Raw genomic sequence first — 57671 nt, 5'->3', positions numbered from 1 at the left:
CTCTTAGAATACAATGCACTGTATACAGAGGAGCAAAGAAAGCGTCTGACCGTTTTACCAGGTATTACTGGTTTGGCACAAGTCAAGGGAAGAAATAGCCTTAGTTGGGAAGAAAAATTTATCTTTGATTGCCATTACGTATACCACCAATCGCTTTTGCTCGATTTGAAAATAGCGATATTAACGATTTACAAAGTAGTACAACGAGACGGTATCTCACAGGAGAGCCAAGCAACAATGTCTAAGTTCACAGGATTGACGCCTTAAAATGAAAGGAAAGTAGAGATGAATCAAATCCCCTTAGCAGTCCCCCATATGAGTGGAAACGAACAAAAATACATTCAGCAAGCTTTCGATACGAATTGGATTGCACCACTTGGACCGAATGTTGATCAATTTGAAGCAAATTTAGCGACATATACTGGCGCGAAAGATGTTGCCGTGACAAATTCTGGAACGAGTGCGATTCACTTAGCGCTCACCCTTTTAAACGTACAAAACGGCGATACGGTTTTCTGCTCCACATTCACGTTCATCGCGAGCATTAATCCAGCGCTATACCTTGGTGCGAAACCGGTCTTCATTGATTCTGAAATGGATACGTGGGGGATGAGCCCAATCGCGTTAGCCAAAGCATTAAAAGACGCAGCAGCTAAAAATAAACTTCCAAAAGCGATTATCGTCGTACACCTCTATGGCCAAAGCTGCAAAATGGACGAGATTATGGCACTTGCGAATCGTTATAGCATCCCGGTGATTGAGGATGCTGCAGAATCCTTAGGCTCCACGTATAAAGGGCGCCAACTAGGAACGATTGGAACATTTGGCATCTACTCTTTTAATGGCAATAAAATCATCACAACGTCTGGTGGTGGAGCTCTCGTGTCAAACGATGCTAAACAGATTGAAAAAGCGCGTTATCTGGCTTCACAAGCAAAAGAGGCTGCACCGTACTATTCCCATAGCGAAGTCGGTTTCAATTATCGCTTAAGCAATGTATTAGCTGGAATTGGTATCGCGCAACTAGATGTTTTAGACGAGCGAATAGCGAAGAAGCGAGCGATATTTGATGCATATGAAACCACATTTAAAAACAATGCAGCACTCACTTTCTTATCAGAGTGGCAGGAAACATTCAATAATCGCTGGTTAACCACAGTTTTATTAGAGGATATTTTACCAGAAAAAATAATAGAAAAATTGGCGGAAAAAGGTATCGAAAGCAGGCGCTTATGGAAGCCGATGCACACACAAGAACTATTTCAAGACGCCACGTATTATAGCGAAAATAAAGAAGGAAGCAATGCCGATATACTATTTCAGAAAGGGATTTGTTTACCATCTGGAACACAAATGACGCATACTCAAATAGCACTTGTTTGTCAGGTGTTAGGGCAAATCTGCAAGTGAATATTTCTGGTCAGGGCCGTGCTTATACAGATGGTCTTACATACAAAGAAAGTTAAATCTGTGACTTTGGAAGGTTATCAGGTTTTTATATAGATAGATAGTAAAAAGGAGGAGAAGTATGAAAAAAATAGCTAGAATACTAATCATCTTAGTTTTACTTATGGGAAGCGTTCCAAATATATCCAAAGCTGTAACGTCTACACATGCGGTAGTGAATACAAGCATTATAGAAGATACATCAGTGAACACGATTAGCGTTCCGATAAAAAAAGCACCTCGAGAAAAGAAATTGGATTTAGTCATTGTGCAAGATTTATCGGGAAGTTTCCGCGATACTTACCCTAACGTGGCGAGTAAGTTAAAAGAAGCCATCGATTTAATGAGCCCAGTGATTGACCGCTCGCAGTTCATTGGCTACACATCAATCAAGAGTAGCGATACAGGATTACCACTATATAGCGACCCCAAAACAATTTTGGAAGCGCAAAACGAAGGGCAGTATAATGAGTTTTTTAATGTTATCTATAAAAATGAAATGACGCATTCGCTTACGGATACAAAAGCAACGATTGATAATGTAACGTCGAAGCAATTGTATGGTAATGGGACGCCTACAGCTTATGGGATTCAAGAAGCATTAGAAGATTACCAAACGAATAATCAAGTTAAAGAAGCGGAACGTGAAACGCTATTTCTTGTTGTGACCGACGGATTTCCGAATGGTGACATAAAAGGAGAAGCATTGACACCGAGTATATCGATGGCACAGCTTCTAGGTCCAACAACAGGTATTAACGCAGCACTAAGTAATATTACATCTGCAGGGTACTTATCTTCTTTTGGATTATGGCAGAATAAAGCTTCGCTAGAAAGTGAATGGGGTACAAGTCTATACAACAATTACAACAATTATATCAACACGAATGTACCGAATTTTGTTTCCCGAAATGAGTTTTTTTTCAATATGAATAGTGACGATAATTCCATTGGAGAGTTTTCGTCCGCAGTGAAAGACATTATTCAAACAAACCTGAATGACCAATTGAGTATCTCAGAAAAAGTAAGTGTGGGGCAAACATATGTTACTAGTAGCGCGAAAGTAAAGAATAGCGCTGGGGAAATAGTAGCTATCCCATCGCCATACCAAGAACCAACATTCGCCAACCAAAATTTAACGTGGAATTTAGATGCTTTGCCAGAAGGGGATTACACAGTCACTTTTGATGTTACTGGAAAAATTCCAGTAAGTAGTACACCTAGTATTACAGCACAAGGTATGACGCTTTCAGAGGGTGCCTTTTTTGATCCAATTCAAACGGTGAAGCCAATAGCTACAGACACAAATTTTAACAATTTAACGTCGGAAATTAAGGTAATAGCAAATGATGTAGACACGAGTAAACCAGGTGTATATCATGTGACTTATGACGTAATGGGAGAACTTCCTGCTAACAATAATAAAGCTATCTCACTCATAGATTCAGGCGAAATTACGTACAGAGGTACTTTGTTAAAAACTTTAGAAAAATTAGATTTCACGCCAAGCGTAACTGCAAGAATTGCCACAAAGACAATTAAGATTACCGTGACCAGCAGGCCGACGATTACAGCGGTAGATAAGAAAATTTATGTGGGAGATGCGTACGATGCTAGAAAAGACGTCCGAGCAAACGATGCATCTGATGGAGACATTACTGGTGATATTGAAATTATCAAAAATGATGTGGACAACACGAAACCGGGCGTATATGATGTGACGTATAAAGTAACAAATAGCGTAGGAGAAAGCACGACGAAAACCATCCAAGTAACAGTTCTAAGTAAACCAGTCATTGAAGCGATAGATCATACAATTTACGTAGGAGACGCATTCGATCCAATGGCAGAAGTTAGCGCGAGGGATGCAAAAGATGGAGATATCACCGACAAAATAGAAATTTTAAAAAGCGGAGTAAATACAAATAAACCAGGCATGTACAAAATAACATATAAAGTAATAAATAGCATTGGGGAAAGTGCTGTCGTTACAGTCAAAGTAACTGTGCTTAAAAAAGTAGATCTAGAGAAAACGATAACGCCAAAAAAAATCGTAAAGTCAATACCACCAGTTAAATTAACAAAGCCAGTTTTTGAAGTGACGGGAAATTCGGTAGAAAAAGTTCCATCTATTGAGCGAGCCTACGAAAAAATCAGCATGGAATCAGAGAGCAGACTACCGAGAACCGGAGATAGCAACGGCTTATCAGTATTAGTTGGTCTTGGATTTGTAGTATGTACAGCATTATTTTTAAGGAGACGAAATCAATAAGTAATTACAAATAGACCGATAGAAAGCATATGTTCAATATGTAATCCATCGGTTTTTTTGTAGTTGTGAGTGAGTTATGATTATATTAATTGTGGATGGCCCGAGCGAGTACTCTGTTACACGTAAACGATGATACTTTTATTATCGGAAATATCGCACCAGAAACGTATGCATGTGATATCACGCAATGAGATCTTGCTGAATATTAACTAATTTATTTCTTAGCGCAGAAATACGCGCTGTGCGAAAAAATCATTTTATGGAAAAAGTGATTGATACAGAAAAAATATCTGAAATGGGGAATTATTTAATGCCCAATCCTGTGCTCTGTATAATATCAATTATCCCTTCTTATCCGACAACAACAACGCCAACCGCAACTTCAGCGAAAAATCCGCATGCGTAATCGGATGATCGAGCAACGCCGCACACTTCGCAATCCTATACTTCACCGTATTCCGATGAATATACAACTGTTTCGCCGTCTCCGTAATCTCGCACTGACAACTCAAATACACCTGCAACGTCCGCCGCAACTCCTGATGCATCTCATTTTGTGGGTAGGCCAGCGTCTTCAATGTGAACAAACAAAAATGCTGAATCTGCTCCACTGGAATAAACTGCATCAACTCCATAATTCCCTTCGACTCATAAAAATGCACAAACGAGTGATAGTGGTCCTTCTCACTTTGCCGATACGTATCCACAGCCTCCATATAAGAATAATGAATCGAAGCCGTCTCATACACCTCATTGCCCGCCGCAAACGAAATCGAAATCGGGAACAACCGATCAAGCGCCGTCTGAATCGCAGTCAACCGCTCCTTCAATTCCGCCTCATGCTGCTGCAACAAAATAATAAACTTATCCTCCGTCGGGTGCGGAAATATCAACGCGTTCTCAAAATTCCGATGCAATTCCCGCTCCAACCACTCATACGTCAGCGAATAAATCTCTTCCTGCAACGTCAAATTCTTCAGCGCCATCGAACTCTCATCAATTCCCGCGACCAAACACCGATAATAATCCGACGGCAACAACCCGTAACCCTTCCCATAATCCAGCAAGTTCCGCGTATATTCCGCGTCATCCTCACCCTTTTGCAACAACTTCGTGAAAAATTTCCCACGCAATGTTCGGTTACCTTCCGCCAATTTCTGATTCTTATAAATCGTAAACGAAATAATCGTGTTCGCCTGCTCAATCGCCAGTTGCGAGAACGGATACGGAATCTGATCCGCCTTCAAAATCACCAGAAAATAAGGATAGTACGTCGTCACTTTCACCGGGAAAACCGAAATCAGCAGCGTATCATCTTCCAGCAAAAACGTCATTTCACTCGAAAGCTCAGGCGTCTTTTTCAGTTTCTCGTGAATATCATCCAGCGTCGTCGCATAACTCGGCTGTTTAAAATGCTGCGTGCTCGCGACAACCTCCAAAAACGGATTAATCAACACCACCGGACGCTTCAAAATCCCACCCAAATTCTGAATCAGCGACTGCAGCGACGCGCCTTTAATCATCATTTTTGAAAATTTCTGCTGAATATCAATCGCATAATGGAACTTCTCCGTTTGATGATCCCAAATATAAGACAACAACTGGTGCGAAATCGTGCCCAGCGTCACCGTAAGTGGAATCCGCAAAATCGGAAACTTCAACCGGTTCGCCGTCTCGATCACCATCGGATCCAATTTATCAATAAAACGCCCCAACTTAATCCCAAGCCCAGCAGCCGGCAAACGATGCAAATCTTCAATCAATTTACAAAGCGCTTCCGGATCATTCTGAAAAGCCATCGCAGTCGTGAGCAAAAACGTATTTTTGGGCAGATAAGCAACAATATCAGGCGTCTCCGAAATCTCAATCGTATCGACCATATTCTCCAAATCGGCCTCCGCATTTATCACTTCAATATTAGAAAACCTTGGCGTTAGTAGCAGTTCAGACATCGTTGTCATTGTAAAAACCCCTTCCATTGGCAGGACGAACAAGCATCGGGCCACACCAAAGTTTAGTCCTCTCAATTGTACTATAGAAATGCTCTGTTTGTCGTTAGAAAATATTGTCTACTATGTACAAAACGACCATCTCTTTTCGTGCTAGTTGGCTAATGTTTCCCGTTTAGAATTATCTTAAAATAAAAGCATAAGCATAGCTATTGTGGCGGTCGGTCAATGGAGAGTGTATGATGAATTCCCAAGTAATGTTGTGAATAAATGTACATAAACGACCAACCGCTCTTTTTTAATAACGAAGGAGGAACATAATATGGTAAAAGAACTGCAAGCATCGATCCGAACAATCATGACTCCAGGCCCGGTAGAGGCCGAACCACGCGTATTAAGAGCAATGAGCACGCCAATTTTAGGGCAATACGATCCAGAATTTTTCGCGATGATGAACGACGTAACGAATCTTTTAAAAATGCCATTCCAAACAGAAAACGAATGGGCGCTCGCCGTTGATGGCACAGCCCGCGCAGGACTCGAAGCAGCCGTTTGTGGCATCATCGAACCCGGCGACAAAGTACTCGTACCATCATTTGGCCGTTTTGGCTTTTTAATGGCAGAACTCGCGCAACGTGCAGGCGCGCAAGTCAAAATCGTCGAGCAAGAATGGGGCACAATTTTTGATCCGAAAACGGTTATTGACGAAATCAAAGCCTACAATCCAAAAATGCTGATCATGGTTCACGGCGAAACATCCACGGGCCAAATGCAAGACTTGAAGGAAATCGGGTTATTCTGTAAGGAAAACGACGTCCTATTCATGGTTGATGCGGTCGCAACATTCACCGGCGCTGACTTCCAAACCGACGCGTGGGGAGTAGACATCGCGGTTGCTGGAACACAGAAATGCCTCAGCGTCCCAACCGGAATGGCACCCGTAACCTACAACGCAAAAGTCGAGAAAATCCTCGCATCCCGTTACCAAGTCGAACTTGGCCTAACAAAAGACGTCCGAAATGACCGCTTCATTTCGAGCAACTACCTAGACCTTAGCCAAATTCAACAATACTGGGGACCAAAACATATCAATCACCATACCGAAATGACATCGATGATTTACGCGCTACGTGAAGGTTTGCGAATCGTTCACGAAGAAGGTCTAGAAAACCGTTTTGCCCGTCACCGCAAACACGAAAAAGCGATGATGACAGGTCTTAACGCGATGGGCTTGACGCTATTCGGCGACATGTCTAGCAAAATGCCGACTGTAACCTGCGTGAATATCCCCGAAGGCCTTGACGGAGAAGCTGTTCGCGCGACACTACTCCACCATTACGGCGTCGAAATCGCGAGCTCATTCGGTTCCCTTGCCGGCAAGATTTGGCGCATCGGAAACATGGGCTTCAGCAGCCGCAAAGAGAACGTCCTGCATACACTGAACGCGCTAGAAGCCTCGATCACATTCCACGGCGGCAAAATCGCAAAAGGCGAAGCAGCACAAGCCGCGTTGAAATTTTATAGCGAGAATTAAATACGAAGACGAATCCCTGCTTGCGAGAGTGGGGATTTTTACATTGGAGGGATAAACCGTTATAATAAAGGGAGTTAGGAGGGTGAGTCGAATCATGAATAGAACGCTGTCAAAGGAGTATTTGCAGGATGTGCTAGTTCGCTTAGCCCATCACTCTAGCGCGATAGAAGGAAATACTATTTCGCTTGGAAGAACAGATGCCAATCAGTATAGCACTGGTGAAAGAGATTCACGCCAATCTTGCCGACAAACTACAATACGATAGAGGCGAATTCAAAACTGGTGAGAACGCTATTTTAGGCGCTGATTTTCAAACAGCCAGTCCAACAGAAACCCCCATCCTAATGCAACAATGGGTGTATAATCTTAATTATAGGCTAGAGCAGGACTCGCTAGATGAGAAATTGCGAGCCGTTGCGGAGAGTCATATTGACTTTGAACGCGTTCATCCATTTAGCGATGGAAATGGCAGAACCGGCCGAATGCTCATGAATTATGCACTACTTGAAAATGACTTCCCACCATTAATCATACGAGTAGATGAACGCGCGCAATACATACAATATTTAGCGACACAGGATTCAGAGGCATTTTTCCGATTTGTAAAAGATAAATTGGAAGAAGAGAAAGAGCGTGCCAAACGTTTTCAGAATAGTGAAGACCAAAAAATACCGCGTAACAAAAATAGAAACGCAGACTGATTATCAAAAAATCAATCGACGTTTCTATTTTTTTAGTCCAATGCATCCAAAAGCAACATCAATATAATAAAACACATACCTGCAATCAGCACGATTTTAAACGGAGAAATCTGCTTGGCGGCGGGTTTATCCGTTTTTGTTTCCGTCTGGACTTGAGGCGGATCTGGTTGCGGCATCGATTTTTGAATAATGGGTTGCTGCACACGCTTAGGAACCACAACCGCCTCCTGCACATATTGATCGATGATTTCACTAGGGTCACCTAGCAAAGCGATGGCGTCAGCTTCTGAAATCCTGTTCTCTAAGCTTACCGCAATGTGTTCATCCAAATCTTTGATAATACTGGCACGCTCGTCTTCCGGCAGAGAACGCAGACCGTGATGTAGCGTTTCAAAAAAATCTGATCTATTCATTTGGGTTGATCTCCTTTCGTAAAGCTGCGATACTTGCCGTGAATTCATCCCATTCTTGCAATGTCTCTTTCAAAAAAATCCGACCTTGATGCGTGATGTGATAATATTTCCGCTGTGGCCCAGTTGGCGATTCCACTGTGTATGTCGCGCAATAACCTTCTTTCACAAGCCGACGCAAAAGCGGATACAGCGTACTTTCCGTGATGGGTATATGTTTTTTTATTTGTTGCGTTAAATCATAGCCATAAAAATCATCCGTCTGCAAAATGTAAAGCACACACATGTCTAGCGCACCTTTTCGAAACTGTGTCGTTACGCTCATATTCGGCCTCCAATAAATCATAATTTAGCTACCTCAAGTATAACAGCAACGCACCAAAAATAAAACAGACTCTGCGAAAATACACAGAACCTGCTAAAAAATCCTTATTGAACGGTTTCTTTCGCGTTTTGAAGTACGAACGCGCCTTCATGTGTATCGCGAACACCGTTTTCTTTGTCATAAATCACGGAACCGCGAAGTACCGTTGCCACGACTTGTGCGCCGATTGTGCGACCGATATATGGGCTAACTTTGTGACGATACTCCAAGTCTTCAGCGGCAAGCGTATACGGTGCATTTGGCTGGATCAACGCGAAATCGGCGTCTTTACCAATCGCGATGTGGCCTTTGTCCGCTAACTTATAAAGATCTGCTGGATTCGAGGCGATCAGTTTTGCGAATTGTGTTAGCTCCATACCACGCTTTTGAACCGCTTCATCGAACATGATGTCGACGTTATTTTGCAAGCCGGAAATGCCGCCCCAAGCTGTGAATGCATTGCCGATTTTCATGTCTGGTGGGCAAGGTGAGTGATCCGAAGTTACGAAATCAATTTCTCCCGCGAAAAGTTTCTCCCAAAGGCGATCTTGGTTGGCTTTATCTCGTAATGGTGGGGCACATTTCGCTGTCGTGCCAATCGTTTCGAACTGTTCTTCGTCAATCGCGAAGTAATGCGTACAAGATTCGCACGTCACTTTTTGGCCTTCGTTGCGAGCACGAGTGACTTCTTCCACGCCTTCTGGAGTACTCAAGTGGCAAATATGGATTTGGCAACCAGCGATTTTAGCAAGATAAATGGCGCGGCGTACAGCTTCCACTTCTGTGAAAACAGGGCGTGATGCGACGTAATCTTTCGCGGATGTTTTGCCTTCTGCTTGTGCGACTTTGCCTAATTCATCGCATATTAACGCATTTTCAGCGTGGATTGCTAGAATTTTATCCATTTTCGCGATTTTTTGCATGCCGGCGAAGAACGAATAATCATCCACGTTACGGAAATCATTGTCGACACCATCGAAGCCACACGTTGCTAGGAAACACTTGTAAGCCGCAACGCCATCTTCATTCAGTTCGTTCAGACGATCTAAGTTATGCGGAACCAGTCCGCCAAAAAGCGCTACATCGACGCTAAGTTTGCCTTTTGCAGCATCAAATTTAAGATTTAGAGATTCGCGGTCAATCGTTGCTGGTAATTGGTTAAGTGGCATTTCGATGAACGATGTCACGCCGCCTTTTGCAGCCGCTTTTGTCCCTGTTTCGTAGCCTTCCCACTCGGTACGACCCGGCTCAGAAATGTGCACATGCGCGTCGACCATGCCTGGTGAAACAACGAGCCCGCTTGCATCGATGACTTCTTTCGCCTCGCCAAGATCCGCGCCAATTGCCACGATTTTTCCATTCGTTACCGCCACATCTGTCACTACCGCTTCCGTGTCTAAAATCACTTTTCCATTTTTGATAATTAAATCATAACTCATTTCCTTCAACTCCTATTTTTTTAATCTGAACTTCTGTATTTTCGTCATAAAACGATGGATTTTTCTTGCGGTGAAGCGAGGCAAACAGGGCATAAGCGCCGAACGCAACGATCACACCGACGAACCATGAAAGTCTGGAAACTGGCTCTAAAACTGGGATAAACTTACCGCTCAGCGATATAATCACGGCAACAATCGTCACCACAAACGCGAGCGAATTAAAACCATTCTTATAGTAAGAAAATTGACCGGGTTCTGTGTAGAGGCTATCCAAGTTGATTTGTCGGCGCATAATAATGAAATAATGTGCTAGCATCACGCCGATAACCGGACCAAGAATCCCACCGATAATATCGAGGAATAAATAAATACTCGCCTGATTCTCCATCAATTTCCACGGACAAATCAGAACACTAATAATACTCGCAATCATAACCCCGTGTTTATACGTCAACTTCTTCGGAAAAATCGCAGCAATCTGATATCCCGCCGGAATAATATTCCCCGTCGCATTCGTCGAAATCGTCGTCATCAAAATAACCAAGACGGCGAAAATCGAGGCAAACAAGCTATCCCATTTTTGCACAATATCAAGCACATTCCAAGTCTCCGTCCCGTAATGAATGCTAGCGCCCGCCAAAATACAAACACTGGCTACGGCGAATAAAACATAAGCTACCGCGAGACCGAACGTTTGCCCAGTCGCCTGCGCTTTAAAACTTTTCGCGTTTTGCGTGAAATCCGATGCGCTGACAGCAGGCGCCGCCCAAACCGCGACAACCGCGTTAATCACGACAAGGAATAGGAAAATAGAGTTTCCACCAGTTTGGACGTTGGCCGGCACGTAATTCACAATGTTGCCAAAGCCCGCCAAATAAATCGCCCAAATCGCCATCCCGCCAAACACGATGTAAATACACGGATTAAGAATCGCGGTAAACTTGTTCAAAACGCCGCCCCCGCCAAATCCAATCGCCACATTGACCGCCCAGAAAAGCAAGAAAGCAATCAAACCAGGAATCGTAATCCCCAAAATACTGACGCCTCCGCCAATCTCCAAAAAGCCCGGCCAAATTTTTCCGATTAAAATCAAAAAGGCGAGCGATCCCGCATAGCACTGCAAGCCAAACCACATAATCGCTGCGACGCAACCTCTTAAAATGCCTGGGAAGAGCGCGCCACGAACGCCGTAAGAAGCCCGCAAAATCATCGCGAAAGGTACGCCATATTTTGAACCAGCAGTCCCATTTAACACCATGACCGCGGCGATAATAAAGGCGCTTACAATAATAGCTGCCATGATACTAACCGTTGACAATCCGAGTATTAGAAACCCACCGACCGCCACATAGTTAGGAACGTTATGTACAGAACCCATCCACAATGTGAAATAGTTAAACGTACCCCATGTCCGTTTGTTCTCTGTTTTAGGCAGTAGATCATCGCTATACCCGCGAGATCGATATTTCTCTAGTTGCGCATTATCCACCTGAACCATACCATTTTTTCCTCCTTCATTTATAAAATAATGCTTAAAAATAAGCGAAAAGCCGAACTGAGTTTGTGAAAGAAAGCGCTTTAAATTAATTGTTGTAAGAAGACGCTTTCTCCTAATATGTTAAATATAGCACGCCCCGAAATGTATTTCCTTAGACGTTTTACATAAACTTTTGAAATGGTTTGTCTGTTTCGAACAAAGTGAAAAGGTGCACAAAATAAGGCGTTAACGGTAGGGAATTTCGCGAATAAATGCTAGAATGAAAGAGTAGGAAAAGCTGCTTGATTTTATGAGGAGAGTGAGAATAGTGGCTAATTATATTAACGAGAAACGTCGCCAAATTGACTTTGATCCATATACATTGCCCATCATCGCCTTACCCGAAGTAATCGCGACGTCTTTTGATCCGATTGGAAAAACGCCAATCATGATTCGTATTGCTGATAAAGATAAAGCGTTTGCGCCGATAAAAGACCCAGGAAAGTATCAAGGGATTCTAGAGATTCAGTTCAATGATATCAATGAAGAAGACGATTATTGGGGACTCAGCAAGAAAGAATCCGATGAAATGCTTCTTTTCAATAAGAAACATGCCGCGATTATTCACGATTTTGTTGACCAATTTGACGATATCAGCCAAATTGTTGTGCACTGTAATGCCGGTGTGAGCAGAAGTAGCGCGGTCGCGATGCAGCTCGCGGAGTACACGAACGACTTAGATACGTACGCCAAACTACGCGAAATCAAGCGATACCTCCCAAATACGCGCGTTCTCGCCATCATGCGCGGGGAAGAATTTTAACGTAATTTTTTTGGCAAAATCTGCGCCATAACCCTGCCCGTCATGTTATAATGTAGAGAAATGATTGGAGGGGTTTTTTCGTGGGACGACAAGCTGATCTGCTAGCGATGCAACCAATCGCGATGCAACTGTTCATCAAAAGTATTCTGACAGACCGATTGGCGCATGGTTATTTGCTAGAAGGCGCGCGTGGAACTGGTAAGAAACGCACTGCCAAATGGCTTTCCCAGACCCGTTTTTGCTTGGAGAAAAGCGACGACGAGTTGGCTTGTGGGACGTGCAATAATTGTCTGCGAATCGAAAACGATAACCACCCTGACGTTCATTGGCTAGAACCAGATGGCAACAGTATCAAAATTGATCAAGTACGGGAATTGAAGCAGGAACTGTCTAAGCGCGGTATGGAGTCGGATCGCAAGGTTTTGATTATCGACAGCGCGGATAAAATGACGGTGCAATCAGCCAATTCTTTGCTTAAATTTATAGAAGAACCGGATGGCGGCATGTTAATTTTATTCTTGACCGCGAATCCACAGCAAATCTTGCCAACAATCCAATCGCGGCTACAACCGGTGAGCTTTCGAGCTTTGCCGTTCGAGGCCTTTGTTAGCGATTTGATAGCGCAAGGCATTTTAGAGCAGAAAGCCCGTGTATTGGCGAGTGTCGCTGGAAATGCGGAACAAGCCGCTACTTGGAACGAGGATGAATGGTTTGCCGAAGCGCGCAACGTGACGGTGAAGCTCTATGAAGGATTGCATCATCAAGGTGTGGATCCCATTTTGCTTATTCAAGAATCATGGATGCCCGTTTTCAAGGATAAAACACAGCTGCATTTAGGCCTAGAGTTGTTGCTATTACTCTATCGCGACCGCTTACATTTATCGCTAAACGACGATTATCGTCCAATCTGCATGGAGCAAGCATCGATGTTAAAGCAGGATATATTGCGGAAATCACTCACAGATACGACTGCTGAAATGGAAATCATACTTGGAGCTAAGCGCAAACTAGATTCCAACATGAATACCCAGCTACTAATGGAGCAACTCGTATTGAAAATTCAAGGGAGGTAGTCCAATTGCCAAAAGTTGTAGGCGTTCGTTTTAAGGAAGCCGGTAAAATATATTATTTTTCGCCTGAGAAACTCAAAATTGTCGAGGGTCAAGGCGTGATTGTCGAAAATGCACAAGGAATTGAGTTCGGAAAAGCGGTTATCGCACCGCGCGAAGTCGATGAAGAGGATGTTGTTATGCCTCTAAAACGAGTGCTACGTGTTGCGACAGACGCAGATTATAAATGTGTCGAAGAAAATGCGGCCTCTTGTCAGCGCGCATTTTTACTCTGTGACGAGAAAATTCAAGAACACAAAATCGAGATGAATCTAGTCGACGTCGATTATACATTTGATCGCAATAAAATCATCTTTTACTTTACCGCAGAAGGGCGCGTCGATTTCCGCGAACTCGTGAAAGATTTAGCGTCGATTTTCCGTACGCGGATTGAATTACGCCAAATCGGTGTCCGCGATGAAGCGAAATTGCTCGGCGGAATTGGCCCGTGTGGCCGGATGCTGTGTTGCTCGACCTTTTTAGGTGATTTTGAACCAGTTTCAATCAAGATGGCAAAAGACCAGAATTTATCGCTCAATCCGACGAAGATTTCTGGACTTTGCGGTCGTTTAATGTGTTGTTTGAAATATGAGAATGATGAATACGAAACAGCGAAGAAAGAAATGCCTGATGTCGGTCAACATGTTGTGACACCTGATGGCAAGGCACGTGTAGTGGGCATTAACCTACTCGGTCGAATTATGCAAGTCAGACTACCAGATCAAGACGCGGTCATTGAATATGCATTAGAAGAATTACGCCCCTTTAATGCTTTTTCAAAAGAACCCGCGAAGTCCTGAGGTGAGCCCATATGGATAAAAAAGCACTTTTTGACTCAGTCAGCAATATGGAAGAACAAATCGGCGAGTTATACCAACAACTTGGCGACCTGAAGCAAAATCTAGGCGATATGTTGGAAGAAAACAACCGTCTGAACCTAGAAAACGAACATTTGCGTCGCCGTTTGGAAGAACTCGACGGCAAGCAACATGTGAGCACAATCCCCGCCGAAAAAGAGTTGGGCGCGATGGCTCCAGCTCGCAAAGAAGCGATGCGCCAGATGATAGAAGTTGGCGAAGGGTATGATAATTTAGTCAAACTGTATAAAGAAGGTTTCCATATTTGCAACGTGCATTTCGGAAGCCCGCGCGGAAACGATGAAGATTGTCTTTTCTGTATGTCGTTATTGAATAAGAAATAAAACGCGGCTTTCTCTTTCGTAGAGAGAGCCATTTTTTTAGGGAGAGGTTTGGATGTTAGTTGGAGATGAGAGGCTAGATCATTTATTGGCGGAGAACTTGCGAATTATTCAGAGTCCGTCTGTATTTTCTTTTTCGCTAGATGCAGTATTGCTCGCAAGATTTAGCTACATACCTTATCAAAAGGGTGGGCGGATTATTGATTTGTGTAGCGGCAATGGCATTATTCCGTTGTTGATTAGCTCGAGAACAAAAGTGCCAATTATTGGTATAGAGATTCAGGAACGATTGGCGGATATGGCGCGGCGTAGCATTGAATACAACGAACTCGAGAATCAGATTGAAATTTTGCAACAAGATTTACGTGAGGTTGTGCCGATTCTTGGAAAAGGAAAAAATAGCTTCGTCATCTGCAATCCGCCGTATTTTGCGCTTGAATCGACCAGCATCAAAAATGAAAATGAACATTTGCGAATTGCGCGTCATGAAGTACATTGCACGTTGCGCGATACGATTCAAGTCTCGGCGGATTTGCTAAAACAGGGCGGCAAGGCGAGTTTTGTTCATCGTCCAGAGCGCCTGCTGGAAATCATTGATATCATGCGGGAATATGGTTTGGAACCGAAACGCGTCCAGTTTGTGCATCCGCGTTTGGAACGAGAAGCGAATACGATTCTAATCGAGGGCATGAAAGGCGCGAAGCCAGGCGTGAAATATTTGCCGCCAATCATCGTGCAAAATGCAGACGGCGAGTACACGAAACAAGTGAGGGAGTTGCTTTATGGCGAAGAGTGACACGCATTATTTCTACGTATTGGCATGCAAAGATGGCTCCTATTATGGCGGCTACACCACCGATGTGGCGCGTCGCGAAGCCGAACATAACGCTGGGATTCGCTGCAAATACACCCGAAATCGACGCCCAGTTCGAGTCATCCATTCCGAATGCTTCGAGACGCGATCCGAGGCAACGAAAGCCGAAGCCGCTTTTAAGAAACTAGTACGCAAAGATAAGGATCACTATTTACGAGAAAAGAAGGAGGGCGACACACTATGAAAAGCCAGAAAAGCTTTGCAGAATCAGGTGACGCGAAGGGCACGTTATACTTAGTCCCAACACCGATTGGCAACCTAGAAGACATGACGATGCGCGCGATTCGAATTTTGCAAGAAGCGGATTTAATCGCGGCGGAAGACACGCGAAACACGATCAAGCTACTCAACCATTTCGATATACATACAAAAATGGTGAGCTATCACGAACATAACAAAACGACCCGCCAAGAGGAGCTCATCGAAAAATTGGAGGCAGGAACCACGATTGCCGTCGTGAGCGATGCAGGCATGCCGTCGATATCCGACCCAGGCTATGAACTCGTAGGCGCCGCGATTGAAGCTGGAATCACCGTCGTGCCACTGCCAGGCGCGAATGCAGCACTTACCGCACTCATCGCATCAGGCCTCGCGCCACAACCGTTCTTCTTTTACGGTTTCTTGCCGCGAAGTAACAAAGACCGCGAAGAAGCGTTGAACCAGCTGAATCTTCGCGAAGAAACGTGGATCATTTACGAATCGCCACACCGCTTGAAAGAAGTTTTAAAAGTGATGAACAAAATACTCGGAAGCACCCGCAAAATTGTATTATGTCGCGAATTGACGAAGAAGTACGAAGAATTTTTACGTGGAACGGTGGAAGAAGCGCTAGAATGGGCAAAAGAAACCGAAATCCGCGGTGAATTTTGCGTCATCGTAGAAGGAAATGAAGACGCACCGAGCGAGGACGAAGAAATTTGGTGGGCGACAATACCAATCAAGGAACATGTCGAAAAAGTCATGGACGAAGAATCGGTCTCCTCCAAGGAAGCGATCAAACAAGTCATGAAAACCCGCCAACTCCCAAAACGCGAAGTTTACCAAGCCTATCACGAATTATAATAAACTGGACTCGTCATCACGCGGGTCTTTTTTTGGTATAATAACGGTAATAGAAAAGGAGGAATTCGATATGACGAAACTGCCCAATATTGGCAAACCAGCAACAAACGCTTTGGAATTATTAGAGATAACAACACTCGAACAAGTCGCGGCACACGACGAAAAAACGCTATTAAAAATACACGGCGTCGGACCAAAAGCAATTGGAATTTTAAAAGAAGCACTGGCGGGGCACGGCTTAGCATTCCAAGAAATATCAGCAAAAAGCGCGACACATGGCGTAGACTTCGCCGTATTCTGCGACTTCAACTGCGACAACGCACCAAAAAAACGCATCATCCGAGACTACCTTATAGCATCCGCGTCAGGCAACAGAACCGCACTCGAAAACGTGTTAGAAGCATCGTTCGTGTGGACCGTACCAGGCGAATTCCAAATCAAAGGCCGAGACGAATTCATCACAGAACTAATCACGAACCTCCAAGAAGTCAGCGCACTCGAAGTCCAATCCCTGCTAAGCCACGGCAAAGAAGGTTCCGCTCATGGAACCGTCACAAACAAAAAAGGCAAACACGTCTACTTCTCCGATATTTTCACCTTCCAAAGCAACAAACCAGACGCCAAAATCTCCAAACTAACCTCATTCGTGGTGATAGAAAAGTAAGCTATGATCTATTAAGTCTTTAAGTTTTTATCTTTTTGCGTATCATCTACACCCTGCTTTAAACAAATGCGAACGCTTGCCGCCGATTTACTAGTAAGTAGGCTCAACCCCAAGAAAGGAACGAATACTCACTCGTTCGTACTCATATTGAGGCTCTAATTCAGCAAAGTACGCTTCATAAGAGCCACAACAAAAAAGCATCCTATTTGAGGCTAGCACGCTTTCAAATAGGATACTTTCTTTAATTGTAGTCTTAGATATCATCGCCGAATTGACGACGGATGTCAGCTACTAATTTCTCAGCTCCATCACGGCTAAGTGTTAATTTACCGTCAACAACTTGTTTGTTTTGATCGGAAAATTCACCAGTGATGTCACAAAGGTTGCTAGCTGTATATTTCTTTAGGATAATTTCATCTTCATTGATGTAAATTTCTAAAGCATCTTTAACAGCAACGCCTAGGTTACGACGGATTTCAACTGGGATTACGATACGTCCTAGTTCGTCAATTTTTCTTACCATACCTGTAGATTTCATATTCTTACCTCCTAACTCTTTGGTCTATTACCTATAATACCAAGAATTTCCTAGAAAAGCTAGACGAAAATATCAATAAATACAAAAAAAATGATTATCGTTTCAAAAAAAGGGTATAAACCTAGTTGGGGCGCTATTTGTGATATAAAAGTTCTACAATTGCAAATTTTGCTTCTTTAGCTTAGATGGATGATTTTACAGATTTGAGAGGAGTTTTTTGATGGATATTTTAATTGCGCTCATTCCAGCAGTGATGTGGGGGATAATGCCACTCATTGTTTCAAAAATTGGTGGGAAGCCATATCAACAAACGCTTGGGGTAACGTTCGGTGCGCTTATTTTTGCGATTGGGATGTATTTCTATTCTACGCCACAATTTACCGTCACGATTTTATTGGTGAGCTTTGTATCGGGGATTTTCTGGACCGTTGGGCAACTGAACCAATTCCGCGCATTTACGCATATTGGTGTTTCCAAAGCGATGCCGCTATCAACCGGGATGCAACTCGTTGGGACTTCGCTGTTTGGTGTATTCGTATTTCAAGAATGGGGAACGACGGCAAAACTAGTACTTGGATTTTCGGCGTTATTCTTCATTATCGTCGGGATTTCGCTAACATCCTATCAGCAGCATAAATCGAAAGGCAGCAATATGAAGCAAGGCATGGTCGCGCTTATTGTTTCTTCGCTTGGCTACGTCGCCTATGTTGTCATTCTAAAAGCATTCGATATCAGCGGTTGGGAAGCGATTCTACCGCAGGCTGTTGGGATGGTCGTCGCGGCTGTTGTGTTCTCGTTTAAAGATCGCAAAACCTTCTTTTTAAAAGAAACATGGCTCAGCATTATTCCAGGTTTAATTTGGAGTATCGGGAATTTAGCGTTACTTATTTCTAACACGGTGATTGGCGTCGCGATTAGCTTTTCACTTTCGCAAATGGGCGTCGTCATTTCAACGCTAGGCGGAATTCTCCTTCTAGGCGAGAAAAAAACGAAACGCGAACTTATCTTAGTTATCATCGGAATTATTCTAGTCAGTGCCGGTGGTTTCATGATTGGTCTCACAAAATAGTGAAATTTGGCAGTACGGGATAACATTCTGTGCTGTCTTTTTCAAATTTTTCGGGCTTGCGGTATTTTGTTTTGCGTAGAAAATGATATAATAGAAGGTAATTGTGAATTTAACACCGGAAAAACTGATTTTCGGCAGAGGAATGGGAGAGGATTAGATTGCCAAAAGAGAATAATACATTTTATATTACGACTCCGATTTATTATCCAAGTGGAAAGGCTCATATTGGGCATGCTTATACAACGGTTGCAGGAGACGCAATGGCGCGTTACAAGCGTTTACGAGGATTCGACGTTTTCTATTTAACGGGAACAGACGAACACGGCCAAAAAATCCAACAAAAAGCCGAGGAACAAAATATTTCACCGCAAAGCTATGTGGACGATATCGCGGCAGGATTCCGAGATTTATGGGAGAAACTCGAGATTACCAACACGGATTTTATTCGGACGACAGAACCGCGTCATAAAGACGGCGTCGCGAAAATTTTTCAACAACTGCTGGATCAAGGCGATATTTATCTTGGGCAATATGAAGGTTGGTATTCCGTTTCAGATGAAGAATATTTCACAGAAACCCAACTAGAAGAAGTGTACCGCGACGAAAATGGCAAAGTTATTGGCGGAAAAGCACCGAGCGGCAATGAAGTCGAGCTCGTGAAAGAAGAATCGTATTTCTTCCGCATGAGTAAGTACGCCGATCGTTTGCTCGCTTACTATAATGACAATCCAGAATTCATCCTACCAGAATCGCGCAAAAACGAGATGATTAACAATTTCATCAAACCAGGCTTAGAAGATTTGGCTGTTTCCAGAACGACTTTTGATTGGGGAATTAAGGTTCCAGGAGACGCGAAACATGTTGTTTATGTGTGGATTGATGCGCTTTCTAACTACATAACCGCGCTTGGCTATGGTTCAGAAGACGATGCGAATTTCAACAAATACTGGCCGGCAGACGTGCATATCATCGGAAAAGAGATTGTGCGCTTCCATACGATTTATTGGCCGATTATCCTGATGGCGCTTGATTTACCGCTACCTAAGAAAATTTTCGGGCACGGTTGGATTCTAATGAAAGACGGCAAAATGTCGAAATCTAAAGGTAACGTTGTCGATCCATACATGCTGATTGACCGCTATGGCTTGGATGCGCTGCGTTATTACCTTCTACGCGAAGTTCCATTCGGATCTGACGGCTTATTCACGCCAGAAGATTTTGTCGATCGCGTCAACTATGATTTAGCAAATGATCTAGGCAACCTACTAAACCGAACTGTTGCGATGATAAATAAATATTTTGACGGTGAAATTCCAGCTTATCAAGGCAATGTAACACCTTTTGACGGCGAATTAGAGGTTTTTAAAGATAATGTTTTGAAAGAATATGAAACAAACATGGAAACGATGCAATTTTCAGTGGTCCTTTCTCAACTATGGACATTTGTCAGCCGCACGAATAAATACATCGATGAAACAGCGCCATGGGTTCTAGCAAAAGAAGAAGCGAACCGCGGGGAACTAGCAAGTGTTATGACCCACCTAGCTGAGAATTTGCGAATCATCGCGGTGATGTTGAAACCATTCTTAACGCAATGTCCAGAAGGTATTTTCACGCAACTAGGCATTACGGACGAATCGCTAAAAGACTGGGCATCGATCACAGGATACGGCAAAATTCCAGCAGGCACAAAAGTAGTCGCAAAAGGCACACCAATATTTCCTCGTCTCGACGCAGCGGAAGAAGTAGCCTATATCCAAGACCAAATGAAAGCAACAGCCCCAACGCCAGTAGCAGAAGAACCAACCGTTGTTGCGCTTGAAACACCAGAAATCGGCATTGAAGACTTCGACAAAATCGATTTACGCGTCGGAGAGGTAAAGCAAGTCGAGAAAGTCAAAAAAGCTGACAAACTACTGTGCTTCCAATTAGACCTAGGCGAAGGAAAACTGCGCCAAGTTCTATCAGGTATCGCAGAATTCTATGAACCAGAAGAACTCCTCGGCAAAAAAGTAATTGTCGTCGCGAATTTAAAACCAGTCAAATTACGCGGTTTAATGAGCGAAGGCATGATTCTATCCGGCGAAAAAGATGGCAAACTACAAATCATCGAAGCAAGCAGCGCCCTTCCAAACGGTGCAAAAGTGAAATAATAACAACGAGGTGGGTTTCCTAGGAACTCACCTCACTTTTTTCGAATCTTACTTAGCGAATAAACAAGCACCAGCAACATACGATGTTATTAAAAAGGTAGATTAAACGACTAAAAAAACGACTTTCTTCTATAGTAATACGACACATTCACAAAATAGGAAAAGCAGTTGTATTATTATATAGAAGAAAGCTGACATTCACGCGTTAAAAATAAAGAAATGAGGGATAAAAATGCTTTTTGATACACATGTGCACTTAAATGATGACGCATTTAACGAAGATCTTGAAGAGGTTATCACACGTGCCAAGGAAAATGATGTTTCGCGCATGGCGGTCGTCGGTTTTAATGAAGAAACAATCAATCGCGCGCTGGAACTTGCCGATAAATATGATTTTATTTACCTCATTGTCGGATGGCACCCAACAGACGCAATCACTTTTACTCCAGAAAAACTAGAATGGTTACGCGAACTAGCCAAAAATCCGAAAGTTGTCGCGCTCGGCGAAATGGGATTGGATTATCATTGGGATACGTCACCAAAAGAAACTCAGTTTGAGGTCTTCCGTCAGCAAATCAGATTAGCAAAAGAAGTACAACTTCCAATCGTGATTCATAATCGGGAAGCAACAGAAGATGTCGTTCGTATTTTGCAAGAAGAAAACGCGTCAGAAGTTGGCGGAATCATGCACTGTTTTGGCGAAACCGTAGAGGTAATGGAAGCGTGTTTAGCAATGAATTTCTACATCTCATTCGGCGGCACAGTTACCTTTAAAAACGCAAAATTACCAAAAATTGCAGCAGAATCTGTACCGTTAGACAAGATTTTAATCGAAACTGACGCTCCATATCTCGCTCCGCACCCAAATCGCGGTAAAAGAAATGAACCGAGTTACGTCAAGCTTGTTGCCGAAAAGGTCGCAGAATTAAAAGAACTGAAATATGAGGAAATCGCCCGCTACACAACAGAAAATGCAAATAGGCTATTCCGATTAAGCTGATTTTTGTCATCAAACTGTAACAATACCTGAACTCTGTAACGGAATCTTAAGCAAGCGAAAAATAAAATTTAAGAAATCTTTAAAAACCCGCGCTATTATGCCTACGACTAGAGGCTGAATTCCCTGAAATATAACTGACACATTAGACACGGAATGTAATGAAAAGGTTTTACAATGGCTCTATACCAACGATAAAGTCATTGCATTTGGTCTAGACACCTATTTTTGATAATTCGTTGACAGTTCTTTCGTCCCCCGTATATAATCACAACAGAAGTTAGAAAGGGGAGAAATACATGACCATGGAAACTAGCAGTAACGCAAGCCAGAAATCAAAATGGCGTTTACCAATTATGATTGGCGCGTTTGTTATTGTCATAGCTTTGGTTTTTTATTTCGTTTTCGAGGGAACTAAAAACGATATCACGATTGTAAAAGCAGGCGAGGTTACAAAAGTTAGCACGCACGCAAAAACAGTTGGAGAAGTATTAAATGACGAAGGTGTAAAAATTGGAAAACATGACGAATTGTCTTATTCCAAAAATACAGCTGTAAAAGACGGAATGAAGATTGCTTACATTCCAGCGAAACAAGTGACAATTAATGACGAAGGTAAAGAAGCAAGTGTATGGACAACAAAAGATACAGTTGCCGAAGTACTGAAGGATGAAAATATTACGACACGTCCGCAAGATGCTTTAAACGTTTCATTGAATGACAAAGTAACAGCAAACATGGAAGTTAAAATCGACCGCGCTGTCGCTCTAGCTATTCAAAATGGACCGAAAAAAGAAGTCACGTGGACAACAAAAGACACAGTAGCAGATTTATTAGCAGAGAAGAAAATTAAATTAGACGCTCACGATAAAGTATTGCCAGCAAAAACGGCGAAACTTACTCCAAATATGACGGTTGTTGTTACATATGTAGACAAGAAAACCGACGAAAAGAAATCTAAAGTCGCTTTCAAAACCGTAGTAAAAGAAGATGCTTCCCTTGAAAAAGGAGAAGAAAAAGTAGTACAACCAGGGAAGGCTGGCGAGAAAGTAGCCAAGTATGATGTTGTTATCGAGAACGGTAAAGAAAAACAACGCAAACTCCTTGCAGAACAAGTAACAGCAAAACCAGAAGATAAAATCATTGTTCGTGGTACAAAAGAAGAGCCAGTGGTAACTGCAATCAGCAATGCCCCAGCTAAATCTTCTAAAAAAGCTACAACATCGAGTGCATCATCTTCTAACAGTAGCGCTTCCAAAGTAAGCAGTAAACCATCATCAGGCGGTAAAACGTTCACGATGGAATCAACAGCGTATTCAGGTGGCGGTACAACGGCGACAGGTATTAACTTAACAGCAAACCCAGGTTTAAAAGTAGTTGCGGTAGATCCAAGCGTGATTCCATTAGGCTCTAGAGTCTACGTATCAGGTTACGGAGAAGCAATTGCAGGAGATACTGGTGGCGCGATTAAAGGCAATATCGTAGACGTTTATTTTGCAGACGAAAGCCAATGTTACACATGGGGACGCCGTCAAGTTACGGTAACCATTTTAGATTAAGAATTCATACAAAGCAGGAAGCATACCAGAAATGGTGTTCTTCCTGCTTTTTTTGCGGGTTCTGCTTTTTCGAATTTTATGGTATGATAGAAGAACTGATTAAGAGAAGGGACGTTTTGTATGGAGAAGTTAGTGATTCATGAAGTCATTGTTGTCGAGGGGCGAGACGATACAACCGCAATACACCGCGCAGTGGACGCAGACACAATCGAAACGAACGGCTCGGCCTTGTCCGCTATGACCATTGAAAAAATCCGCCATGCAAAAGAAAAACGCGGCGTGATTATACTGACCGATCCCGACTTTCCAGGTGAAAAAATTCGAAAGCAAATCGATGCAGCAGTTCCAGGATGCCATCACGCTTTCATTAAACGCAGTGACGCATTGCCGAAATATGGCCGTGGTTTAGGAGTAGAACATGCGACACCAGAAATTATCCGCGAGGCGCTGGAGCATTTCCATACAAGCGATGAACGCGTCCAGACGAGCGAAATCGATTATGACCGACTTGTGATACTCGGCTTGATGGGCGGAGCGGGTGCCAAAGCGAAACGACAAAAGCTAGGAGAAATCCTTAAAATAGGTTATACGAATGGCAAACAATTGCAAGCGAGACTACGCATGTTTGGCATTACGAGTGAACAATTCGAAGCCGCATGGGGCGAAGTAGTACAGGAGGAGACGAATGAGTAAAGATATCGCAACACCAGGCCGCACAAAAGAAATCCTTAAAAAATATGATTTTCTATTCAAGAAAAGCCTAGGTCAAAACTTCTTGATTGATAGCAATATTTTGAGACGAATCACGGAGACGGCAGAACTGGATAAGGAAACGGACGTTATTGAGATTGGACCAGGTATTGGCGCGCTTACGGAGCATCTAGCGCGTACATCGAAGCGCGTATTGGCTTTTGAGATTGACCAACGCTTGATGTCGATTTTGCCAGATACGCTCGCTGCTTACGACAATGTAGAGGTCGTGAACGAAGACATTTTGAAAGTGGATGTTGGGGTGATGATTACGGAAAAGCTTCCAGATCGGACGAATCCTGTGAAGGTGGTCGCGAACTTGCCATACTATGTAACAACACCGATTATTTTGCAATTGCTTCACGAGGATTTGCCAGTGTCCAGCATGACTTTTATGCTCCAAAAGGAAGTCGCGGATCGTATTTCAGCAAAACCGAGTACGAAGGCGTATGGAAGCTTGTCGATCGCGATACAGTACTACATGGAGGCCGAGCTTTCCTTTATCGTGCCGAAAACGGTATTTATGCCTCAGCCGAATGTCGACTCAGCGATTATTCACTTGAAACGCCGCTCAGAGCCACCAGCACAAGTGAATGATGAAACCTTCTTCTTCGATATCACGCGCTCAGCATTTGCGCAACGTCGGAAAACATTATGGAACAATTTAGTGAACCGCTTCCCAGAATTGAAGCCACAAAAAGAAGAATTAGAGACCGAACTCGCGGCAATTGGCATCGATGTAAAACGACGTGGTGAAACGCTTAACATCCCTGAATTTGCGACTTTAAGTAATTTTCTTGACAATTTCATGAGAAAATAGCGAAAAAATGATAAAAAGCTGATCTTAGTGGTTGACACAGAGGCATTTCGCTGTTAAAATATTTGTTTATTGATTTTCAGCCCCCGTTGTGCTATAATGGAATTTAGTGAGGTGGGGGTACAAAATGTCAAAAACTATTGCAAGCATCAAACAAAATCTTGAATCCAGACTTGGAACAAGACTAACTTTGAAAGCTAACGGCGGACGTAAGAAAACAATCGAGCGTTGTGGCGTTTTAGCTGAAACTTATCCAGCTGTTTTTGTTGTTGAATTAGATCAAGACGAGAACAATTTCGAAAGAGTATCCTATAGTTATACGGACATTTTAACAGACACTGTGGAATTAGACTTTACAGATGATGTAAGTAAAGAATTAGCACTTTAATCACTAATATCTCAAGACCAGCCAACTTTGGCTGGTTTTTTGATTGTCTGTGGATGTTGAGCCTATAACGGATAAATCGGCGACAAGCGCTCGATTTGTGTAAAGCAGAATGTACGTATTACGCGAAAAAAGAATGATTGGCGTTATCTGGTCACATCTTGAGTAAGCTTCGAAATGGATCTAGTCTTCCTGTTTTTACAGTATGCTCAGAAGTCTTTTCGAGTTTGGAGTACATATTTAGGCTTTGCTATGGTAGAATAAACAAAGAAGATTTGAGGAGCTGTGACCAAATTTGAAGTCAGGCAAAATCACCTACTTTATTACTTTGGGGTGAACGATGGATGTTCCCTGAGAAAGGCTGTAGAAATGATGAAAATAAATGTGAAAGCACCTGCGAAAATTAATTTGTCATTGGATGCGCTATATAAGAGAAAAGATAATTATCATGAGCTTGAAATGGTGATGACGACTATTGACTTGGCGGATCGTCTGCAGTTAGTTTTGTTGGAGAAGGATGTCATCAAACTGGATGTGAAGGCGCACTTTATTCCGGATGATAAGCGGAATCTGGTGTATCAGGCGGCGGCGCTTTTGAAGGAGCGCTTTTCAGTGAAGCAGGGCGTAGCGATAACGCTCGATAAGAGTATTCCAGTTGCGGCTGGGCTTGCGGGTGGTAGTAGTGACGCGGCTGCAGCGCTCAAGGGGTTGAACCAACTGTGGGATTTGCAGTTGACGCTTGAGGAGCTTGCGGACTTAGGTGCTGAACTGGGATCGGATATCCCGTTTTGTTTGTACGGTGGAACGGCGCTTGCGACTGGTCGTGGGGAGATTATTGAGCCACTTCCGATGATGCCGAATTGCTGGATTGTGTTAGCCAAGCCTTCGATTAGTGTTTCGACGCCTGGCGTTTACCGTGATTTGCGTGTTGGCGAAGTGGAGCACCCGAATACGGCTGGAATGGTGCAGGCGATTCGAGATGGCAGTTTTGAAGGGATTTGTGATAATATTGGGAACGTGCTGGAGACGGTGACGCTCGCGAAACATCCAGAAGTGAAGCGAATCAAAGAGAAGATGCTGGAGTTTGGCGCAGATACGGCTTTAATGAGTGGTAGCGGGCCGACAGTGTTTGCCCTTGTAAAACAGTACTCTCGAGCGAAACGCGTCTATAACGGCTTGCGTGGCTTCTGTGAGGAAGTGTACTTAGTTAGACCTTGGCAAGAAGAAAAATGATAAAGGAGTCGTGAAGTGATGAAAGTTATTTTTAATGCGGATGATTTTGGTTTGTCAAAAGGTGTCGTTTACGGAATTTTGGAAGCGTATAAACATGGTGTTGTAAAATCGACCACGATGCTCGCGAATTCACCGGCGTTCGATTTAGGCGCTGAGGTAGCGAAAGAAAATCCGGGACTCGATATCGGGGCGCATTTGACGCTGACGTTTGGTAGCCCGATTTTGAAGGATGTTCCGAGTCTTACTGCTGAATCCGGGAAGTTCCTCGCGCAAGACGTGTTGAGAAGTTCTGCGGATGCGATTGATTTTGATGAAGTAGAGCGTGAGTTCACGGCCCAAATCGAAAAAATTCTCGCAGCCGGCATTACCATCTCCCATTTTGATACGCATCATTTAATCGAACCTATCGTTTTACCTGTGTTGCAAAAATTAGCGAAAAAGTACCAAGTTGGATTGCGTCGTTCTGTGCATGATGCGGACTATACTGGCATTCCGACCACGGATCGTTTTTCTGATCAATTTTATGCGGATGGGATTACGGCGGATGTTGTCAAGCAGGTCGTGAAGGCGCATGAGAAGGACACGGAGACATTGGAATTTATGTGTCACCCAGCGTTTATCGATGAAACATTGCTCAGCTTGACATCGTACACGGATTACCGAATCAAAGAGCTGACTTTCCTAACATCAGATGAGGTGCAGGAAGCGTTGAAATCAGTTGGAGCCGAAGTAGTTAGTTTTAAAGAGGTTATGAAATAAGAGGAATCTAGCGAGTGATGATTTTGAGTAGCAGGCTATGACTATCTTTTCCTCTAAAAAGCCTTTATAATGATGTTAAACACGTACAAAAAGGGCGAAATAGGTTCTAATGTTTGGAAAAGCTATTTTTAAAAAGAGGAGAAGAAGCAATATGAAAATTCGGCGTAGTGAACGTTTGATTGATATGACACAGTTTTTGCTGAGCCATCCACGAAAACTTGTGCCACTGACTTTGTTTGCTGAGCGTTATAGTTCTGCGAAATCATCTATTAGCGAAGATTTGGTTATTATAAAGAAAACATTTGAAGATAGAGGCATCGGTACGCTTGAGACCGTTCCAGGCGCTGCTGGTGGCGTGAAATACATTTCGATTGCGGATAACGCGGATGTGCTGGATTTCGTTCAGACGCTCTGTAATCGCATCGCTGAGCCTGATCGTTTGCTCCCAGGTGGTTATCTATACTTATCGGATTTACTTGGTGAGCCCGTGACGCTAAGCCAAATCGGCAAAATTTTAGCGACGAAATTTAACAAGCAAAAAATCGACGCGATTATGACGGTGGCGACAAAGGGTATTCCGATTGCGCAAGCCGTGGCGGAACACCTGAATGTCCCGTTTGTTATTGTGCGTCGTGACAGTAAAGTAACAGAGGGCTCGACGGTTAGCATTAACTACGTGTCGGGTTCGAGCAAGCGTATCGAGAAAATGGAGCTGTCAAAACGCAGCTTACCGGAAGGGTCGAACGTTGTCATTGTGGACGATTTCATGAAAGCCGGCGGAACGATTAATGGGATGAAGAACTTGCTAGAAGAGTTCAATGCCAAATTAGTCGGTATCGGTGTTTTGGTGGAGTCAGAGTATGCAGAAGAACGTTTGGTGGACGACTATGTTTCCTTAGTGAAAATTAAGAATGTAGATGTCAAAGAGAAACAAATCGAAGTGGTAGAAGGCAATTATTTTAACTACCCAAATCAATAAGGAACGACTAGAATCTGGAGCAGCGAGTCATGCTGTTTTGGCGTTCTAGTTTTTTTATATGAATGGAATATGAACAGATAAATACGACCTCCGAATGACTGGTTTTGGTTTTATCTATGCTACAATAGGGACTTGTAGAAGGAGCATGAACATTTCGGTAAGTGAATATTTATGTTTGTGAATTTTTTCTAGCATTGCTTGCCTACATACTGGGAGCTAACAAACAATTACTTAATTTGGAAGGAGCAACACACATGAAGAAATGGATTAAATGGTTGATTGCCATCGTGATTATCGCGGCAATCGTAGTGGGAGCAGTATTATTTTTAGGATCTAAATCAGGATCAGATACAACAGCGACGAAGGACCTTGTGACGACAAAAGTGAAACAAGGAGACATGAAAATCAACGCAACAGCAACGGGGGCTATTGTTCCGCAAAACCAACAAGCGCCTGACTACAAAGAATTAGAGTTGCAAGTGCAAATGGACGAATTAGATGTGCCAAACGTGAAGGAAGACCAAGGAGCTAAGATTTCCGTGACGGCTGTTCCCGACAAAACATACACAGGTAAAGTGAAGGAAATCGCAGAACAAGGAACCGTGATGAACGGCGTATCTTCTTTCTTAGTAACGATTTCGATTGATGATACTACAGATTTGAAATCAGGGATGACAGCAGACGCCTCTATTTTAGTCGATGAAAAAGCAGACGCGTTATACGTTCCAATCGAAGCAGTTCAGAAGAATGATGACGGTAAATATTATGTGCTCGTTCCTAAAAAAGGGAAAAATGAGACGACAAAAGAAGTAAAACAATACGTAACGACTGGGCTTCACAACGAAGATAACATGGAGATCACGAAAGGTCTAGAAAAAGGCGATGAAGTCATTTTGCCAACGAAATCGAACTCATCCCAACAACCAGGATTTTAAAAACTAGACCAAACAAGGAGGTGATCGCATGACGAGTCCACTTATTGATATGAGAAATTTAACAAAAACATATACACTTGGCGGCGAGACTTTTAAAGCATTGGACAATGTGACGCTTGCCGTTGAACAAGGCGAATTTTTAGCGATTGTCGGACCTTCTGGCTCTGGTAAGTCAACCTTGATGAACATGATTGGTTGCTTAGATGTGCCGGATTCTGGTGAATATCATTTAGACGGTGTCGATGTGGCAACGCTAAACGATAACAAACTGTCCGCTATTCGTAATAAGAAAATCGGATTTATTTTTCAACAGTTTAATTTATTGACGAAATTGTCGGCGCTTGAGAACGTCGAATTACCGCTGATTTATGGTGGTATGGGTGTTGCAAAAAGAGAGGAAATCGCGCTAGATTGTCTTCGCAAAGTTGGGCTGACAGATAAGAAACGTAATTTGCCGACACAATTATCTGGTGGTCAACAACAACGTGTCGCAATTGCACGTGCGCTTGCGGCTAACCCGCAAATTTTGCTAGCTGATGAACCAACAGGAGCGCTTGATTCCAAAACAGGGAAAGAAGTTATGGGCATTTTGCAAGAGCTGAATCAGGCTGGCAACACAATCGTAATGATTACACATGATCTTGACATCGCGAATTACGGAACGAGAACGATTCGAATTCAAGACGGTCAACTTTTCAATGAGGGGGTAGCAAAATGATCCGCCAAAGTATGAAAATGGCCTGGAAGCAACTAAAAACAAGTAAGATGCGTTCCTTTCTGACAATGCTAGGAATTATTATCGGGGTATCATCGGTTATTTTGCTAGTATCGCTCGGTAAGGGGGTAACGGATCAAGTCAACAGCCAAATGGGAGACCTGGGCTCGAACTTGGTGACAGTAATGAATACATCGACGAATCCCAACGATAAATTTACGTACGATGATGTCCTGAAATATAAAAATATTGATGGCGTCAAAAGCGTTTCTCCTGAACTCTCGGGACAAGTCAAGGCAACATTTGACTATAAATCAAAAGACTTGAAGCTTATCGGTACAAATGAGCAATATAAAGATGCTCGCGGCTTGAAGCTAGATAAAGGACGCTTCTTGCTGCCGATTGATGTCGAGTACGGACAAAAAATTGCTGTCATCGGACCGAATGTAGCAAGTGATTTATTCGGTTTTTCAAATCCAATAGGAGAATATATCCGCGTAAATGGCATGCCGTATAAAGTGGTCGGTGTGCTTAAAGAAAAAGGTGCGTCGATGATGGGTTCTAGTGACGACCAAGTATTTGTGCCTCTAACTGCGGCGCAACGTATGTTGAAGGATACAAATGTCCGGACGTTTTATGTGGAAACAAACACAGCAGAAGATGTCGATCGCGTTGTTAACACGTTAGAATCACGCCTATCTATCCACTTTGACTATAACGCGGCGGATTCAGCAAGTGGTGAATCGGCGCCATATCAAGTTATAAATCAGCAAGAAATCTTAAATGCGTTTGACACGATCAGCTCGACCCTTACAACAGCGCTTGGAGCCATTGCAGGTATATCGCTTGTTGTCGGTGGTATTGGAATCATGAACATCATGTTAGTCTCCGTATCTGAGCGGACGAGAGAAATTGGAATCCGCAAAGCCTTAGGTGCAAAAAAACGAGATATCCTAACCCAGTTCTTAATTGAATCTATCGTTATTAGTGTTGTCGGTGGTCTAATTGGAATCGCGATTGGTGTATCAGGGGCCCTTGCATTTGGCTCTATCGCAGGTATACCATCAGGAATTACTGCATCAACCATCATTGGTGCCTTCCTATTCTCGATGTTCATCGGTGTTATCTTTGGTATTACACCAGCAAATAAAGCATCCAAATTACGCCCAATTGATGCATTACGATCAGAATAATGCATATGAAAAAAGAGGATTTATGTATAATAATCCTCTTTTTTTATTATTCACTTGTATAAATATATATCTAAAACCCCTTTTTTTGATTCAAATAATCAAATTCACATCACAATTGATGTTGTCATATATTTTTAATCTGTTTGTCATAATTGTGATGAAAAGGATTGTAAAAAGCGGATTTTATAGCATGATGAAACAGCAATTTTTGATTAAAAAACCTTACATATCAGCACTTAACGGAGTGAAATAGATGGCGTTATTAGCTGTCATAATTCAGGTGGGATTGTAAAGAAAATTAAAAAATGATGTGCAAAAAGAGACGAAAAAAATGAAGGATGAACCAATTTTTGTATACTAAAAAACAGCTTATTTTTAATTTCTCATCATAAAATGCTCAGAAATAAAAGAGATAACACATAGCAAATAATACAGATAAACGTTGTATCAGCGCCTTTTTGTATCGAACCTTTTTAGTTCAAGGATTTATAGTATACAATTATTTATTTATAAAAAACAATTCATTTTTGTCAATAAAAAATGCACTATAAACAGTGTTTTTATACGCGAAGTCACAAAGTTGTCAAATTTAGCTTTTTTTATTATGATGTTGTTAGAGAAAAATTCTGGGCTTTCCTTTTTTGGGAACAAGGAGTGATTGAAGAATTACTTTTTGTATGGGAGAAATGTCAAGGGAACAATTCTCTAGTGTTATCTTTATGATGTTGCGTGTGTGTTGAATCAACAAGTAGCATGTCAACAAGAGCTAAGGTGGTGAAGAAAATGGAAATTACAGATGTGAGATTACGTCGAGTTGAGACTGATGGAAGAATGAAAGCTATTTCTTCAATTACTATTGACGGTGAATTCGTAGTACATGATATTCGCGTGATTGATGGTAATGATGGATTATTTGTAGCAATGCCAAGTAAACGTACTCCTGATGGGGAGTTTCGTGACATCGCTCACCCAATTAATTCAGATACTCGTGCTAAAATTCAGGACGCTGTCTTAGTTGCTTATGCAGAAGCTGATGAAGTTGTCAGTGAAGTAGAAGAAGCAGCACCAGAAGCGGAAGAAGGAAATGAAGACTAAACACTACTTTTTATAGGACCTGGGTAAAAGCTTGTTGTGAATAGCGGATCTAAAGGGAAACTAATGTTTGTCCCAAGTAACAAGATAAAATAACCCGAAGAAACTATGAGAAGACAAAATGGGATAAGGAGTGACTAATAATGCAAGTAACTGATGTGAGATTACGTCGTGTAGAAACTGATGGAAGAATGAGAGCTATTGCTTCCATAACTTTAGATGAGGAATTTGTTGTTCATGATATTCGTGTCATTGATGGTAACAACGGTTTATTCGTAGCAATGCCAAGTAAACGTGGTGTTGATGGTGAATTCCGTGACATCGCCCACCCAATTAATTCTGATACTCGTGGAAAAATCCAAGAGGTTGTACTTGCTGAATATGTTCGCGTAGGCGAAGAAGAATCAAGTGCTGTATCAGAAGACGTAGCAGTTGAAGAAGAAGTCACTGCTGAATAATTAATAATATAAATCCAAACAACCAGCCCTAGCGCTGGTTGTTTTTTGTTGGGGCTGTGCGAAATGAAATGAGCTACAGCCCCAATATGCCTATGAGCATCGCGAATAGGCGGTCCTTGCGAGCGCTTGCTACGAATTTATTCCGAGTGTGTATAAGATTAGGTTCTATTTACACCTTGAAAAAAAGCGGTTTTTACGGTATTATCATTATGAAGAATAGTGGATAATTGGAGGGTCTTGTCAATGATGAAAAGATATGCGGTTGTTTTAGCGGCTGGGCAAGGTACAAGAATGAAGTCGAAGCTTTACAAGGTTTTGCATCCTGTTTGTGGAAAGCCGATGGTGGAACATGTAGTAGACCAAATCAGTCAGCTTGAACCGGATGAAGTCGTGACGATTGTTGGACACGGCGCGGAACAAGTGCAGACCCATTTGAAAGATAGAAGTGTGTTTGCTTTGCAAGAAGAGCAGCTAGGGACGGCTCATGCAGTTTTACAGGCGAAGAGTGTGCTTGGTGACAAAGAAGGTATAACGCTGGTTGTGTGTGGCGATACGCCGCTTATTCAAGGGCATACGATGGAAGACTTAATGAAGTACCATCAAGAAAAACGTGCCAAAGCCACCATTTTAACGACTGTTTTAGACGATCCGACGGGATATGGGCGGATTATCCGCGACGACCTAGGAATCGTTGAAAAAATTGTCGAGCAAAAAGATGCGTCCGAAAAAGAGCAGCGCGTGAATGAAATCAATACTGGGACATACTGCTTTGATAATCAAGCGTTATTCGAAGCGTTAGCCAAAGTATCCAATGAAAATGCGCAAGGTGAATATTATTTGCCTGACGTTATCAAGATTTTAAAAGATGAAGATGAGGTTGTTGCGGCTTATCGGATGGAGAATGCGAAGGAATCACTCGGCGTTAACGATCGCGTAGCTTTGGCGGAGGCGCAAGAAATTATGCGTCACCGAATCAATGAAGGCCACATGCGCAATGGCGTAACGTTGATTGATCCAGCGAACACGTATATCGATGTCGATGTTGAAATCGGTCAAGACACGATTGTTGGGCCAAACGTTGCGATTCATGGTAAAACAGTAATCGGTGCTGATTGCGAAATTACCGGTGCGAGCGTGCTTGATAATGCGATTCTTGGTGAACGCGTGCAAGTGAGACATTCTTCTATTTATGACAGCAAAGTTGGCGATGATGTTCAAGTAGGGCCTTATTCACATCTGCGTCCTGAATCTGAAATCAGCGAAGGCGTGAAAATCGGTAATTTTGTAGAAACGAAGAAAGCAACAATTGGCAAAAACTCAAAAATCCCGCATTTCATCTACATGGGTGATGCGGAAATCGGCGAAAATGTCAATATTGGCTGCGGTTCTATCGCAGTGAACTACGACGGCAAAAATAAAGCCAAAACAATTATCGGCGATGACGTCTTTATTGGTTGCAACTCCAACCTGGTAGCGCCGGTGAACATTGGCAATCGCGCCTTTGTAGCAGCAGGAACAACGGTTACGAAAGATGTACCAGAAGATGCCCTTGCCATTTCCCGTGTGAAACAGGAAAATAAAGAAGGCTATGCTAAAAAACTGAATTTCGGTAAGTAATCATTTGCAATGGGGTTGTCCCGCGGTTTTTCCGTCCTGCAACCCCAATCGTTCAAAAATTATATAAAATCTATGTGGAGGCTGATTATGTCTAACGATTATTTTGATCCAAAGTTAAAAATTTTCTCTTTAAATTCCAACCCAGCACTGGCGGCGGAAATCGCGGAAGTAGCAGGAATTAATTTAGGGAAGTCCAGCGTGACCCATTTTAGTGATGGTGAAATTCAGATTAATATTGAAGAGAGTATCCGTGGTTGTCACGTTTATGTCGTGCAGTCCACTGGTTTTCCTGTTAACCAAAATCTGATGGAACTTTTGATCATGATTGATGCACTTAAGAGAGCTTCAGCAAAAACAATTAATATTGTGATGCCGTATTATGGTTATGCTCGTCAAGACCGTAAAGCGCGTAGTCGTGAGCCAATCACGGCAAAACTGGTAGCAAACCTAATTGAAAAAGCAGGAGCTACACGCATGATTACACTAGATCTTCATGCACCACAAATTCAAGGTTTCTTTGATATTCCAATCGATCATTTGAACGCGGTTCGTTTGCTATCTAACTATTTCAGCTCGCATCATATCGATGAAGATTTGGTAGTTGTTTCTCCGGATCACGGCGGTGTAACAAGAGCGCGTAAGATGGCTGATCGTTTGAAAGCGCCGATTGCGATTATTGACAAACGTCGTCCTCGTCCAAATGTGGCGGAAGTTATGAATATTGTTGGTAATGTAGATGGAAAAGTAGCGATTTTGATTGATGATATCATTGATACGGCGGGTACAATCACGCTTGCAGCCAATGCATTGATCGAGAGTGGCGCGACGAAAGTCTATGCGTGTTGCTCACATCCAGTCTTGTCTGGCCCAGCGATTGAGCGTATTAACAATTCTGCGATTGAGAAATTAATCGTGACGAATTCACTCGTTTTACCAGAGGATAAATGGATTGACAAAATCGAACAATTATCTGTAGGACCGTTACTTGGCGAAGCAATCGTTCGCGTACACAAGAACGAGTCAGTAAGCCCATTATTTGATTAAAACAGAAAATACATAGCGCAGGCCTCCTTCTTAGGATGTCTGCGTTTTTGTTTAGGAACGTACAAATAGCCTCCCAACTTTTCCTATCCTGAAGATATTATGTTATAATGATGAATGTGATAGTCTATCATTTGATAAAGTTTGCCATGACTAGAAATGTGGTCAGGCATGGATTGTTACGTGGGAAATAAAGCATTCCATTATCTCATAAAGAAAGACATTTTTCAGTTGCAACATAAGGGTTATTTCTCAAAAAATATAAGGTATCGCTAATGGAGCGATTTTAGAAATGGGAGGACTGGTTAAAGATGGCCGAAAAGAAAATTCTAGTTGTAGATGATGAAAAGCCGATAGCTGATATTGTGAAATTTAATTTAAATAAAGAAGGATTTGACGTGTATTGCGCGTACGATGGTGATGAAGCAATTGATTTAGTGGAGGAAATTCAACCGGATTTGATTCTACTTGACATTATGTTGCCTGGTCGCGATGGTATTGAAGTATGTCGTGAGGTTCGTAAAAAATATGACATGCCAATTATCATGGTGACGGCAAAAGACTCTGAGATTGATAAGGTGCTTGGTCTGGAGCTTGGTGCGGATGATTACGTGACGAAACCGTTTAGTAATCGTGAGTTGATTGCGCGTGTGAAGGCGAATTTGCGTCGTCATAGTACAGCTGGAAGTGCGGCGGCAGAAGAGGAAGAAAACAGTGAACTGGAAATTGGTTCGCTTATTATTCATCCGGATGCGTATGTTGCTTCTAAGCGTGGCGAGACGATTGAACTGACGCACCGCGAGTTTGAGTTGCTGCATTATTTGGCGAAGCACATGGGACAAGTCATGACGCGGGAGCATTTATTGCAAACGGTTTGGGGTTATGACTATTTTGGCGATGTGCGGACGGTCGACGTGACGGTACGCCGTTTACGCGAAAAAATTGAAGATAATCCAAGTCATCCAGCATGGCTTGTAACACGACGGGGAGTAGGCTACTATTTACGTAACCCTGAACAGGAGTAAAAATTATGCGGAGAATGAAGTTTTTTCAATCGGTTCAATTTAGATTTGTCATGATTTATTTGTTACTTATTTTGGTAGCGATGCAGGTAATCGGGGCTTATTTTGTGCGAGAATTGCAGGACCAATTGGAGAAGAACTTTAAAACAGCGATTACTAATAGTGTGAATTTATTGGAATATAACGTTCGTGAGGAAATGTTGAAATATACGAATGAGGATCAGACGAAACTCGAGAGCAATATTCAAAGCATGTTGCTCGATTTTGTTCGTGGTAGTAATGATTTTGAGAATGTGCTAGTCGTAGATAATAAGTTGAAAATCATTGGGACCTCAGATGTGGATAATCAGGGCATCGTTGGCCAGGTCTCGACGAATAAGATGATTAAAAACACGATAAATAGTGGGAATGGCGAAAATAAAATCTTCATGGGGAAGAATCCAAAACGGCAAATTTGGGTGGATGTTACCCCGATTACTTCAAAAGGAGAGGTTATTGGCGCCATCTATTTGGCTACGGATATTGAGTCGGTGTATGAGCAGGTCGATAGTATAACGAGTATCTTTATCACAGGGACGCTGCTTGCGATGATTATTACGGCGATTCTTGGTATTTTACTATCGCGAACGATTACGAAGCCGATTACGGATATGAAACGGCAGGCCTTTGCGATGGCTCGTGGGAACTATACGCGAAAAGTAAAAGTGTACGGTATGGATGAAATTGGCCAATTGGCGGAATCTTTTAATGCGCTCACGAAACGGGTGCAGGAGGCGCAAGCCATGACGGAAGGGGAACGGCGCAAGTTGTCGTCGGTACTTTCTTACATGACGGATGGCGTGATTGCAACGGATCGCCGCGGGAAGGTCATTTTGATTAATACGCCGGCTGAGAAAATGCTGAAAATGGCGCATGAGAGTGCGAATGGGAAGCCAATTATCGACGTGCTTGGCGTGGCGGAGGACTATTCCTTCGATGATTTGATGGAGTTGGAAGAGCCGCTTACGATGGATCGCAGTACGTTTGAGGAGCCGTATATTTTACGGGCAAACTTGTCGGTGATTCAGCGGGAAACTGGTTTTGTGAACGGGATTATTGCTGTTTTACATGATATTACGGACCAGGAAAAAGTGGATCAGGAACGCCGCGACTTTGTATCGAATGTATCGCATGAACTTCGGACGCCGCTTACGAGTATGCGCAGTTATTTGGAGGCGCTCAGCGATGGTGCTTGGCGTGATGAAGAGATTGCGCCGCGTTTCCTTGAGGTGACGCAAAGCGAGACGGAGCGGATGATTCGTTTGGTGAACGATTTGCTGAAATTGTCACGAATGGATAGCGGACGCACGAATTTGGATAAGAATTTTGTGAATTTTAATGACTTTTTCAATCATATTATTGATCGGTTTGAGATGATGAAGAAGGACGGGATTACGTTTAAGCGGCAGTTTACGCGTGAGCCGGTGATTATTGAAATTGATGAGGATAAAATTATGCAGGTGATGGATAACATTATCTCGAATGCGAATAAATATTCACCGGATGGTGGCCGGATTACGTTCTACTTGCGGAAGCGGGAGAATGAGATTGAGGTTAGTATCAGTGATGAAGGTATGGGAATTCCTGAGGAGGACTTGACGAAAGTGTTTGATCGTTTCTTCCGTGTGGACAAGGCGAGGTCGCGGGAAATGGGCGGAACTGGTCTGGGGCTTGCGATTGCGCGTGATGTTATTACAGCGCATGGTGGCGAAATCTGGGCAGAGCGTAATCGCGGGAAAGGTACAACAATCTCGTTTACGTTGCCATACAATGACTTACCGGAGGATGATTGGGAATGAAGGGTACAAAAATAAGAGGAATAATCCTCACTGTTCTTGTAGTTATCAGTATTTTCCTAAGCTACAGCCTCTGGAAAGTGCAGCCGGATTATGAAGTTATCGATAATGAAACGGTGAAAAAAGAGCAAATTGCGAAGTTGCGCCAGCCAGAACAGGTTTTTAGGCCGACGATGGTGTATTATCACCAGAATGACAACCATTACATGACGCAAAATTTAACGATGATTAACGCGCTTGTGAAGGCGGGGACGACGTTTGATTTTTCTGAGTTGGTGCGGACGGATAAAATGACGGCGAGCTATCAGGGAATGATGCATCAGAATAATTCGATGGAACTGGTTTTCCCGAATGCTGTGCCGCTTTCGATTTACAGTCAGGTTTTTAGGCTGAAGGGCGATAATTTTGACTTGAATTCGTTTAATCGGATTACGTTTAATTTGACTAAGTCGGAGAATGGATTGTTCTCTGTGTATTTTGGAAATGATTCGAATGAGCAGATTTATCAGGGCTCGATTCAGCAGGATCAGGTGGATATGTTGAAGCACGTTTTGACGGAGCAGAAAACGGCGCTTGCTCCTGTGAACGAGTTGTATAAGAATAAGCAGTATTTGTTCCTGAGCGACGCACCGGTGAAGTTGCAGAAGCAGCAGTATGTGATTGAGACGATTGATATTGGATTGTTTAAAAATGCGCTGTTTGGTGACGGTAGCAAGGTGAAGGGGCAGGATAACTCGTTTACGAATGGTTCGAGTTCTATGACGGTGAATCCGGAAGAAAAAGTGCTCACGTATGTGGATCCTGCGCAGGAACGTCGGGATACGTCGCAGCTTAGCAGTGCGATGAAGTCGGAGCAGATTCAGTCGAGCTTTAATTTTGTGAATGATCATTGGGGCTGGACGGGAAATTATTATTATTCTGGTTACTCGGCGGATAGCTCGACAACCGCGTTTTCGTTGTTTGTGCAGGGATTGCCAGTGTTTAACGATGATGGCATGTCGCAGATTCTGGTGACGGAGGGGACGGAAGGTGTGTATAAATACCAGCGCCCGTTCTTCAAGTTAGGTGCGCAAATTACGACGGAGTCAAAAGAAGTGACGCTGCCGAGTTCGGTGAGCGTTTATGAGAACCTGATTAAGACGGTGGATCCGGACGATATTCAGATGATTGTTCCTGGATACGTGATGGGATATGAGCAAAATAATAACAGTTATAATCGTGTTGTGGAGCTAAAGCCGGCTTGGTTTTATAAATACAACGGTACGTGGACGCCTGTAGTGGGAGGCGAATCGTAATGGATTGGAAGAAAACAGAAACGATTTTTATTATCGCCTTCTTGATTTTGGATATTTTCTTATTAGTGTTGTTTATTGATTCGCGGATGTCTTCTTCACCGACGCCGCTCGTGAGTCAAACGCTGGAAGAAAAGTTGAAATCGGAAAATATCACGTATGGCAAAATTCCGTCTAATCCGGAGCAGGGTTCGTATTTAACGACGGAGCCAATTGCTTTTACGCAGAAGGATATCAATGATTTGAAGGGGCAGAAGGTTTCGGTTTTGAATGCGGATCAGCGTATTTATTCGGTGCTGACTAAGCCTGTCAAAATTGACCCGGATAAGTATGGCGCGGATTTGATGCCATTTTTGAAAAGTGATGTTTTTGAAGGGGATCGGTACACGTATTGGGGTTATGATGCCGAGAATCGCGAAATGACGTTTAATCAGAAAATTGATGGGCGGCCTGTGTTGTTCAATACGAATGGACAGATTGTGTTTATGTTGAATAAGGATAATGAGGTTGTTTCGTATCGGCAAACGATGCTTGGTGATACGCAGATGTTTGATGAAAAGGACGATGTGATTTCGGGAACGGATGCGCTAGAGGTACTTCATCAGCATGGTGATTTGAAGCAGAATAGTAAGATTGTGAATACGACGCTTGGTTATTATAACTTGGTGAGTTTGCCGAGTTCGGACGTGTACTTGCCTGTATGGGCTTTTGAGGTGAAACACGATAAGCAGACGACATTTTTTCTTGTGAATGGTTTGGAGGGGTCTGTGATTAATACGAATGATGCGCAGGCGAACGAGGAAGTACCAACCGAGGAAAGTGACGCTGCTCTGAAAGCGCGACAGTAGAATGGAAATTGGGAGAGCCTTGGAAAATGTGAGGTTTCTCCTTTTTTCGTGCAATTGTGTTTTTTTCGTTGTACAATAAGGTTATGGAATTTTTAAGGGGGCTAGAAAGTGATGTTTGCAAAGGAAATTAAGACAGCGAATCAGGCGACGGATCAGCTCCGTTTTAGTATATTGGCAAGTGGTAGTTCAGGAAATGCGACGTTGATTGAGACGGCGGATCAGACGATTTTGGTGGATTGTGGCTTGAGTGGCAAGAAAATCGAGCATTTGTTCAGCGAAGTTGGGCGGAGTATGACGGATGTGGATGCGATTTTGGTGACGCATGAGCATGTGGATCATATTAAAGGGCTTGGCGTGCTGGCGCGGCGTTATGAGGTGCCGGTTTATGCAAATGCAAAGACGTGGGCCGCGATGGAAACGTCGATTGGCGAGATTAACTCAGCACAAAAATTTCAATTTGATATGGAGACGGTGAAATCATTCGGTAGTTTGCAAGTGGAATCGTTTGGTGTGTCACATGATGCGGCGGAACCGATGTTTTATATTTTCCACAGTGGGAAAAAGAAGTTCGTGATGATTACGGATACGGGTTACGTGAGTGATCGGATGAAGGGCCATATTGCGAATGCGGATGCGTACCTTTTTGAGAGTAATCATGACGTCGAGATGCTGCGGATGGGGCGTTATCCTTGGAATGTGAAGCGTCGTATTTTGGGCGATGAGGGTCACGTGTCGAATGAGGATGCCGGTATTGCGATGAGTGAAGTGATTGGTGACGCGACAAAGCGGATTTATCTCGGGCATTTGAGCAAAGATAATAATATGAAGGATTTGGCGAGAATGGCCGTTTCGCAAACATTGGCTGGTGAGGGCATCATCGTCGGCGAACAAATTGACCTTTTCGACACTGATCCTGAGATTCCAACACCGATTTTTACGATTTAATGTGAGTTATAGCAAAAATTTTAATAAAATTTCATAGTTTTTTCATAATTAGGGTATAGAATAACTATATGGATACGTCTACAATTTGGAAAGGGATGAATTATGCATGGATGAGAAAAACAAAGATTTGGAAACACATAAAGATGAGCTAGCAAGTGGGGCTTCTCCTGAGAAGTTACCGGAGTCACAATCTTACGAAAAACCTGAGCCAACGGGGGATGCGGCGGTACATACGTCACCTGAGCCGCAAGTTGCGCGTGATATTCCTGTCGAAGCTGTGCATTCTGCAGAAGGCGTAACGCCAGAAGGTGGGCCATTTGCTACAGCGACGAAAGAGGAAGCAGAAGCGAGTTCCACACATGCTTTTTTTGATGCATCGGCTAGTGAACCAGAAGTGAAACCGACGCCTGCAAGTAGTGGTGATGGGAATAATGTGGTTCCACCGGTACCTCCAACGCGTGCTGGCGGAGGTGGAAATGGTAGCGAGCCACCGAAAAAAGAAGGTAAGAAGAAAACGATGCTAGCCGTCTTTTTAACAGGCCTTTTAGGGGTCTTGATTGGTGCGTTGATCGTGCTCGGTTTCTCATGGGGCGCGCTTCATGATGATAACACCAACACGACTTCGAACACGACATCCACTGGTAGCGGCGAAACGAAGAAAGTAACCGTTGAAAACACGACCAGCACAACAAAAGCACTTGAAAAAGTACAGGATGCGGTTGTCAGTGTTTTGAATTACCAAGCTGGAACGTCGATTAGTACAGATGCCACAGCGGAAGAGGAAGCTTCTTCTGGATCTGGTGTTGTGTATAAGAAAGCGAATGGTAAAGCATATATCGTGACGAATAATCACGTGGTAGAGGGTGCGAACAAACTCGAAGTCAAGTTTTCAAATGGTAAGAAAACGGAAGCTAAGCTTGTCGGAACAGACAAATGGAATGACTTAGCGGTTCTTGAGATTAGCGATAAAAATGTGACGAAGATTGCTGAGTTTGGTAATTCTGATTCGCTTAAAGTCGGCGAAACGGCGATTGCGATTGGTAGTCCACTTGGAACGGAATTTGCTGGAACGGTAACAGAAGGCATTATTTCTGGTCTGAATCGTACGGTGCCTGTTGATACAAATGGCGACGGTACATCAGATTGGGAAGCGGAAGTCATTCAAACCGATGCGGCGATTAACCCTGGTAACAGTGGCGGTGCGCTAGTCAATATTGAAGGCCAAGTGATCGGTATTAACTCGATGAAAATTTCAACGGAAAACGTAGAGGGTATCGGTTTTGCGATTCCAATCAATACGGTTGAACCAATTATCGAACAGTTAGAGAAAAATGGAGAAGTAGAGCGTCCGTCGCTAGGTGTGACATTGCGTGACGTGGATACGATTCCAGAAGTACAACAACAACAAGTGTTAAAATTACCAGATGGCGTGGATTATGGTGCGATGGTTCAACAAGTCGTTTCCGGTTCAGCTGCTGATAAAGCTGGTTTGAAAGAATATGATGTTATCGTTGAAATGAACGGTAAGAAAGTAACAAACTCGATGACGCTACGCCAAATTTTGTATTCGAATGATGTGAAAGTTGGAGACAAGATGGAAGTGAAGTACTATCGTGATGGTAAGAAAGAAACAACGACGGTGACACTTACTGCTGCAACATCCACCAACCAGTAACGCAAAAGGCGCGCAAGAACCGAGAAACGCTCACTTTCGTTGTTGGTGTTGTTCGAAATGAGAATGAGTTACAACACCAATATGCAGGTGAACAAAGTGAGGCTGCCATCCTTAATTGGCTCTGTTCCGATGCTCTTCTACACTGCGTTTCGCATAACTTCTCACATGGTCGGGGATAGGACCCCTCTCTGTTTTCAGTCAACGTACAGTCGTACGCTCCGCTTCGGTACTCGCTTTTGCCTAGAAATTAAGCATTTCTCGGTCCTTGCTGGTTTAGTGGTGAATGCGAGATTTAATAGGAAAACACGATTCTCTAGTTTTGGGGAATCGTGTTTTTTTGTTATTCGGTGATTTGGTGGCCGGCGGTTGTTAGTGTCGTGATTGCGCGATCTAAGTCGGCTTGTTTCATTAGGATGTAGTCGGTGTTGTAGGTGGAGACGGCGAAGATGCTGATTTCTTTTTCGGCTAGGGGCGTCGCGATTTTACTTAGGATGCCTGTCAATGAGAAGTCGAGGATTCCTTCGATTTTTAGGAGGAACCAGTCGGATTCTGTGGATTGAGCTTCTGCTGTGTCGAGGCGCTCGGTTGGGAGGATGATGGAGCATTCTTCGTCGGTGTATGTGATGCTTTTGAACTGGGAGGCCTCGGTTTGGAACCATGTAGGTACTGGGAAGTCTGGATGGAATTTGGCGATGGTGTAGTTGGTTTTGTCTAGTTTTAATTGCATTTGGAACATCTCCTTTTTGATAAGCCTATCATGAATTTTAGTGGGTTGCAAAAAGTTTTGACAGACGGGGGTTCGGGTGGTAAAGTTAAGGAAGATTATAATTCTATCTGGTAGAGTAATTTGAGGGGTGATTTTGATTCGTAGTGATATTTTAAGAGGGCATGTGGACTCGATTATTTTGCGGATTTTGGCGGATGGGGATTCTTATGGTTATGAGATCTCGAAGCAAATTAGTGAACGGACGGGTGATCGCTTTCAAATTAAAGAGGCGACGCTGTATGCGGTGTTTCAGCGGTTGGAGAAGAAGTTGTTGATTGAGTCGTATTTCGGGGAACGCTCGCATGGTGGGAAGCGAAAATATTATATGATTACGAGTCTTGGCCGAGCTTATTTGAGTGAGATGGCGCGGGAATGGCGAGAGATTAAGGGCATTATGAACCTTTTTTTGGAGGAGATTGATTAGTGAATAGAATATCGGAATTTGTGGAGAAGTTATTTGAAAATGTACCAGAGAGCGAGCAGGCGGCGCGAATTAAGGAAGAAATTACGTACAATTTAGCGGAAAAAGTGGCGGACTTGATGGAGGAAGGGAAATCTGAAGAGGACGCGGTGAATAAGGCGATTATTGAGTTTGGTGATATCGATGAGATTATTGCGGAATTGGAAGTTGCTAAGCCGAATACGAAGAAAAGACGCGCGCTGGCAAAGGTGAACTTAGGGTTTTCGATTTGGGGTGCGGCGTTGCTGATTATTTTATTCATCGTCGTCAACGTGATGTATTCGCCGGATGTTTTGTGGTGCATTTTCCCTATTTTTGCAGTGCTCTGGTGGCCGCTTGCGATGTTTTATTTTTGGTATCGACGTAAGGCTGAGGATAGGTAAGTACATTTGGAGGAGTCAAAAAGAGATTGATTGGGACGGGCTTACTAGTAATCAGCAGGCGTCTTTGTCTATCGTTTACAATAAAGGAAGTATTCGAACGAAGGAATTGGCTGTGCATTTGGGGAAATCTCCGAATACTGCTAAAAAGATTTTTGATGGCTTAGTGGCTAGTGAGATACTCAAAAAGGTCGCGACTTCTGTTACGGATCGTAATCAATATTATACTTTTTATGCATGAATAACAACCTGAAAAAGGATGGATTTAGCGGTCCAATTTTTCAGGTTGTTTTTGTGTTCATTTTTTGATATGTAAGGCTTGAGATGATGATGCTGCATTCGTATAGGAGGATGAGCGGTTTTGCGACTGGTATCCTTTTATCGTTTCGAAAAAATCAGAACGGGAATATTGGAAGAAACGCGAGGAGGCGAACTTGGATGGGAGAGCGTTATTTGAAGTATTATTTGCAAGAACCGATTCGAAAAAATAGCGTCGTCATTGTGTCGGATCATGAGGGTTTTATTGAAGGCATAATGGAGCATCCGATTTTTGCAGGGATGTCGCTGGAATCGTTGAGTGATAAGACTTTGGCAAGTGCGGCCTATGTTGTTTCGGATGGGGCGATGCCAAGTTATTTTATAAAAAAAGATGGCCAAACGTATAGTCATTTTTATCGCGGCAAGCCATTGGAGCCTTTGTTAGTGCGTAGTTTGCTGCATGCGGATTATATTGTGACGGATGGTGAATTGCCAGCCAATTTACAGGGCGTAATACCGGGCACAGTCATTACCTCGCAGCAATGGGAGACGGGTTCTTTGCCGGCAAAACGTGAGAACGATAGTAAAAAGACGATTTTGATGTATTGCGGTGGTTTTAAAAATAATGGGATTACGACGTCGGCTATCAATTTGTTGCATAATTTGGACTACGAGCGCTATCGGGTTATTGTGATGGATACGGAGGCGCTTCACGATGATTGTAAACGGAATTTTGAAAAATTAGATCCGCGTGTTTTGCGGGTGACGGTGGTTGGTGGTATGTTGCGAACTGCCGCGGAGAGCAAGGCCGAAGAACGGCTTTTTACAGCGAGTCACGAGTTGTATGTGGAGTTTGGGCCAGAAGGTTTTTTAGAGGATGAAGTGAAACGATTATACCAGCGCGAATTGCGACGGATTTTAGGGAAAACGAAGATTGATATAGCGATTGATTTTGATGGATATTTTAAGTATTGGACCTTGTTGCTGGCGACGAGTGGGGCGAATCGGAAGTTGATTTATCAGCATAACGAGATGATGCAAGAATATCGTAAAAAATTAGGCGTGGATTACAAGCATCGCGTAGATTTAAACGTGATTTTCTTACTGTATAATTCTTTTGATAAAATCGTTTCGGTGGCGGAACATACGCGAGATTTGAACGAGGCAAAACTGCGGCATTTAGTGGAGAATAGTTCGGAAAAAATGGTCTATGTGCATAATTCGCTGGATTATGAGGCGGTGCTGAAGGCTGCGGATGAAGCGCCAGATGTTGAGTTGGATAAGGATAGCTTTTATTTTGTGACGATGGGAAGGCTTTCTCCCGAGAAGAATCAGCGGGTGTTGATTGAGGCTTTTAAAGAGGTTGTTGCAAAGCGGCATGAAGCGAAATTAGTGTTGATTGGCAATGGCGAACTGAAGGAAGAACTGGCGGAAGTGATTGGGAAACTCGGCTTGGAGAAGCATGTGACGTTGCTTGGGCAAGTGGTCAATCCGTTTCCTCTGTTGAAGCAGTGTGACGTGTTTATTTTGCCGTCGAATCATGAGGGGCAGCCAATGGTATTGTTGGAGGCATTGATTTTGCGGAAGGCGATTGTGGCGACAGATATTCCTGGGTCGCGGAGTATTTTGGAGGACGGATATGGTTTGCTAATCCCAAATTCAAAAGAGCATTTGGAGGACGGGATGTTGCGAGCGCTGAATGGAGAAGTTCCTACGAAAGAATTTGATTATGTGACGTATAATCAGCATGCGATGGAAATGTTTTATAGGATATTAGAATGAAAAAATGCCGTTACGTGATGTGACGGCATTTTGCTTGTTATTTCAATCCTGACACATTGAATCCCTTCAAAATGTACTTTTGGAACATCATGAAAATCAGGATAATCGGGATGACCATAAACGTTGAGCCGGCCATTTGTAGTGCGTAGTTGCTGGCGTATTGGCCTTTTAGTAAGGATAGCCCGACGGAAAGTGTGTAGTATTTTTCGTCGTTTGCGATGATGAGTGGCCATAGGAAGGAGTTCCAGCCAGCGATGAAGGTTAGGATGCCTTGCACGGCGAGGACTGGTCGCGAAATCGGTAGGATGATTTTCCAAAAGATAAAGAATTCGCTGGCACCGTCTAGTCTCGCGGCTTCCATGAGCTCGTCTGGAATCGTCGACATGAACTGGCGGAACAGGAAAATTCCGAAGGCGCCGACAAGGCCTGGTAAGACGATACCGGTCATCGTGTTTGTCAGGTGGAACATGTTGAGAATTAGATAAACTGGAATCATGGTGACTTGTCCGGGAATCATCATCGTTGCGAGAACCATATAAAACATCTGATTTTTACCGCGGAATTTGAACTTGGCAAAACCGTAACCTGCCATGGCATTCAGGAATAGGCCGATGAAGGAAAACAGGACGATGACAAGTGTATTGCGCAAGTAAACACCGAAATTTAGTTCCGTGAAGAGGCTTCGAAAGTTATCCCAGGTGAATGTTTCTGGCCAAATGGTCGGTGGAATTTGCAGGATTTCTGCGTCGGTTTTGACAGAGGAGAGGACCATCCAGATGAATGGAAGGATCATGAAGAATCCGCCAACTGCTAAAATAAGACCTACGAGCCATTTGGCACCGCGTGATTTGTTTGCATATTGATTCATATTTTTCACTCCTCCTACATTTGGGTGTCGTCATGACGGTTTTGAATTTTGAACTGAACGATGGTGATGATGATAATTGCGATGAATAGGATAAATGAGCCTGCTGCGGCGTATCCGAATTTGCTTAGTTGGAAACCGTTTCGATAAATGAACAGCGCCACGGATGTCGTGCTATCAAGTGGTCCGCCCTGTGTCATGACAAACGGTTCTTCGAAAAATTGCAGCCAGCCAATCATCGTTGTAACGGTCACAAAGAAAATCGCAAAACGTAATAGCGGAACCGTCACGTTGGTGAGTTGTTTCCAGCGATTGGCGCCGTCAAGTTGGGCGGCCTCGTAATATTCGCGCGGAATCCCTTGTAATGCCGCTAAAAAGATGATCATGTTAACGCCGATTGCCCGCCATAAAGCAAGTATAATCAAGGAAACTTTGGCGATGGTTGGGTCTTGTAGCCAAGGCACCGCGGGTAAGTCAAGTAAGGATAATAAATAGTTGAATAAACCGAATTGCGGATTGTATAAATAGCTCCAAACGACTGCGACAGCAACAACATTTGTGATAGATGGTGTATAAAAAATCAGCCGGAAGAACTGAAAAATCTTCGCTTGGCTAAAATTAATCATGAGTGCAATTCCGAGTGAACAAACGATGACTAAGGGCACGCCGATGATAACATAAAAAAGCGTATTCCCAATCGATTTTAGGAATATCGGATCGGATAAGACGTTTTTGTAGTTGTCAAAGCCGATGAAATTGATTTTTGACCAATCCGCGAGTCCGACTAGATTAATATCGGTAAAACTGATGACAAAAGCGATGACGATTGGGAAAAGGGAAAACATGATTAATAGCAAAAGTGCTGGTGAAATGAATAGGTATGGTGTTTTTTGATCCATAAAACGACGCAAATTGTAAACCTCCTTTAATATGTAGTTGAGGTGAGGGGGGCTGGGACATAATCCAAATAAATCGGCGGCAAGCGCTCGCATTGTTGGGACTGTTCGGAATGTAATGAGTTACAGTCTCAATATAAGCGTGAACGCAGGGAACGGTTAATCCATCCACCGGTTCTGCTACACAATAGCAGTTTCGCTTAACTTCTCGCATGGTCGAGGAAACTACCCTCTCCCTGCTTTCAGTCATCATGTACAGTCTCGTACACTCCGCTTCCGGCTTCCACCAAATCACCTGAATACAAACGCTTTCGCTCGATTTGTGTGAAGCCCAGTCTTCGTCTTACCCAAAATAACGGGCGAGGCGATTTTTTTCTTATTTGGAGTTTTGTCCCGACCTCTTCACCTCGAACGGTTCATTATTTTTTTAGAATGGTGTTGACTTCATCGTTGAATGTGTCCATCTGGTCTTGGACGTCCGCGCCGCCACGGTAGATTTGTTCGAAGCTCTTCATGTAGGCTTGCGCAATTTCTTCAAATTCGGGAATGAGCGGCATCGGTTCTGCGTTGGCCATTTGCTCGCCGAATATTTTATAGAATGGATCGCCTTTTAGGGTTTCGTTTTCCCATGATTTTTGAGCGGTTGGCAGGGAGTTGGTTAGCTCCATCCATTTGAGCTGGGTTTCTGGCTTGCTCATATATTGGAGGAATTTCCCCGCGTCATCTTTGTTTTTACCGTATTTGAAAACGGCTAGGTTAGCTCCGCCGAGGCTCGACATGTTGTTTTCTTTTGCGGGAAGTACGGCTGTTGCCCATTTTCCATCGATATCTGGAACGGTGTCTTTGACGGCTTTTACCATCCATGGACCACTGATGAACATAGGGACAATCGCGTCACCACTGAATGTTTGAGCGACATCTAGACCGAGATCATCTTTTGGCGCCGAGCCGTTTTCGAAAAAGCTATTTAGATAGGATACGGCATCTACGAATGGCTTTTTGTTGAAAACGGGTTTATTGGTGTCATCGAAAAGTGGTGAACCGTTTTGACGGCCAAACATGAAGCCGAGGCTTTGTTCTTTGCCGTCGATGTTAAGGCCATACATATTGTCTCCGCGTTTCGAGAGTTTTTCAGCAACTTCGGATAGTTCGTCCCATGTTTTTGGGGCATGATCGTAGCTGGCTTTTTTTAGTATATCGGTGCGGTAGAAAAGCACGCGCGTGTCGGCGTACCAGGGAACCGCGTAGGTTTTATCATCGAATTGGGTCGTTTTTGCAGAACCGTCAAAAAAGTTTTTAGCGTCTAGTTCGGGATATTTATCTGTGTATGTTGCCAAGTCTTCTAGTGCGCCTGCTGCAACGAATTCGGGCATCCATGTTGTCCCCATTTGAACAACATCTGGGCCGGATTTTGAGGCGACGGCGGTCAGTAGTTTATCATGAGCGTTAGCCCAGGGAATGGCTTGGACCTTCACTTTTATGCCGGTTTCTTTTTCAAAGTCTTTCGCGAGTTTTGGTAATTGTTTGGCTTCATCTCCCATTGCCCAAACGTTTAGAACCTTGGTGTCAGCAGCGTCGTCGGAATTTCCGCAACCTGCTAGTGCCGCTCCTATTACTAAAATAATGGTTAACAACAACATACTCCATTTTTTCTTCATCTTTTTTCCTCCACCTTTTTATTTTTGTTGAAAATTGGCGTTGCAAAAAGTGCTTTGTTATAGAAACGTTTCGATGAAATCATTATAAAACAAAATGTAATCGGTTACAAGTGATAAATATAATAAAATGTAGGGTTTCAGGGATGAATTTAGAGACATTTATAGGAAGAGAAAATTTGAAAAAATATTTATTTTTAGGCTTGGAATGTAATTTTAGGGGGCAAAATAATGATTTATAGAGAAATTTGTTTGACGGAGAAAAAGAAAACGCTTATACTGTTGATATGATTAAATAGAAACGTTTCGAAATATTAGGATAGAGGACGTGTATTATGAAAAAAGTAGAGCTTGGAGAATTATTGGGACAAATGACGGTGTCGGAGAAGGTTGGACAGCTTTTGCAGTTAGCACCGATGTTTTATAAGGGAACGATTACGGAGGGGGAAATCACGGGGCCGATGGCGGAGATGGGGATTACACCGGACATTTCGGAGAATGCGGGATCGGTTTTAGGGTCGGCGACGGCGAGTGAGATGATCGCGATTCAGGAGGCGTATTTGAAAACGAGTCGGCTCGGGATTCCGCTTATTTTTATGGCGGATGTGGTGCATGGCTATAAGACGATTTTTCCAATTCCGCTTGCGATTGGGGCTACTTGGGATGTGGCGCTGGCTGAGAAAATGGCGGCGGTTTCGGCAAAAGAGGCGACAGCGGCTGGCTTGCAGGTTACTTTTTCGCCGATGGTGGACTTGGTTCGCGATCCTCGGTGGGGGCGTGTGATGGAGTCGACGGGTGAGGATCCACATTTGAATAGTGAGATGGCGGCGAGCTTTGTGCGGGGTTATCAGGGGAATCCGGATGAGTTGGCGGAAAATCATGAAAAAATGGCGGCTTGCGTGAAGCATTTTGCGGCGTATGGTGCGGCGGAGGCTGGGCGTGAGTATAATACGGTGGATATGTCGATGCGGGAGTTGTACCAGAATTATTTACCGGCTTACACGGCGGCGCTTGAAGAGGGTTCGAAGCTTGTGATGACGGCGTTTAATGTGGTGGACGGGGTGCCAGCGACGGGGAACGAGTGGTTGATGCGGGATGTGTTGCGGGACGAGCTTGACTTTGATGGTGTGCTGATTTCGGATTGGGGCGCGGTCAAAGAGATTATCAATCACGGTACGGCGGCGAATTCGGCGGAGGCTGCAGAGGCGGCATTGCGCGCGGGCGTGGATATCGAAATGATGACGACGTGCTACTTGGAAAATGTGGCGCGTTTGATTGAGGATGGTGTGTTGCCTGAGAGCTTGTTGGATGAAGCGGTGATGAGGATTTTGGAGTTGAAACGGGATGTTGGGTTGTTTGAGGATCCGTATCGTGGTTTGAAGGGGGACGCGGATCGGCAGCGGGATATTTTGTCGGCGGAGCATCGGGAGGCGGCGCGCGAGGTTGCGGCGGACGCGATGGTGTTGCTGAAAAATGACGGGGACTTATTGCCGCTTGCGACGACGGGGACGAAAATCGGGCTTGTTGGACCGCTTGCAGAGACACAGGACGTGCTGGGTGCATGGTCGTGGCTGGGCGATAGGAAGGACGCAGTGTCGGTTGCGGATGGCATGAAGGCGCAGTTTGATCAGGTGGAGGTTGCTGGTGCGGCGGATACGGAAAACGTGACGGAAACCGAGATTGCGGAAATGGTTCGTGTGGCACAGGACGCGGATGTGATTGTGCTGGCGCTTGGCGAGTCGGCGAATCGAAGTGGCGAAGCGAACAGTATCGCGACGATTCGTTTGCCGGAGTCGCAGTACCTGATGATTGACGCGATTCGCGCGCTTGGAAAACCAGTCGTGACGGTACTTTTCAATGGTCGACCGCTTGATCTGCATGGTTTGATTGAGGCAAGTGACGCGTTGGTTGAGGCTTGGTTCCCAGGGACGGAGGCTGGAAACGCGGTGGCGGATATTGTAAGTGGACGCGTGAACCCGAATGGCAAATTGCCGATGTCATTCCCATACACAACGGGGCAAATTCCGGTTTACTATAATCATTTGAGTACGGGGAGACCTGCGGACGCGGCGGATGCGCAAGAGCATTATGTGTCGCAATACATTGACATTCCGAATCAGCCGCTGTTCGATTTTGGCTTTGGGCTGAGCTACACGACTTTTGCACATAGTGATCTCGAGCTTTCGAGTGATACGATGACAAAAACGGATACGCTTACTATCTCGGTGACGGTGAAAAATACCGGGAAAACTGCTGGAAAAGAAACCGTAGCGCTTTACGTGCAGGATATCGTCGGAAAAGTGAGTAGACCGCGCAAGGAATTGAAACGATTTACGAAGATTAATTTGGCGCCAGGCGAGGATCAAACGGTGACTTTTAGTTTGACGGAAGAGGATTTGCGTTATTACAAACCAAACCTAGATTTTACAAGTGATCCAGGTGATTTTAATGTATTTATTGGAACGCATTTACAAGCTGCATTTTGTTTGGTTTAAATGAGGTAGGAAATAGACATATGGCTGTAAAATAGTGCATAATAAAGAAAAGGAAACAAGGAGCGGATCGCAGTGGTTGGGATTAAAGATATAGCGAAAAAAGCGGGTGTCTCGATTTCCACTGTTTCTTATGCGTTAAACGGCAGCCCTAAAGTCACGGACGCAACGAGACAACGAATTGTGGCAATCGCGGATGAGTTAAACTACATTCCGAATATGGCAGCACGGACGCTAAAAACACGGAAAACGAAGATTGTTGGTATTTATTTGGCGAATTATAGCGGTGTATTTTATGGTGAGTTGTTACATGGGCTTACGGATACGCTTTTGGCCAAGGGTTATGAGTTGATTGTTTGCAGTGGCATGAAGGCGCATCGTTTTTTACCGGAGCGAATGATTGATGGCGCGATTATTTTGGATATGGGATTTTCGACGGAGGAATTGTTGGAGTATGCGGATCGTGGTCATAAAATTGTCGTGCTGGATCGTGAAGTGGAACATCCGAATGTGCGGCAGGTCTTGCTCGATAACAAGGCGGGGGCAACACTTGCTGTCGATTATTTGAAAACCGGTTTTTCGGGCAAGTTCTATATTGTGACGGGGCCTACCAACACGTATGATAGCGAGGAGCGATTACGTGCGGCGCTTTCTGAGTTGGAACGCTTTCGGGATGAGGAGGTTATTGTGATTCCTGGCGATTTCTCAAAAGTGACGGGCGAAAAAGCAGCGCAGCAGATTGAGCAGGAATGGGTTGGCGAGCCAGTAGCTGTTTTTGCGTTAAACGATGAAATGGCGATTGGTATGTATAATTATTTTGCGAAAACGAAGCTTGTGATTGGGCGTGATGTGAAGGTTATTGGCTTTGATAATACGGAAGTCGGGCAATATTTGCAACCGCGATTGGCGACGATTGAGTACTCGAAGTATAAGTGGGGTGCGGTCGCCGCGGAGAAATTGCTGAAGCTACTGGAAGATGAGACGGTGGCGGATGAGATTATTTATACGTCGTTGATTCCAAGTCGGTGAACATATCAAAAAAAGCTACCAAATCATTGTTGGATTTGGTAGCTTTTTGGGCGTTATTCTTCCTCTTCGTCTTTTCTGGATCTTCTGCCAAGTAGGAATACAAGGAGAAGAATCAGCAGTGCGAGTATCGACCCGCCGATAATGTATAACCACGTGTAGTCTTTTTCGATATCAAGTGCGGTTTCGTTCAAGTCATCTGCAGTCTTACCGTCTATTGTGAAATATTCAGACCATTTCCAAAATTTTTCGCCACTCGTTGCTATCATATCTAGGCGGTATTTTCCAGGCTCGAATTCTTGCGTTCCCCAACTAATTGGGAAGTTAAAGTTGGAGTTTGGCGCCATTCGCATGTTTTGTTTAAAGGCTTCGTGCAAAACTTTTGTTCCGTCGCCTTTATAGATCTGTGCTTCGACGTCTAGATCTTTGAGAATCGTGGCCTCGGTATTTTGCAAGTTCGCCGTCACGACATTACGATAGTTGATTTGCGTTGGTGTAATCGCGTTTAGGGTAAGATCGGGTTTGACCTGCGTATCATTTTGTGTGAGTATCATACCGATGACGTACGCGTATTGATTTTCGATTTGAATGTCCTTAGATTGTGATTCTTTCTTCTTGGGTGTCTTTTCTTTGAAATAGATGCCACCAAGGATTGTGCCGTCGAAAGCCTCGTTTGGCATGCTTATTTTGATGGGGTAATTTTTGCTTGAGTTGGCTGGAAGAACGACTTCACCCGCGGATTCTGTGAGCTCAGATATCGGATATTTCAGCGTTTTATCAAGCTTCGGGTTTTCTTGGCTGTAGTCCACAATACCGTTATCGTTCGTCACTGCGGTGTTCACAGAGGTCAGGACGGTAAGCTCTTGATCGGTCTCATTTGTCAGCGTGACATCGACGGTTTGCTCTTTTCCGGGCGCTAATTTCAGATGGAAGTAGCTTTTCGTTTTGTCGATTTGGTTTTCTGGGATGTTTGCGCTTACGGAGAAGTTCATTTCAGATGCATCGCTGTGTACTGGAAATAAGAGCGTTGAGGCCAGTAACGGTACGATTAAAAATAGGGTCATTAGTTTTTTCATGCAGAGTTCCTCCTAAAATATGATAGCTGTACTAAGGACTCTCTAGCGGAGAGGGGGCACGCACTAGAGAGCTTTGAAGGGAAAAAAGGGGGTTATGTCTGGAGGGTTGTGAACTTGTTTACATACTAAGTATATGCTATAAAACTGGGATACTAGGTGTTTTATCATAAACTTTTAGAGGTGGGAAAAAAATGATATTGGAATTTAATGTCGGTTAATAATTATTTAATCTCCAGCTTATTTTGAGTTTAGAATTGAGCGCTATGATGTAGAGAGTATCAATTTCGAAATAAAAAGGAGAATGTAAAAATGACACAATCAAAAAAAGTATTATCTTCTATCTTAGTAGCCACGACGATTATCGCGGGTGTGGCGCCTCAAGTAGCGCCAATTGGTGTATCAGCTGCGGGGACGAGTGCAACCACGGCAAGTGTGGCGGCAATCACTGAATTGCGCTCGCTAAACGCGATGACATTACAAATCAAGTTTGACGGGACGTTACCAGCAGCCGATGTTGCGGATAGTAATTTGGACGCGATAAAGGAACATTTTGAGTTTAGCGGTGGGCTTAGTATTGTTAATGTACCTCGTTTGAAATCGGGTTCCACGGATACGTATATCGTTCCTGTGACGATTCAGAATCCTGGGCAGACCTACACGCTAAGCTATAAGGGTGGCGCGACGCAGACTTTCACGGGAAGCAATGTCAAAGTTGGGATTCGCGATACGAACCAAGTGACGAGTGATACGTTTGAATTGGAATCGTTCCAAGCGGATGATACGGTGGATTATGCGAATATTATCGCGGCTTATGCTGGTGGGCGCGGGGACCAAGCGTTTGCAGTCGATGATGATAACAAAACTGCGGCTGGTCAAGCGCTCCAAGTGATTTCGTCATTACGTGATCGAAGCGTGACGCTGACTGGGTCGAATGGTGATATCTATACGGCAAACTATGTACCATTTACGCAAGCATCGGATCGCCGTCAAGCGCCGAAATTCCGCTTACCTGCTGGGGAAACGTTGACGCCGGGCGTGACGTATACAGTGACTTCTAACTGGGCGACCATTGCGAATCCTACCTTTACAGCACGTGCTATGGCGCCATTAACCATTGATTCAGCAGAATTTGTTGATGCGACTTCCTTCAAACTGACGTTAGCAGCGGATCCTAGTATGGACTTGCTAGCTGGACGCAGTGTCGTTCTAAAAGGCACGGATGGCAGTGAGTTAACAGCGAGCTATCGTTTCTCTTCACGCCAAGGTGCGACAGGTACTTTTGATGTGACTGGTGGAGGTATGCTGAATGAAGCAATCGCTTATGAAATTGTACCACAAAATAACTGGGCTGCCACTACAGATGTGACATTAGGCCAAAAAGCGGCGTACAAAATCGAGTCCTTAAACGCGATGACGCTACAAATTATTTTTCCAGAGGCGCTTTCAGCAAATGAGGTAGCGGACAGTAATTTAGACGCAATCAAGAAAAATTTTGTATTTAGTGATGGTTTGAGTATCGTGAATGTACCACGTTTGAAATCCGGATCTAAGAGCACTTACATCGTGCCTGTGACGGTGCAAGAACCTGGAAAAACGTACACGTTGAGCTATAAAGGAACACCAGTTGAGACTTTTGTTGGTAGTTCGGCTAAAATCAATATGCGAGATTCAGCGCAGGTAACGAACGATACGTTTGAAATCGAGTCATTCCAAGCGGATGGCGTGGTTGATTACGCGAATATTATTGCGGCATATGCTGGCGGACGCGGCGACCAAGCCTTTGTGATTGATGATGATAATCGTGACGCGAGTGGCAAGCAATTCCAAGTTATTTCTTCTTTGCGCGACCGCAGCGTGACGCTTACTGGAACGAATGGTGATGTGTATACGGCAAATTATGTACCATTTACGCAAGCATCCGACCGTCGCCAAGCACCGAAATTCCGTTTGCCAGTTGGTGAAAAATTAACACCAGGCGTGACGTACACGATTACCTCTGATTGGGCAGACGTTGCCAATGCTTCTTTCACGGCAAAAGAAATCGCACCGCTAGTTATCGCGAAGGCAGAAGCTATCGATACCAAGTCATTCGAGCTAACATTAGCTAAAGATCCAGGTATGGACTTACTTGCAGGACGCCAAGTAGAACTAAAAAGCGCAGACGGTACGACACTAGTAGCGCAATATCGTTATTCTTCACGTCAAGGCACGACTGGCATTTTTGACCTTGTGAGTGGTGAGCTAGCAAAAGATACGGTTTACACAATCACGCCGCTAAATGATTGGGCAACAGCAACGAATGTAACGCTTGGCGAGGCTGCAACAGCGCCGGGAGTGACAGCCCCAGACAAACAGCCAGATAAAGGAGTCATTGTAACACCTGAAAAAGGAAACAACAATAAGCCAACGCCTCCAGCGGTAACAGATAGCCAAAATACTCCAAGCGTGACAGATACGCAAGCCACTAAATCAGAAAACGCAAATGACTTGCCGAAAACAGGCGACACAATGCCAATCATCCCAATGACAGCTGGACTTGGCGCCATTTTAACAGCAGTTTATATGCTTTTGAAACGTAAATTTACGAAATTAGAAGACTAATTCATGAAGTTTGTTTTAGGAAAGAATGATTTGCTATAATGCAGATGATTTGCTATAATAAATACGAAAAGAGGGTCGTGCGTCAACACAACCCTCAAGTCAGAGCCGTCTGAAACGGTGGCCGTATTATAACGAAGAGATAACCGTTACTTTTTGGTCAAAGTAGGGACGGTTATCTCTTTTTG

54 protein-coding genes (1 of these 54 cut by a window edge) are annotated in these 57671 nt (G+C 43.7%); 43 read left to right on the top strand and 11 right to left on the bottom strand.

Translation table 11 applies throughout. The annotated features are described in order from the left end of the window. The 3 genes from EP58_RS15095 to EP58_RS17090 all read left to right on the top strand — a co-directional run. Positions 1-267: the end of a sugar transferase gene (locus EP58_RS15095; RefSeq protein WP_221640821.1), read on the top strand. The gene continues 327 nt to the left of window position 1, outside the view; 267 of the gene's 594 nt are visible here — the last part of the coding sequence; the start codon falls outside the window, past its left edge; it ends in the stop codon at positions 265-267. A 48-nt stretch (positions 268-315) separates the two neighbouring features. Beyond that, positions 316-1410 (top strand): aminotransferase class I/II-fold pyridoxal phosphate-dependent enzyme, encoded by a 1095-nt coding sequence (locus EP58_RS15090; RefSeq protein WP_273625601.1) that lies wholly within the window; start codon positions 316-318, stop codon positions 1408-1410. Positions 1411-1528: 118 nt separating this feature from the next. Continuing rightward, positions 1529-3718, top strand: coding sequence for an immunoglobulin-like domain-containing protein (locus EP58_RS17090; RefSeq protein ID WP_052164918.1), 2190 nt, complete (start codon positions 1529-1531; stop codon positions 3716-3718). Positions 3719-4059: 341 nt separating this feature from the next. Here EP58_RS17090 and EP58_RS15080 read toward each other — a convergent pair whose 3' ends face one another. Continuing rightward, positions 4060-5679: a PucR family transcriptional regulator gene (locus EP58_RS15080; protein ID WP_036094649.1), complete on the bottom strand. Its 1620-nt coding sequence runs from the start codon at positions 5677-5679 to the stop codon at positions 4060-4062. A gap of 310 nt (positions 5680-5989) precedes the next feature. Here EP58_RS15080 and EP58_RS15075 point away from each other — a divergent pair, with 310 nt between their 5' ends. Further along, the gene (locus EP58_RS15075) at positions 5990-7201 is read left to right on the top strand and encodes a pyridoxal-phosphate-dependent aminotransferase family protein (protein WP_036094648.1); all 1212 of its coding nucleotides are present in this window, start codon (positions 5990-5992) and stop codon (positions 7199-7201) included. A gap of 197 nt (positions 7202-7398) precedes the next feature. Further along, positions 7399-7902, top strand: a complete 504-nt coding sequence (locus EP58_RS15070; protein WP_236637298.1) for a Fic family protein — start codon at positions 7399-7401, stop codon at positions 7900-7902. 32 nt (positions 7903-7934) lie between these two features. Here EP58_RS15070 and EP58_RS17085 read toward each other — a convergent pair whose 3' ends face one another. The 4 genes from EP58_RS17085 to EP58_RS15050 form a co-directional block, all read right to left on the bottom strand. Further along, positions 7935-8315 carry a DUF1700 domain-containing protein gene (locus tag EP58_RS17085; protein ID WP_052164917.1) on the bottom strand — a complete coding sequence of 127 codons (381 nt, stop codon included), beginning with the start codon at positions 8313-8315 and terminating at the stop codon, positions 7935-7937. Further along, positions 8308-8637 carry a PadR family transcriptional regulator gene (locus tag EP58_RS15060; protein ID WP_036094647.1) on the bottom strand — a complete coding sequence of 110 codons (330 nt, stop codon included), beginning with the start codon at positions 8635-8637 and terminating at the stop codon, positions 8308-8310. Before EP58_RS15060 ends, EP58_RS17085 begins: the two co-directional genes overlap by 8 nt. Positions 8638-8741: 104 nt before the next feature. Then, on the bottom strand, positions 8742-10115 hold the full coding sequence (gene allB, locus EP58_RS15055; RefSeq protein ID WP_036094646.1) for an allantoinase AllB: 1374 nt from the start codon (positions 10113-10115) through the stop codon (positions 8742-8744). Next, positions 10105-11613, bottom strand: a complete 1509-nt coding sequence (locus EP58_RS15050; protein WP_036094645.1) for an allantoin transporter — start codon at positions 11611-11613, stop codon at positions 10105-10107. The genes allB and EP58_RS15050 overlap by 11 nt, the downstream gene beginning before the upstream one ends. A 307-nt stretch (positions 11614-11920) precedes the next feature. Here EP58_RS15050 and EP58_RS15045 point away from each other — a divergent pair, with 307 nt between their 5' ends. The 8 genes from EP58_RS15045 to EP58_RS15010 all read left to right on the top strand — a co-directional run bounded on the left by EP58_RS15045 (position 11921) and on the right by EP58_RS15010 (position 17322). Beyond that, complete coding sequence (locus EP58_RS15045) at positions 11921-12415, top strand: dual specificity protein phosphatase family protein (protein WP_036094644.1); 495 nt, start codon at positions 11921-11923, stop codon at positions 12413-12415. Between the two features lie 80 nt (positions 12416-12495). Next, a complete protein-coding gene (gene holB / locus EP58_RS15040) occupies positions 12496-13488 on the top strand; it encodes a DNA polymerase III subunit delta' (protein WP_036094643.1) in 993 nt (330 codons plus the stop codon). Between the two features lie 5 nt (positions 13489-13493). Continuing rightward, positions 13494-14324, top strand: coding sequence for a PSP1 domain-containing protein (locus tag EP58_RS15035; RefSeq protein ID WP_036094642.1), 831 nt, complete (start codon positions 13494-13496; stop codon positions 14322-14324). A gap of 11 nt (positions 14325-14335) precedes the next feature. Beyond that, entirely contained in the window at positions 14336-14725 is a 390-nt protein-coding gene (gene yabA / locus EP58_RS15030) for a DNA replication initiation control protein YabA (protein ID WP_036082139.1), read from the top strand. A gap of 52 nt (positions 14726-14777) precedes the next feature. Further along, positions 14778-15518 (top strand): tRNA1(Val) (adenine(37)-N6)-methyltransferase, encoded by a 741-nt coding sequence (locus tag EP58_RS15025; RefSeq protein ID WP_036094641.1) that lies wholly within the window; start codon positions 14778-14780, stop codon positions 15516-15518. After that, on the top strand, positions 15505-15780 hold the full coding sequence (locus EP58_RS15020) for a GIY-YIG nuclease family protein (protein ID WP_036094640.1): 276 nt from the start codon (positions 15505-15507) through the stop codon (positions 15778-15780). Before EP58_RS15025 ends, EP58_RS15020 begins: the two co-directional genes overlap by 14 nt. Further along, complete coding sequence (rsmI, locus tag EP58_RS15015) at positions 15777-16658, top strand: 16S rRNA (cytidine(1402)-2'-O)-methyltransferase (RefSeq protein WP_036094639.1); 882 nt, start codon at positions 15777-15779, stop codon at positions 16656-16658. Before EP58_RS15020 ends, rsmI begins: the two co-directional genes overlap by 4 nt. A 70-nt stretch (positions 16659-16728) precedes the next feature. Further along, on the top strand, positions 16729-17322 hold the full coding sequence (locus tag EP58_RS15010) for a helix-hairpin-helix domain-containing protein (protein WP_036094638.1): 594 nt from the start codon (positions 16729-16731) through the stop codon (positions 17320-17322). A 253-nt stretch (positions 17323-17575) separates the two neighbouring features. Here EP58_RS15010 and EP58_RS15005 read toward each other — a convergent pair whose 3' ends face one another. Next, complete coding sequence (locus EP58_RS15005) at positions 17576-17860, bottom strand: AbrB/MazE/SpoVT family DNA-binding domain-containing protein (RefSeq protein WP_036060638.1); 285 nt, start codon at positions 17858-17860, stop codon at positions 17576-17578. 220 nt (positions 17861-18080) lie between these two features. On the opposite strand from EP58_RS15005, the gene EP58_RS15000 reads away from it, so the two are divergent. From EP58_RS15000 to EP58_RS14885, 23 genes are all read left to right on the top strand, one after another. Continuing rightward, on the top strand, positions 18081-18929 hold the full coding sequence (locus tag EP58_RS15000; RefSeq protein ID WP_036094637.1) for a GRP family sugar transporter: 849 nt from the start codon (positions 18081-18083) through the stop codon (positions 18927-18929). A gap of 158 nt (positions 18930-19087) precedes the next feature. Continuing rightward, positions 19088-21082 carry a methionine--tRNA ligase gene (metG, locus tag EP58_RS14995; RefSeq protein ID WP_036094636.1) on the top strand — a complete coding sequence of 665 codons (1995 nt, stop codon included), beginning with the start codon at positions 19088-19090 and terminating at the stop codon, positions 21080-21082. Between the two features lie 232 nt (positions 21083-21314). Beyond that, a complete protein-coding gene (locus EP58_RS14990) occupies positions 21315-22082 on the top strand; it encodes a TatD family hydrolase (RefSeq protein WP_036094635.1) in 768 nt (255 codons plus the stop codon). Between the two features lie 296 nt (positions 22083-22378). After that, positions 22379-23638, top strand: coding sequence for a G5 and 3D domain-containing protein (locus EP58_RS14985; protein ID WP_036094634.1), 1260 nt, complete (start codon positions 22379-22381; stop codon positions 23636-23638). Between the two features lie 120 nt (positions 23639-23758). Further along, on the top strand, positions 23759-24331 hold the full coding sequence (gene rnmV / locus EP58_RS14980; RefSeq protein ID WP_036094633.1) for a ribonuclease M5: 573 nt from the start codon (positions 23759-23761) through the stop codon (positions 24329-24331). Continuing rightward, positions 24324-25208 (top strand): 16S rRNA (adenine(1518)-N(6)/adenine(1519)-N(6))-dimethyltransferase RsmA, encoded by an 885-nt coding sequence (gene rsmA / locus EP58_RS14975; protein WP_036094632.1) that lies wholly within the window; start codon positions 24324-24326, stop codon positions 25206-25208. The genes rnmV and rsmA overlap by 8 nt, the downstream gene beginning before the upstream one ends. A gap of 124 nt (positions 25209-25332) precedes the next feature. Next, positions 25333-25593, top strand: a complete 261-nt coding sequence (gene veg, locus EP58_RS14970; protein WP_036060632.1) for a biofilm formation stimulator Veg — start codon at positions 25333-25335, stop codon at positions 25591-25593. A gap of 369 nt (positions 25594-25962) precedes the next feature. Next, complete coding sequence (gene ispE, locus EP58_RS14965; RefSeq protein ID WP_036094677.1) at positions 25963-26823, top strand: 4-(cytidine 5'-diphospho)-2-C-methyl-D-erythritol kinase; 861 nt, start codon at positions 25963-25965, stop codon at positions 26821-26823. Positions 26824-26841: 18 nt separating this feature from the next. Beyond that, entirely contained in the window at positions 26842-27582 is a 741-nt protein-coding gene (gene chbG / locus EP58_RS14960) for a chitin disaccharide deacetylase (protein ID WP_036094631.1), read from the top strand. A 151-nt stretch (positions 27583-27733) separates the two neighbouring features. Continuing rightward, positions 27734-28561, top strand: coding sequence for a pur operon repressor (gene purR / locus EP58_RS14955; RefSeq protein WP_036094630.1), 828 nt, complete (start codon positions 27734-27736; stop codon positions 28559-28561). A 254-nt stretch (positions 28562-28815) separates the two neighbouring features. Further along, positions 28816-29496, top strand: coding sequence for an efflux RND transporter periplasmic adaptor subunit (locus EP58_RS14950; protein WP_036094629.1), 681 nt, complete (start codon positions 28816-28818; stop codon positions 29494-29496). Positions 29497-29524: 28 nt separating this feature from the next. Beyond that, entirely contained in the window at positions 29525-30214 is a 690-nt protein-coding gene (locus tag EP58_RS14945; protein WP_036094628.1) for an ABC transporter ATP-binding protein, read from the top strand. Then, positions 30211-31404: an ABC transporter permease gene (locus tag EP58_RS14940; protein ID WP_036094627.1), complete on the top strand. Its 1194-nt coding sequence runs from the start codon at positions 30211-30213 to the stop codon at positions 31402-31404. Before EP58_RS14945 ends, EP58_RS14940 begins: the two co-directional genes overlap by 4 nt. A 783-nt stretch (positions 31405-32187) precedes the next feature. Next, positions 32188-32499, top strand: a complete 312-nt coding sequence (gene spoVG, locus EP58_RS14930) for a septation regulator SpoVG (protein WP_036082159.1) — start codon at positions 32188-32190, stop codon at positions 32497-32499. Between the two features lie 140 nt (positions 32500-32639). Beyond that, complete coding sequence (gene spoVG / locus EP58_RS14925; RefSeq protein ID WP_036061445.1) at positions 32640-32954, top strand: septation regulator SpoVG; 315 nt, start codon at positions 32640-32642, stop codon at positions 32952-32954. A gap of 243 nt (positions 32955-33197) precedes the next feature. Continuing rightward, positions 33198-34571, top strand: coding sequence for a bifunctional UDP-N-acetylglucosamine diphosphorylase/glucosamine-1-phosphate N-acetyltransferase GlmU (gene glmU, locus EP58_RS14920; RefSeq protein WP_036094625.1), 1374 nt, complete (start codon positions 33198-33200; stop codon positions 34569-34571). Positions 34572-34658: 87 nt separating this feature from the next. Beyond that, positions 34659-35615: a ribose-phosphate diphosphokinase gene (locus EP58_RS14915; protein ID WP_036082163.1), complete on the top strand. Its 957-nt coding sequence runs from the start codon at positions 34659-34661 to the stop codon at positions 35613-35615. Between the two features lie 308 nt (positions 35616-35923). After that, positions 35924-36637 carry a response regulator YycF gene (gene yycF / locus EP58_RS14910; protein ID WP_036082165.1) on the top strand — a complete coding sequence of 238 codons (714 nt, stop codon included), beginning with the start codon at positions 35924-35926 and terminating at the stop codon, positions 36635-36637. A gap of 5 nt (positions 36638-36642) precedes the next feature. Then, positions 36643-38472 (top strand): cell wall metabolism sensor histidine kinase WalK, encoded by a 1830-nt coding sequence (walK, locus tag EP58_RS14905; RefSeq protein ID WP_036094624.1) that lies wholly within the window; start codon positions 36643-36645, stop codon positions 38470-38472. Next, complete coding sequence (locus EP58_RS14900; RefSeq protein ID WP_036094623.1) at positions 38469-39764, top strand: YycH family regulatory protein; 1296 nt, start codon at positions 38469-38471, stop codon at positions 39762-39764. Before walK ends, EP58_RS14900 begins: the two co-directional genes overlap by 4 nt. After that, positions 39764-40609 carry a two-component system regulatory protein YycI gene (locus EP58_RS14895; RefSeq protein ID WP_036094622.1) on the top strand — a complete coding sequence of 282 codons (846 nt, stop codon included), beginning with the start codon at positions 39764-39766 and terminating at the stop codon, positions 40607-40609. The genes EP58_RS14900 and EP58_RS14895 overlap by 1 nt, the downstream gene beginning before the upstream one ends. Before the next feature lie 111 nt (positions 40610-40720). Then, positions 40721-41554, top strand: a complete 834-nt coding sequence (locus tag EP58_RS14890; protein WP_052171467.1) for an MBL fold metallo-hydrolase — start codon at positions 40721-40723, stop codon at positions 41552-41554. A 106-nt stretch (positions 41555-41660) separates the two neighbouring features. Further along, positions 41661-43229 (top strand): S1C family serine protease, encoded by a 1569-nt coding sequence (locus tag EP58_RS14885; RefSeq protein WP_036094621.1) that lies wholly within the window; start codon positions 41661-41663, stop codon positions 43227-43229. Between the two features lie 340 nt (positions 43230-43569). Here the strand turns inward: EP58_RS14885 and EP58_RS14880 are convergent, their stop codons facing one another. Continuing rightward, positions 43570-43965 carry an ACT domain-containing protein gene (locus tag EP58_RS14880; RefSeq protein WP_241481025.1) on the bottom strand — a complete coding sequence of 132 codons (396 nt, stop codon included), beginning with the start codon at positions 43963-43965 and terminating at the stop codon, positions 43570-43572. Between the two features lie 124 nt (positions 43966-44089). Here EP58_RS14880 and EP58_RS14875 point away from each other — a divergent pair, with 124 nt between their 5' ends. The 4 genes from EP58_RS14875 (at position 44090) to EP58_RS14865 (ending at position 46875) form a co-directional block, all read left to right on the top strand. Next, positions 44090-44419, top strand: a complete 330-nt coding sequence (locus EP58_RS14875; RefSeq protein WP_036094675.1) for a PadR family transcriptional regulator — start codon at positions 44090-44092, stop codon at positions 44417-44419. Next, complete coding sequence (locus EP58_RS14870; protein ID WP_036094619.1) at positions 44419-44838, top strand: permease prefix domain 1-containing protein; 420 nt, start codon at positions 44419-44421, stop codon at positions 44836-44838. Before EP58_RS14875 ends, EP58_RS14870 begins: the two co-directional genes overlap by 1 nt. Positions 44839-44902: 64 nt before the next feature. Beyond that, on the top strand, positions 44903-45076 hold the full coding sequence (locus EP58_RS17570) for a hypothetical protein (RefSeq protein WP_156110595.1): 174 nt from the start codon (positions 44903-44905) through the stop codon (positions 45074-45076). A gap of 197 nt (positions 45077-45273) precedes the next feature. Then, positions 45274-46875: a glycosyltransferase gene (locus EP58_RS14865; RefSeq protein WP_077917944.1), complete on the top strand. Its 1602-nt coding sequence runs from the start codon at positions 45274-45276 to the stop codon at positions 46873-46875. A gap of 37 nt (positions 46876-46912) precedes the next feature. Here EP58_RS14865 and EP58_RS14860 read toward each other — a convergent pair whose 3' ends face one another. From EP58_RS14860 to EP58_RS14850, 3 genes are all read right to left on the bottom strand, one after another. Then, positions 46913-47743, bottom strand: coding sequence for a carbohydrate ABC transporter permease (locus EP58_RS14860; protein WP_036094618.1), 831 nt, complete (start codon positions 47741-47743; stop codon positions 46913-46915). Between the two features lie 14 nt (positions 47744-47757). Beyond that, positions 47758-48639 carry a carbohydrate ABC transporter permease gene (locus EP58_RS14855; protein WP_373862728.1) on the bottom strand — a complete coding sequence of 294 codons (882 nt, stop codon included), beginning with the start codon at positions 48637-48639 and terminating at the stop codon, positions 47758-47760. A 416-nt stretch (positions 48640-49055) separates the two neighbouring features. Further along, complete coding sequence (locus tag EP58_RS14850; RefSeq protein ID WP_036094616.1) at positions 49056-50294, bottom strand: sugar ABC transporter substrate-binding protein; 1239 nt, start codon at positions 50292-50294, stop codon at positions 49056-49058. Positions 50295-50626: 332 nt separating this feature from the next. Between EP58_RS14850 and EP58_RS14845 the strand changes: the two genes are divergently transcribed. Both EP58_RS14845 and EP58_RS14840 read left to right on the top strand, forming a co-directional pair. Then, positions 50627-52786 carry a glycoside hydrolase family 3 N-terminal domain-containing protein gene (locus EP58_RS14845; RefSeq protein ID WP_036094615.1) on the top strand — a complete coding sequence of 720 codons (2160 nt, stop codon included), beginning with the start codon at positions 50627-50629 and terminating at the stop codon, positions 52784-52786. Between the two features lie 72 nt (positions 52787-52858). Further along, on the top strand, positions 52859-53812 hold the full coding sequence (locus tag EP58_RS14840; RefSeq protein WP_036094614.1) for a LacI family DNA-binding transcriptional regulator: 954 nt from the start codon (positions 52859-52861) through the stop codon (positions 53810-53812). A 53-nt stretch (positions 53813-53865) separates the two neighbouring features. Here EP58_RS14840 and EP58_RS14835 read toward each other — a convergent pair whose 3' ends face one another. After that, positions 53866-54885: a WxLIP family cell surface protein gene (locus tag EP58_RS14835; protein ID WP_036094613.1), complete on the bottom strand. Its 1020-nt coding sequence runs from the start codon at positions 54883-54885 to the stop codon at positions 53866-53868. A gap of 309 nt (positions 54886-55194) precedes the next feature. On the opposite strand from EP58_RS14835, the gene EP58_RS17295 reads away from it, so the two are divergent. Continuing rightward, a complete protein-coding gene (locus EP58_RS17295) occupies positions 55195-57486 on the top strand; it encodes an LPXTG cell wall anchor domain-containing protein (RefSeq protein ID WP_077917943.1) in 2292 nt (763 codons plus the stop codon). The last annotated feature ends 185 nt before the right edge of the window (positions 57487-57671 follow it).

The organism is Paenilisteria newyorkensis, from assembly GCF_000766145.1.
GTDB classification, from domain to species: Bacteria; Bacillota; Bacilli; order Lactobacillales; family Listeriaceae; genus Listeria_A; species Listeria_A newyorkensis.
Note: the sequence above shows the minus strand (reverse complement) of the source record. Positions and strands in the feature narration are given on the sequence as shown.

Excerpts from the sequence above, each read along its gene's own strand:
- EP58_RS15090 (WP_273625601.1), top strand. The coding sequence starts at position 316 with ATGAGTGGAAACGAACAAAAATACATTCAGCAAGCTTTCGATACGAAT.
- EP58_RS17090 (WP_052164918.1), top strand. The coding sequence starts at position 1,529 with ATGAAAAAAATAGCTAGAATACTAATCATCTTAGTTTTACTTATGGGA.
- EP58_RS15080 (WP_036094649.1), bottom strand. The coding sequence starts at position 5,679 with ATGACAACGATGTCTGAACTGCTACTAACGCCAAGGTTTTCTAATATT.
- EP58_RS15075 (WP_036094648.1), top strand. The coding sequence starts at position 5,990 with ATGGTAAAAGAACTGCAAGCATCGATCCGAACAATCATGACTCCAGGC.
- EP58_RS15070 (WP_236637298.1), top strand. The coding sequence starts at position 7,399 with ATGCCAATCAGTATAGCACTGGTGAAAGAGATTCACGCCAATCTTGCC.
- EP58_RS17085 (WP_052164917.1), bottom strand. The coding sequence starts at position 8,315 with ATGAATAGATCAGATTTTTTTGAAACGCTACATCACGGTCTGCGTTCT.
- EP58_RS15060 (WP_036094647.1), bottom strand. The coding sequence starts at position 8,637 with ATGAGCGTAACGACACAGTTTCGAAAAGGTGCGCTAGACATGTGTGTG.
- allB (WP_036094646.1), bottom strand. The coding sequence starts at position 10,115 with ATGAGTTATGATTTAATTATCAAAAATGGAAAAGTGATTTTAGACACG.
- EP58_RS15050 (WP_036094645.1), bottom strand. The coding sequence starts at position 11,613 with ATGGTTCAGGTGGATAATGCGCAACTAGAGAAATATCGATCTCGCGGG.
- yabA (WP_036082139.1), top strand. The coding sequence starts at position 14,336 with ATGGATAAAAAAGCACTTTTTGACTCAGTCAGCAATATGGAAGAACAA.
- EP58_RS15025 (WP_036094641.1), top strand. The coding sequence starts at position 14,778 with ATGTTAGTTGGAGATGAGAGGCTAGATCATTTATTGGCGGAGAACTTG.
- EP58_RS15020 (WP_036094640.1), top strand. The coding sequence starts at position 15,505 with ATGGCGAAGAGTGACACGCATTATTTCTACGTATTGGCATGCAAAGAT.
- rsmI (WP_036094639.1), top strand. The coding sequence starts at position 15,777 with ATGAAAAGCCAGAAAAGCTTTGCAGAATCAGGTGACGCGAAGGGCACG.
- EP58_RS15010 (WP_036094638.1), top strand. The coding sequence starts at position 16,729 with ATGACGAAACTGCCCAATATTGGCAAACCAGCAACAAACGCTTTGGAA.
- EP58_RS15005 (WP_036060638.1), bottom strand. The coding sequence starts at position 17,860 with ATGAAATCTACAGGTATGGTAAGAAAAATTGACGAACTAGGACGTATC.
- EP58_RS15000 (WP_036094637.1), top strand. The coding sequence starts at position 18,081 with ATGGATATTTTAATTGCGCTCATTCCAGCAGTGATGTGGGGGATAATG.
- EP58_RS14990 (WP_036094635.1), top strand. The coding sequence starts at position 21,315 with ATGCTTTTTGATACACATGTGCACTTAAATGATGACGCATTTAACGAA.
- EP58_RS14985 (WP_036094634.1), top strand. The coding sequence starts at position 22,379 with ATGACCATGGAAACTAGCAGTAACGCAAGCCAGAAATCAAAATGGCGT.
- rnmV (WP_036094633.1), top strand. The coding sequence starts at position 23,759 with ATGGAGAAGTTAGTGATTCATGAAGTCATTGTTGTCGAGGGGCGAGAC.
- rsmA (WP_036094632.1), top strand. The coding sequence starts at position 24,324 with ATGAGTAAAGATATCGCAACACCAGGCCGCACAAAAGAAATCCTTAAA.
- veg (WP_036060632.1), top strand. The coding sequence starts at position 25,333 with ATGTCAAAAACTATTGCAAGCATCAAACAAAATCTTGAATCCAGACTT.
- ispE (WP_036094677.1), top strand. The coding sequence starts at position 25,963 with ATGAAAATAAATGTGAAAGCACCTGCGAAAATTAATTTGTCATTGGAT.
- chbG (WP_036094631.1), top strand. The coding sequence starts at position 26,842 with ATGAAAGTTATTTTTAATGCGGATGATTTTGGTTTGTCAAAAGGTGTC.
- purR (WP_036094630.1), top strand. The coding sequence starts at position 27,734 with ATGAAAATTCGGCGTAGTGAACGTTTGATTGATATGACACAGTTTTTG.
- EP58_RS14950 (WP_036094629.1), top strand. The coding sequence starts at position 28,816 with ATGAAGAAATGGATTAAATGGTTGATTGCCATCGTGATTATCGCGGCA.
- EP58_RS14945 (WP_036094628.1), top strand. The coding sequence starts at position 29,525 with ATGACGAGTCCACTTATTGATATGAGAAATTTAACAAAAACATATACA.
- EP58_RS14940 (WP_036094627.1), top strand. The coding sequence starts at position 30,211 with ATGATCCGCCAAAGTATGAAAATGGCCTGGAAGCAACTAAAAACAAGT.
- spoVG (WP_036082159.1), top strand. The coding sequence starts at position 32,188 with ATGGAAATTACAGATGTGAGATTACGTCGAGTTGAGACTGATGGAAGA.
- spoVG (WP_036061445.1), top strand. The coding sequence starts at position 32,640 with ATGCAAGTAACTGATGTGAGATTACGTCGTGTAGAAACTGATGGAAGA.
- glmU (WP_036094625.1), top strand. The coding sequence starts at position 33,198 with ATGATGAAAAGATATGCGGTTGTTTTAGCGGCTGGGCAAGGTACAAGA.
- EP58_RS14915 (WP_036082163.1), top strand. The coding sequence starts at position 34,659 with ATGTCTAACGATTATTTTGATCCAAAGTTAAAAATTTTCTCTTTAAAT.
- yycF (WP_036082165.1), top strand. The coding sequence starts at position 35,924 with ATGGCCGAAAAGAAAATTCTAGTTGTAGATGATGAAAAGCCGATAGCT.
- walK (WP_036094624.1), top strand. The coding sequence starts at position 36,643 with ATGCGGAGAATGAAGTTTTTTCAATCGGTTCAATTTAGATTTGTCATG.
- EP58_RS14900 (WP_036094623.1), top strand. The coding sequence starts at position 38,469 with ATGAAGGGTACAAAAATAAGAGGAATAATCCTCACTGTTCTTGTAGTT.
- EP58_RS14895 (WP_036094622.1), top strand. The coding sequence starts at position 39,764 with ATGGATTGGAAGAAAACAGAAACGATTTTTATTATCGCCTTCTTGATT.
- EP58_RS14890 (WP_052171467.1), top strand. The coding sequence starts at position 40,721 with ATGTTTGCAAAGGAAATTAAGACAGCGAATCAGGCGACGGATCAGCTC.
- EP58_RS14885 (WP_036094621.1), top strand. The coding sequence starts at position 41,661 with ATGGATGAGAAAAACAAAGATTTGGAAACACATAAAGATGAGCTAGCA.
- EP58_RS14880 (WP_241481025.1), bottom strand. The coding sequence starts at position 43,965 with ATGTTCCAAATGCAATTAAAACTAGACAAAACCAACTACACCATCGCC.
- EP58_RS14865 (WP_077917944.1), top strand. The coding sequence starts at position 45,274 with ATGGGAGAGCGTTATTTGAAGTATTATTTGCAAGAACCGATTCGAAAA.
- EP58_RS14860 (WP_036094618.1), bottom strand. The coding sequence starts at position 47,743 with ATGAATCAATATGCAAACAAATCACGCGGTGCCAAATGGCTCGTAGGT.
- EP58_RS14855 (WP_373862728.1), bottom strand. The coding sequence starts at position 48,639 with ATGGATCAAAAAACACCATACCTATTCATTTCACCAGCACTTTTGCTA.
- EP58_RS14850 (WP_036094616.1), bottom strand. The coding sequence starts at position 50,294 with ATGAAGAAAAAATGGAGTATGTTGTTGTTAACCATTATTTTAGTAATA.
- EP58_RS14845 (WP_036094615.1), top strand. The coding sequence starts at position 50,627 with ATGAAAAAAGTAGAGCTTGGAGAATTATTGGGACAAATGACGGTGTCG.
- EP58_RS14835 (WP_036094613.1), bottom strand. The coding sequence starts at position 54,885 with ATGAAAAAACTAATGACCCTATTTTTAATCGTACCGTTACTGGCCTCA.
- EP58_RS17295 (WP_077917943.1), top strand. The coding sequence starts at position 55,195 with ATGACACAATCAAAAAAAGTATTATCTTCTATCTTAGTAGCCACGACG.